We start from the raw sequence: 57,671 nt of genomic DNA on the forward strand, positions 1-57,671 counted from the left end.
CATGGGCGCGGCAACGATCTGCCCTTCCTTGGCAAAAATCGGCTGCTGGTAAATGTCAATTACTTCCAATTTGAAACGCCCTTCCAAATGCTCACTGCAAATCTTCTTCAAATTTTCGACAGCACTCCTAGACCGGGACGAATTTCCTGCAACGTAAAGGCGCAACACGAATTCTTCCTGTTCAGCGAGATTGGCAGCTTCTCTCAATGTATTGTGTGCTGTTTCTTTGATCTGTCGAGGTTTAACCTCTTTTTTCTTCATCAGGAATTCTCTTTTCTGCTCCGTTGCCGAAGATCGAGTCCCACCGGAACCCGCTCTGTATTAGACAAATCACCAATAATTTTCTCCACCGGTTTGAGTAATTTTCGCACCAGGGTGGGTACAGCGAGGATTTTGTCTCCTTTTGCCAAATGAGGATTCTTCAGCAGGTCTATTATTTCGATCATTATATTATGATGATTCTCATTGATCTCACGCTGCTGATTTTCTTGTAGAATTTCATATTCATGTTAGTCACGACAAAAATTGCTACTATCTTCTTGCTGCACTATTCAAAATTGTAGCCGTCTAAGTGGATCATAACACCTTAATCTATGCTGTCAACATGCGATCATAGCTTCAGCGTAATAAACATCTTTCGGCGAATGAGTAAAGAAGGGAGAAAATGAAATGTAAATCGATCCTCTTCTTCTAAACGAATGCGCAGTAGGTAAGCCGTGAATATCCATTTGCACTTGGGAGATGAATGATTATGCTAGACCTAGTAGGCACGAAACCCGTGAGTGATAAGGACGTTGATGTTCGTGTGAAACTGAACATTACGCGCCCGGCGTCGGGGTGCACTCATAAGGAATTTCGTATCCGAGAGTGGATTTGCCTCTTTTGATGAAGAAGAAGAAGAATGATTGAAACAGAAGAAGAATTGAGAAGAGACAAGAAAACCTCATTACAGGATCACATCGGGCCTCCACCTATGTACGCCGCGCATGGGGGATGCACGCCTATTGGCTGCATAAGTGGAGAACGACTCGTCGCTTGCACAATTGGTCGTAAGCAGGAAAAAAATATCGCAAATTAAGGAGCAAACAATGAGCACGTTATTCTCAGGCGATATCCAAAAAGGTGATGTTCGAGAAGGTGCAATCCAAGCCGGCACAGACAAATGTCCCAACGATCCGCACAACTGGATGGGATCCAATCCGCATGCAGAGTTCGAGCAAATGCATCCCGCAGTAAACAAAAAGGAACCCATTTCTTTCGCAAATCCGTGTGAGGCGGGTGCCAAAAAGGCGTCGGAAGACGTATATGGTAAGCCGATGCCTGTTGCGGGAGTCTATACATAATTCCGCTCTAACAACTAACATATTGCAGACGAGATGTTCTTCTTTCTCGTCTGCAGTAAATCCCCGGCAGATACTTCTCAGATGCGATCAGGTCCGTGACTGCGTGCTGTCCCTTGACAATACAGAGCCTGTCGCGGAATTATTTGGAGCATAAAATCGTGTAGGGGCAGACCAATGAGGCTGCCCACATTTGGGCGGACACGCTGGTTCGCCCCTACAACAAGGCCGAAAAGCTGATGAGAACATCGTGGCACGATCTGGGATGAATTTCGACTTTTGAGACAGCTTCTATACTCTATACTCATATACTCCCGGTTAATCATCAAGACCGAAAGCTGAACCCAGATCAACATTATCCAGTAATTCCCGGAGTTCGATATCCGACATTTCCAGGAGCGGATTTTGCGCACGGTAGCGACTGCAAATCTCTCTTTGAAAAGGTCTGGAGAAATCAGAGAGAAAGACAGTGGTATTTGGAGGTATAATACGTCTCATTTCAATTCCTTAGCAACTAATTTGAGTAAGCCGTCAATTGACCACGGCTCAGTTTCCGATGACTCGGCGGTCAATAAAGAAACAACTCATGCTTTGCACCTATTGCACAGCCACTTCACTTTTGCAAGCTGTTGTGACTTGAAACGATCATTTTTGGATTGCTGCCTGTAGTGGTGCATCGATGAACAGAATCAATTCTTTTATTTAGTGTACTCACTCATTCTTTTGGGCCGAAATCAGAGAAACCAAGCGATAAGTGATTATAAATCGGATCAAATCACGCACACATCAAGATCAGCTTGACAAACAAATCTGGGTGTCCTATTCTTAAAGTTGAACCTTAACTTGTATTTCTCCGGTTGACCTCGCGTCAAGGACTACGGGCGTCATGCAAGGATTAAGATCCTGGGACATAGGCCCCGTGGCGAGGGATTCACGCCGTATAACTCATTTTTTTCTCCCCGTTCACAAAGAGCCCTTGTTCGTAACTGTCAACGCACCCTATCAAAAGTGTGGTGTGCCCTTTTTCTCTAGGAGTAAAGAATGAGCATCAAAATTTATGTTGGCAACTTGTCTTTCGATTCCAGCGAAGCAGATCTCAAAGGTCTTTTTTCCACATATGGTGAAGTGGAATCAGCGAAAGTCATTGTGGATCAATTCACGAACCGGTCACGGGGATTCGGATTCATCGAAATGACCAATCGTGAAGAGGGTCTTAAGGCCATTCAAGCACTGGATTCCAAGGATCTCGCAGGGCGCCCGTTGAAAGTCAACGAAGCCAAACCCAAGACAGATAATCGCGATCGTCGAGACCGCAATTCTCGGTGGTAACCCCCATCCTTAGCTGTTGAGCATCAAGAGGTGAGACTCGGATACCGAAGTCTCACCTCTGTGAAGACGCATAGGCTACAAGGGATGTTTCATTGTTGAGACGCCTGTGGACAAGGCAGATCTGCATCCGCAGCGTTCTAAAACTCCATTTCCGAATCCATGAGGGCCAATTTATGCCAGGTGTTTTTGTCAGAGAAGACGAACCTTTTGAGAATGCCATAAGGCGTTTCAAGAAACAGCTTCAAAAGTCGGGGGTTCTCGGAGAGGTCAAGAGACGTCGTGCATATGACAAGCCCAGCGTCAAAAAGAAAAAGAAATCCTTGTTGGCCCGCAAAAGGCTTCTCAGAAAAATGAGAAAAATGGCTCGTACATGGCGAAGATAGTCGCATCAGATATAAAGTTGTTCAATTCTGGAGAGGGGGATAAATCCATTTCAATGGAAGAAGCATGGGAGACCTCCAGTAGACTGATATAAGAGGTAAAATAAAAGATGAAAATTGCCTTCATCATTCCCCGGCATGATTCTCACTCTCAAAGAAGTTTTTACGATTATAAGTTTGGCAAGACTTTTCTTCTTTCCAGAAAGCATATTTCCTATCTATTGGCGATTCCCACTCTTGTATCGCTCACTCCTCCACAGCATGAAATCAGGATCTTTGACGAAAACATCGAGGAAATAGATTATACGTGGAAAGCGGATCTTGTCGCAATTACCGTCCGAACGATGTTTGCCAAAAGAGCTTATGAAATATCGAAAGTCTTCCAGACGCGAGGAGCCAAAACAGTGTTGGGGGGCATACATCCCTCAATGTGCCCTGAAGATGCGCTTCCCAATTGTGATAGTGTTGTGGTCGGTGAGGCTGAGGATCTTTGGCACATTGTCTTGCAGGATGCAGAAAACGGACAGTTGAAGAGACTTTATAAGTACGATACTGCCGCCGATCTGACTACCGCTCCTATGCCTGATAGATCTTCACTGTCGAAAGATAAATATCTTCTGGATATTGTTCAGACCAGTAAAGGCTGCCCGTTTCATTGCGAGTTCTGCGCAGTGCACGTATTCGATGGACGGAAGATCAGGCACAAAACCATAGACCAGGTCATCAGAGAGATTGAAGTTATCAATAGTTGTGATGCCCAATATAAAAAGAAGAACGCAATATTCTTCGCGGATGACAATATTATCGCGGATAAGACGTTCGCAAGAGAACTGTTTTTGCGACTTAAGCCATACAATATCAACTGGATGTGTCAAGCCTCCATTAATGTTGCACAAGATCCCGAGTTACTCGAGCTCATGAGAGAGAGTGGGTGCGGTGCAGTATTTATAGGCTTTGAATCGATATCGCAAGAGAATCTTGCGGCAATGGACAAAGGGATCAACCAACGTTGCGGATACCTGGAGGCAATCAGAACAATACAGTCCTACGGGATATTGGTTCACAGCTCCTTCATCCTGGGTTACGATTTCGATACCGAAGCAACTTTCGATGAACTCATATCCTTTATTCGAGAGGCCAACCTCTTAATGCCCTTGATAAATATTCTCACTCCCCTGCCGGGAACCAGGTTGTTCAAACGTCTCGACGAAGAAGGTAGGATTCTGCATAAAGACTGGAGCAAGTATGATACTCAGCACGTAGTTTTTTCTCCTGCCGGAATGTCCCCGGAAGAATTGCTGCAGGGTTATAGGAAAGTCTTAAGATCGGTTTATTCCTTTGACTCCATATTGACAAAACTGAACTACTATTGGATACGGGATTTCTGGAAGCGTTCCAATGAACTGGATCCGGTGAAATCTACGTATCGGCTTCTTTTCGCCGCCCGACTTGCAACCTTGCTCCTTTCCAATAACGTGGAACGCTCTAAGTTCATCATCAGAATACTGCCTCATGTGTTCGACAAACAGGTCAGGATTTCCACCATACTAGCCCTGATGAACTACAATAATTTCGCATATGCTCTTTAGAATCTTCTCAACTCTTGATCCCGGGACGACCACCTACCAGGCGTTGAACAGAATATGTATTCCCACGAGGGAAAGACCATAAATAAAGATCTCTTTCAGCGTCTGGTCGGGCACTTTGTGCGCTATGCGGGGGCCAATCTGGCCTCCTATCAGGGCTCCTGTCAATCCGAAAACGGCAACATGGGGAGAAAATACCCCTCCAGCAGAAACGTGCAAAATAAAAGCAAAAATAGCATTGAGGCTCATTACCACGAGACATGTTCCGATAGCTGCATCCATCCGCATCTGCAACCGATTCCGCAAAACCGGCACCAGAAAGTCGCCGACCCCGACGGAAAGCAGGCCTGTCACAACTGAAAAGGCCGGTGGTGCCCACAAGTGCGGAAACGCATCCCTTGGTGACACATGCTCGCGAGGTCTAAACCTGTAATCCTCCCTTGCAGCGACGAATACGAGTCCGATGACCAGGCAGGCAGTTCCGACGAGAAAAACAAGCGCTTGCGTGTCGATCATTTTTTGAAGCCACACTCCAAGAGCAACTCCCGGGAGCGCTGCGGCTGCCAGTATAAGAGCTAATTTCAGATTGGTCCTTTTCTGGCGAACAGCGGTGATTCCGCCTGATGCCATGCCCCCGATCTGGATAGCAAGAGAAGTGAGTATAGCCTGCGGTGGATCAAGCCCCATTACGAAAACCAGGAAAGGCACCCAGAGCACACCCCCTCCCAGCCCCACCATGGTTGCCAGTGAGGCAATAAGAATACCGGCTGGAAAATTAAGCCATATCATGTTTCGAAGTCATTTCTGCAAAAATGATGTTCTTTTTCGGAAATCGTAAATCGGCACACCGGAAATTGCAATCTCCAAAGAAGCCCGAGACAATAAGGGTTGCTAACAACTTTTTTTTGCCTCTGTGAATCTCCGAATGCATTCAATCTCGTAAGCATGGTATATTTCCCGCCATATCGTCCGTAACGGCAGGAATAATCTATGGCTCATGCCTGAAGCGGCAGAAGACCTTTCATTCGACGGCAGTAAGGAGCAATCATGACATTCTTGCGCCAAAGCATAACAATCAAGATCATGCTTCTCGTCCTGGGAAGTACGTGCATCGTACTCGCACTGGTGGTCGATCTTATGTACACCAGCTCCCGCATGTTAATTCGGGAGGAAGCTGAGATCAGCGCCAGGAACATGGTTACTGCTTTGGCGAATCAAGTAGAACAGGAATTTCTCCTGATATCCAATACTGCGGACCAATTGGCTTCTGCACTGGAAATAGGAGCATGGAGCGAAGAAGCCTTGCTCGATCAACTGAAAACAACGGTAAGCCGGAATGACAAAATGTACGGTTCCGCCGTCGCATTTCCTCCGTTCATGTTCAACTCGACACTGGAACGCTTTGCACCCTACTATTATCGGTCCGGGGACGAGATCGTTTTTGTACAGCTCGGCACGGAGTCTTACAACTATTTCCACAAGGATTGGTATCGCCTCCCCGCGAGGGAAAAGAAACCAGTCTGGACCGAACCGTATTTCGATGCCGGCGGAGGCAACGTTTCCATGGCGACCTATGCCCGCCCGATTCTGCAAGATCCTACATCGCTCAAAGGTGCAGAGTTGAAGTACGTCGTTACTGCGGACATTTCTCTCGAGAATCTGAATCGACTGGTGAGCAGCAAGAAAGTCTATTCTACGGGTTTCTGCTTCGTGATCTCGAATAACGGTACCTTCGTCACGCACCGTAATCCCGACCTGATGCTGAAAAAAACCATCTTCGATATAGCTAATCTTTACCCGGATTCTAATGCGCATAAGATAGCTCGTGCGATGATCGGGGAGCAAGAGGGATTCTACGATGTCGGGAACGGGTTGACGGGTGTGGATTCGTACATCGCGTTCAGCCGAATGGACCCTCCGGGGTGGACTCTGGCGACTATGATACCCAAGCATGAACTCTTTGCAAAAGTCGACGACATGAGGCGGGACACTTTGCTTCTGGGAGGACTGGGGGCCGTTCTTCTCATCATTGCGTCTCTTTTCGTGGCACGCTCGCTGAGCCGTCCTGTTCGTCAAATGGCTGGAGAAACTCTTAAAATAGCTGAAGGGAACCTCGACATTAATCTATCGAACATACGTTCCCATGATGAAATAGGCCAGCTTGCTCGAGCCTTTACCCGCATGACTGAGGGTCTTAAGGAACGTGAGCGCATTAAGGACACCTTTGGGCGTTACCTGACACAGGAAGTGGTAAAGCGTCTCCTGGAATCCAAAGACGGACTCAAGCTTGGAGGGGAAATACGTGAAATCTCCATTCTCATGTCCGACCTCAGAGGTTTTACCGCACTCTCTTCGACCATGAGCCCGGAACAGATCATTCGATTCCTGAATCGCTATTTAGGGAAAATGGTGGAAATTATTCTGGATCATCGAGGGATTATCGATGAAATAATCGGTGACGGAATCCTGGCATTTTTCGGTGCACCGGAAACACTGGAAAATCATCCTGAATTGGCTGTTGCGTGTGCAATCAAAATGCAGTTGGCAATGGAAGAAATAAATGCTCAAAACGAAGCTGACGGACTTCCTCATCTTGAAATGGGCGTGGCCGTGAATACAGGCGAGGTAGTGGTCGGCAACATAGGATCCGAAAAAAGAGCCAAATATGGAGCAGTAGGAGCTCAGGTGAACTTTACCGGCAGAGTCGAATCCTTTACAGTAGGAGGCCAGGTACTGATAAGTAGCAGCACATATGAGAAGCTCTCTGACAATTTGGTTATTAGCAATGTAATAAGTGTTGCAATGAAAGGAGTCCCCGGACAGGTTCAAGTGTACGATGTCCTGGGGATAAAGGGAGCAGAAGAGGCATCTCTGCAGAAACGAAATGATTCGTTGTTATCGCTTGAGTCACCTTTGACTGCCCGAATTTTCAGTATGGATCAGAAGATTCTGGAAAGCAGCGGCAAAGAGGCCACGATCACCGACGTATCCCTCAAGTCGGTTCGCCTTGTTTCTCATGCTGAAATCCTACAGTGGGACGATCTCAGAATCGTTCTCAAGAGCGAACCCAAGGACCTGGAGATGTACGGAAAAGCCATTTCCGTCCAACCGATAGATGGAGCCACTGCAGCAACAATTCGTCTTACATCGGTGTCTCCCGACGGTTACAGGCTTCTTCGCCACATCTTGTCTTCCAAGTCCGAACCGGCATGAGACGATCTTCCTGTAACTGGAATGATGATTGACGGAACACCCTCTACCCTTTTGTTAAAGGGGGGCATAGGGGGATTTTGAATGCAAATCGGTAACCTGCTTCAAATTACTGTCTACTCGGTCAAGTACATTTTGAGCTTACAACCAGGCCACTTTCGCGAAGCACTCGAACACAAAACCGAGCGCCCCCAGGGCTACACGCCTGTCGAATGTCCTGACTCAGGATACGGCAAGTGTGGTAAGGATTCTTAGGGAAACTGGCGTCCCGGATGTTTGTTGATTACCTGATTGACAGAATACGTGAAAACGTGCTAGGGAAGTCATTTATTTCCATCAGCAGTTAACAGTAAACCGGTCGGCTAACAGTTGAGGCTTTCAGGAGATTCGCGGGCCGCGGTTTCTTCCAGGGCATGCCATATGGATATGAAGCGGGACTATTATGAGGATATCCAGCTATGCAGGTCGTGGACCGTTCGCGTGGCCACGATTCTCTTGCTGGCTCTCTTGGCCGCAATTCCCTTTCTTGTGGGGAATTACACGCTGTATATACTTAACTATAGTTTCGCCCTTTTTGTATTCTGGACGGTTAGATGGTGAGATAATCCTTGAAAAAATAAGGCGTTCCGCACATACCCGGTTTTGTGAAAGATTCTGGGAAGGAGGAACGCCAGTTGAAGAGATCTATACCAGATCCGTTCGGGATTGACGAGATTCATTTCAGAGCGTGTTTCAGCGCACCGAGTTTCCGTATCTTCGTTGCGCTGGTGGTCGGTTGGGTGCTCACTATGGGCAAGCACACTATCAGCCAGGTGATTCTGACCATGAGACTCCATGAATCCAAGCACTTCGCCAGCATCTACCGATTCCTCGGCAAGGGACGATGGGAGACTGACTTTGTCTCCTATTTCGTCTTCAGAATGTTGGTAGAAACGCTGATTGCAGAAGGGATCGAGATCCTTGTGGTGATTGACGACACCTTGAACAAGCACACTGGCAAGAAGATCTGTGGCGCGGGCTGGCAGCATGATGGTTCACTCCCAAAGCATACTAAGCAAAAGGGGTATGGAGTGTGCTTTGTCATCATAGGACTGGCGATTCGCCTTCCCGGCATCAGCGATCGCATGTTTTGTCTGCCATACGCTGCCCGCCTTTGGTGGCCGCCAAAGGCCAAGTTTAATCCCAAGAGCCTGCCCTACAAGACAAAACCCGAACTTGGATTGGATCTTATAAATCTGACTCATTCATGGCTCCAAGAGGGAGAAAGACTGAGAATTGTGTTCGACCTGGGATACTGCTGCGATACCATCCTCAAAGCACGACCCAAGAATGTGCACATTACAGGGAGGCTGAGAAAGGATGCAGCTTTGTTCGCTGTGCTGGAACCTGCTCCATTTACAGTGATGGGCAGACCTCGCAAGAGAGGCGCTCGACTGCCCTCCCTGGAAACGATGTTCCAGGACCCCAATCTGGGGTGGAATGAGATTAGGGTCTTCTGCTATGGAAAACAAACTAAGCTCCTGATACATCAGTTCACGGCGCTATGGTATCATAGCGCAGGGCAACAGCCTCTTTCGATCGTGTTGTGCCATGACCCGGCCGGCCACCATGCCAATATGGTGTTTTTCGATACGGACCCTCAGGCTGCACCACAGCAGATTATCGAGCGCTACGCTGCACGCTTTAGCATTGAGATGACCAATCGAGAGACCAAGAACCTCCTGGGTGCGGCTGAACCTCAGTGTCGGAAAGAGACCTCGGTAACCCGTGCCCCTATGTTTGCTTACTGGGCCTACTGCTTTGTAGTGCTTTGGTTCGTTGGGCAATTCGTCACTGCAAAGAACCTCGTTGCCGACCCGGCTCCCTGGTACTGCCGGAAAAAGTCGTTCACCTTTTCAGACATGCTGGCAGCAGCTCGAAGGAGTCATTTCTCGCTGAGAATTTATTCGAAAGCCAGCCGAATCAATAAGTTCGAAAAACTCAACGGCCCGCGCTCCACGCGCGGACTCGACCATGCAAGAATCGCGAAACTATAGATACTTAATCTGATTGCCATAAATACGATCGTGGCCATCGGTTTGAATATTCTCGTGGGCTACACAGGCCAGATTTCGTTGGGGCATGCCGGATTTTTTGCCACAGGCGCTTACTCCTGCGTTCTGCTTATGGTGAAAGCTCAAGTTCCGTTTATCATTGCACTGCCTGCAGCAGGTTTGATTTCAGCTCTCTTCGGTTTTCTTGTCGGCCTGCCTTCCTTAAGGTTGGAGGGCCCATATCTTGCCATTGCCACCCTGGGTTTCGGTATGGCTATTACCCAGATCATTAGCCACTCGAGTTTTACCGGCGGTCACATGGGGATTGAAGCTCCGAAAATGTCTGTTGGATCGTTTGTTATCGATACTCCTGCAGAACAGTACGCGGTGATAACCATCATTGCAGTAATACTGACTGTTGCAGCATTGAACCTGATGAAAACCCGTGTCGGAAGAGCATTCGTGGCAATAAGGGACAGTGAAATAGCTGCAGAGGCAATGGGTATCAACATTACCTGGTTTAAAACACTGTCATTTGCAGTAAGCGCATTCTATACGGGCATTGGCGGAGCGCTCATGGCCTTTGCCCTGGAACATGTGAGCGCATCGAGCTTCAATCTCATCTTATCTATCACATTCCTGGCCATGATAGTTGTGGGGGGATTGGGATCGATCATGGGATCTATTTTGGGGGCTGCACTCCTTACCTACCTGCAAATTAAACTGCAGATTATCCAGGAAGCACCTGTTATAGGACCGCTTCTTCTGGACATCTCCAACATGTTTTTCACTCCCGAAGGTTTGCCGAATATCCAGAGCATCGTTTTCGGTGCCATCATGATTGCAATCGTCATTTTCGAGCCGCTCGGAATGAGGGGCATCTACTTGAGAATCAAGCGTTATTGGAAAATGTGGCCTTTTTAGGTGGTGCACGTATGCAGTTTTTCTTCGATCTGCTTGTAGGTGGCTTGTCCATGGGCGCATGTTATGCGCTTGTGGCGCTCGCGATGGTCATCATATACAAAACCTCCGAGGTCCCCAATTTTGCCCAGGGCGAAATGGCCATGTTATCCACATTTGTGGCTTACTCGCTCATGTCGAGTTATCACGTGGGCTTTTGGACTGCCATCATTGCGACATTGCTGTTTGCGCTTGTCTTAGGATTCCTTTTGGAAATAGCTTTCCTTCGACCAGCAAAGGACCCGACGGTTCTCAGTCTCATCGTCATTACCCTGGGAGCGGAGATGATCCTGTACGGGCTGGCGGGTTGGAAATGGGGAGCGAACCAGAATCCTTTTCAGGTTCCGTTCTCGGAGTATTCCGGCTTCAGGATTGGTGGAGTACTCATAACCGAAATCAATCTTTGGACCTTCGTAACGAGTCTCGTGATTATGCTCCTTCTGTTTTTATTCTTTCGCTATACAAAGGTGGGAGTAGCCATGAAAGCGGTGCAGCAAAACGCCTTTGCAGCGAAAGCCATGGGGATCCCAACCCGAAGAATCTTGACGTTTACCTGGGGACTGAGTTCGGTTACTGGTGCTGTTGCGGGAGTCTTGATTGCTCCCATTGCGACCCTGGATACCAATATGATGATGGACCCTATGCTCAAGGGCTTTGCCGGCGCGGTTCTGGGTGGAATGACAAGTCTTCCCGGTGCGGCTCTTGGTGGATATCTCCTGGGAATAATCGAAAACTGTTTTGGCGGTTACGTATCTCTTGAATTCAAATCCGTTGTAGCTTTCGGGCTCATCGTTTTAATTCTCTGCCTGAAACCGACGGGGTTGTTTGTGAAGCATTTTGAAAGAAAAGTATGAATCGGTTCTTTCGCTCTCAAGAGAGAACCACAACGTCAACGTGCTCGATTACGGAGGTGTAACCATGAAGAGAGGCATCGCTATCATCAGTGCCGTTGTCTGTCTGTTGCTCTTGGGAATGGCTGTTATGGCAACGGCAGCGGATAAAGTCCGGGGTGTGACGGACACGGAAATATTTATCGGTCAGTGGGGTCCTCAAACCGGGCCTGCCGCTCTGTGGGGAGCAGTGGCACGCGGCTCGGGTGTATATTTTGACCTGATCAATGAAGAGGGCGGCATCCACGGGCGAAAAATCAAATACTTCCTCAGGGATGACTCGTACAATCCCATGAAGACCAAGGCCATTGCAAAAGAATTCCTGGAGGAGATCGGTATTTTCGCTGTGGTCGGCGGTGTAGGCACCTCAACGGGAATGGCCGTAAGGGATTACCTCATGGAGAATAAAGTGCCCTGGGTTGGACCTCCTACCGGTTCCACCAACTGGACCGTGCCCATGCAGAAATACTTGTTCGCCCTATATCCCCGGTACACTGATGAAGCCTATGTGCTTACGCAGTATGCCGTTGAGAAGATGGGCAAGAAGAATATAGCTTTCTTCTATCAAAACGACGATTACGGCAAGGAAGGTCTCAAAGGCGCAAAAGATTACCTTGAGAAGAAAGGTATGAAAATCGCAGCGGAAGTCCCGGTCGAACCTCAGGATACCGACCTGAAATCCCACGTGCTCAAGTTGAAGGAGAGCAATGCGGATGCGGTCATACTCTGGGTGCTTCCGAAGCATGCGGCGATTGTCCTGGGCACCTCCATGGCCGCAGGTTTCAAACCTCAGTGGATAGCCTGTTCCACGCTGTCCGATTCAACCCTGATGCACAAGGTTACCAAGGGCCTGTGGGAAGGTGTGGTGTACGCAAACTTCCTGGATATGGAGAGCCCACTTGTGAAAAAGTACCTGGAGGCGCAGAAGAAGTTCGCTCCGAAAGAGCAAGAGACCGGGGTCTTCTTCGTAGCTGGATTTTTGTTTGCCGAACCGCTGGTGGAAGGGCTCAGGAGAGCAGGCAAGGATCTCAATCCCGACAGTTTCGTCAAGGCAATGGAGAGCATCCAGCACTGGAACGACTGGCTGGGATACGATTGCACCTTCGGCCCCAACGAGCGGCAGGGCATGAAAGCAGTGTACCTGAGCAAGTGCGGTCAAGGTGGCAAACCCGAGAAGATTTCCGACTGGCTCAAGTTCGATACGGCAAAATGAGACGATATATTTACGTTTTCAAAGCACTAAGATCTGGAGATATAGTCGCCAATTCGAGGGCAAGTCGGTTTAAGAAGAGCATACCAGAGAGTCGGGTGTGATCAAAGTCCCCCTTTCGTAAAGGGGGATTCAGGGGGATTTTCAATGTTTCGATCAAAATCCCCCCGGCCCTACAGGCGTTAACTTAGCGTGTTTTGGATCGTTTGTTCCGAAGGAATAGTTGATAATAGGCCGGTGATTCATCGCCGGTTAAGGAAAAACCTAATGATTTTCGAGTCCCGGAGGGACGGCTGATACATAAATTCCCGGCAATGAATTACCGGGCTATTTTCTTTCGTCCCCCTAGGGACTAAGAGATTGGAACAAAGTTGATGCCTATGGAGATTTAGAGGGATCTTCAACGTTTTCGATCAAAATCCCCCCAGCCCCCTTTACAAAAGGGGGTGAATCAGCACCTATGAGACCTGAGGAACCTGTATGTAAAAAGTGTTTCCCCCCAATCTGCTTGTTTGGTTGGAAACGATTATGCTGTGTTTCCCGCATACTCTGCAGGAAGGCCTTCTAAAATCGATACCTTGGAACATTGTGCAACATGTCTTTCTTGGCGATAAAAGATCTCGGGATATCATTCGGCGGGCTTACCGCTCTGAGTTCGGTTTCCATGAATGTGGAGAAAGGTCAGATATTCTCCATTATCGGTCCTAATGGAGCAGGTAAGACTACTATCTTCAACTGCATCAGCGGAATCTACCGCCCGAAGCGGGGAAGCATCCTCTTTCAAGGTCAGGAAATGGTGGGAAAGAAGCCCTATCAGGCTGCGAAGATGGGTATAGCCCGGACATTCCAGAACATAGAGCTTTTCAGTCACCTGAGCACGATGGACAATCTTCTCCTGGGCCGTCACATGCACATGAAATCCGGAATACTGGCAGGCTCCACGTTCCTGGGGAGAAACTTTCCCGCTGCACGCGAGGAATGCCTCCACAGAGAGCGAGTGGAAAGAATTATCGAGTTTCTCGAAATCGAATCGGCCAGAGACATGCCTGTATCCGCGCTTCCGTACGGCACAAGAAAACTCGTCGAACTTGGACGGGCCCTGGCAATGGAGCCTTCGCTTTTGCTTCTCGACGAACCCACCGCAGGGATGAATCAGGAAGAAAAACGAGATATGATGTTTTGGATCAGAGATATCCGAGACGACTTCGATGTAACCATCCTGATGGTGGAACACGATATGAATCTCGTTATGGAAGTGTCTGACGAGATTTTCGCACTTAACTTCGGAATAAAGCTGGTCCAGGGACCACCTCACGTGGTCAGGAACGACCCGGGAGTCCTGGAAGCATATCTCGGGCGTGATTGAGCCCGGCGATTGGATCCCTCAAACCTTTTCGGTAGGAATAAAGCAGAATCAAATGCTGGAAACCAGAAACATCGAAATATATTACGGTAAGATAATGGTTGTCCGCGGGCTCTCTATCAAGGTTCAGAAGGGAGAGATCCGTGCTATTCTCGGTGCGAACGGAGCAGGTAAATCCACCACACTGAAAACCATCATGGGATACCTGGACGATCAGCCCGAAAAGGGTACTATTTGGTTCAATGACAAACGTATCGACCGTCTCAAAACCGAACAGATAGTCCCGCTCGGAATCGCTTACGTACCGGAAGGCCGCGAGGTCTTTCCTGAACTGACGATTCGTGAAAACCTCATAATGGGGGCATACACAAGATCGGGTGATTGCAGTGCTGAAATAGACCGGGTGTTCAACTACTTCCCTGTGTTGAAAGACAGGCTGAAGCAGCAAGCAGGTACTCTTTCCGGCGGTGAGCAGCAGATGCTTGCCATCGGAAGAGCTCTGATGTCCAAACCGGCTCTCATGATTCTTGACGAGCCTTCTTTGGGCCTTTCCCCCCTACTGGTGACCGAGATTTTCGACATCATACGAACAATAAATCAGGAAGGCATGACGATCCTGCTGGTGGAACAGAATGCGCGAAAAGCTCTTTCGGTCGCTCACCATGCCTTCATCATGGAGACAGGTCGGATCGTGCTCGAAGGTCCCCCGGATAAGCTCATGAAGAATGAGGACGTTCAGGAGTTTTATCTGGGAATGCAACAGGAAGAGTCAATCAAAGGTTATCAGCGATATAAACGGAAGAAACGATGGCGCTAGGCTTGGAGCGTCGAATGAACGGTAACATGCATAAGACAGAGATGAATCAGGAACAACATACCATAATCTCGATGTTTTTGGACAGAGCTGAATCTAGCCCGCAGAAAGTCGCACTGAGGTACAAGTATCTCGGCATATGGAGGGATATCACGTGGGCCGAGTACCGACAGAAAGTCAGACATACGTGCCTCGGTCTGGTAGCTCTCGGATTGGAACATGGAGATCGAGCCGCCGTAATAGGCGAGAACCGTCCTGAGTGGCTTTATGCGGACTTGGGCACCGTGGCTGCCGGAGGCGTAACTGTTGGGATCTATACTACCAGTGCTGCCCAACAGTGCGAATACGTGACGGTTCACTCGTCTTCCAAGTTTTTCATTGCTGAGGACGAAGAGCAACTGGACAAGGTGCTCTTTTTCCGGGATCGGGCCCCGGATCTCAAGAAGATCGTGGTTATCGATCCCAAAGGCTTGAAGCGCTTTTCCGATCCCATGGTTATCACTTTCGAGGAACTCCTGGAAATCGGGCGATCCCTTGACGAAAAGGAACCAACTCGTTTTGACGATCTGGTTCGTGCCACTCGTCCTGATGAACTCGCGCTCATCATTTACACATCAGGAACAACAGGTCCTCCCAAAGGCGCCATGTTGTCCCACAGTAATATTGTGTGGACGTCATGGTCCATCGGTGAAGCAATTCCCATGTTTCCCGACGATGAGATGGTATCCTTTCTGCCGTTGAGTCATATTGCCGAAAGGATGTTCACGGTTTTCCTGCCGCTCCGTTTCGGATACACCGTAAACTTTGTCGAAAGTCCCGATACTGTAACGGACAACTTTCGCGAAATCTCTCCGACGGTCATTTTCGCGGTTCCCCGAATCTGGGAGAAATACTATTCCAGCGTCCGCATCAGAGTGGCAAATGCTACCTGGTTCAAGAGGGTAGCTTATGCTTTTGCGGAACGCGTAGGATTGGAATACGCGAACAGGAAATTCTCCGCTCAGAGCATTTCGCTCTGGCTGAGACTACTCAGAGCTGTTGCACAGCTTGCGGTCTTCTATAAATTACGCGAACGACTCGGGTTCGAGCGCGTCAGGATGGCAGTGTCCGGAGCGGCACCCATCTCTCCGGACGTGTTGAGATATTTCCACAGCATAGGCGTGCCGATGCGTGAAGTGTACGGGCAAACTGAAGGTTCCGGTCCCACTTGCATACACCAGGGAGGAGTCATCGAGTTAGGCAATGTAGGCCCTCCCCTGCCTGGAGTTGAAGTTCGTATCGACGAGGATGGAGAGATTCTCGTGAAGGGTGGCAACATCTTCATGGGATATTTCCGAAATCCCGAAGCTACTGCCGAGACCCTTACAGAAGGCTGGCTCCGGTCAGGAGATGTGGGAGTGATCGACGAAAGAGGATTTCTCCGAATTACCGATCGGAAGAAAGACCTGATTATCACTGCCGGCGGCAAAAACATAGCTCCGCAGAACATCGAAAACCAGCTCAAATTCAGCCCGTACATCAATGATGCCATCGTGATCGGCGATCGGCTCAAATTCCTTTCCGTTCTCATAGTCATCGATGAGGAAAATGTTGTTCAATACGCTCAAGACAATAAGATACCCTTTACCACTTATGAAACTCTCACAAAGGCGCCTGAAATTGTTGAGTTGATTCACCGAGAGGTGCAACAGGTAAACAAGGCCCTTTCCAAGGTGGAAAAAGTAAAGAAATTCACCATCGTTCCCAAAAAATTGTACGAAGAAGACGGTGAAGTGACTCCCACTATGAAAGTGAAACGGAAGTATATTAACGAAATATACGCTGACCTCATAAAAGCGATGTACAAATCGTAGACTTAGTTCTGATTAGGAGCATGCCATGTCAGGGAAGAAGGATGATTTGGCAGGGCCGGGAATTGGCGACTACAGTGAGTTGGAGAAAATTCTTCCGCAGCATTACTCTTCGTTATTATCGCCGAAAGAGACTCAGCTCGCGATCTTTGCACTCAAGGATCATATCGAATCCGGTCTTTGTAGAGAATTAAATCTGATCAGAGTGACTGTCCCGTTAATTGTGGATATTGAAAGCGGAGTGAACGATTATCTCGATCGAGACGGTTCCAGGACGCCGGTTGGCTTTCACATTTCTAACGATCATGCGAGAAATCCTGTTGATGCTCAGGTGGTTCAGGCTGCTACGAAGTGGAAGCGAGTAGCTCTTAAGCAGTTCGGTATGCAAGTTGGCGAGGGCTTGCTCACTGACATGCGTGCCGTACGAAAAGACTATTTTCTCGATCACGATCACAGCGCTTATGTGGATCAATGGGACTGGGAGAAGGTTATATCTGCGCAGGATCGCAATCTTGCCTATCTGAAGCAGGTGGTAACAAGGATATGGAAGGTGCTGAAGGGTGCCGAAACGCTGATCCTCGAGATGTTTCCACAACTAAAGACATCTAAATATCCTGACCTTCCCGAAGAACTCACTTTCATTCATGCTGAAGACATTTTGGATCGGTATCCCGATCTACCCAGAAAACAGCGAGAAACGGCTATATTACAGGATTTCCCTGCGGTCTTCATCTATGGGATCGGTTGGACGCTTGCTGATGGTTATCCCCACGAACTTCGAGCAGCAGACTACGATGATTGGGTTACGGAAACGTTTTCGGAAGATGGCAGGCCTATGCACGGTTTGAACGGAGATATTCTCGTGTGGAATCCCGTCACAAAGCGGCGTCACGAGCTCACCTCCATGGGAATCCGTGTCAACGCCGAGACGCTCCTGCAGCAACTGGAGATTACGGGCCAGCTCGATTTCCTGAACATGCCATATCATCAGGCAATAGTCAATGACGAGTTGCCTCTGAGCATCGGCGGAGGAATAGGCCAATCGAGGACTTTTATGCTGTTACTCAAGAAGGCGCATTTGGGAGAAGTAAGCGTCACCGTATGGCCCAAGATCCTCAAGGAAATGTGCGCAAAGAAGAACATTCACGTACTGGATTAGTATCCTTTCGGCATTGCCGCGGATCGGTTGTTGGCGCGAATTGTAGCAGTTGCCGAAATTAATGACCGGTTGAAGGTTAGAAATATTGGTAGGTGCCGTGCCTCCGTGCCGGCACATCTTGGAATATGATCTATTATCATAATCTGGAAGGCTGGAGGTATCTTTCGCTCCGGACGACGCAAAGCCGTCTAATCACTCCGCTCAGAACACTTCAGCCTGTGCCATCTTGTATGCATAATTGCGAAATGGTACCAAGTGTCTCCCCCCGGCCACTCCGCTCAATATTCGTGGGGTAAGTAGGTCATTTCTCTTTTGAATCCTAGGTCAAAGGAAGTGTTATGGTAAAGGTCGTCCCGCTCCCCTCTTCACTCGCGACCCGGATATGTCCTCCCAATCTCTCGATGATGCTGTAGCTTACCGACAGACCGAGACCTTTTGCTTCTCCGCCCTTCTTTGTGGTAAAAAACGGCTCAAAAATGTGGCGAAGCACAGATTGCGGAATGCCTGGTCCCGTGTCAGAGATTTCTATCACTATTTCGTGGGATATATCCGGATTCTTCCTCGTTTTGACTCCGATAGTTCCTGAATTTCCTACTGCATCCAATGCATTGTCAATAATGTTAAGAAATACTTGTTGAAGCTGGGTCGGGTCCGTACTTATCCGCGGCAAGAGAGGATCGTAGTCCTTCTTAAATTGGATTTCTCTGAAATATGCCTCACTCTCGAACAGGGCAACGGTATCTATGAGAATCTGATTGACGTCCACCGTTTCATGGATCGGCGCTATGCGACGTCCAAAACGAAGCAAATGGTGGGTGACAATTTTGCAGCGCTCCACTTGATCTCGTATCTTGATGACACAATCCTGGAGATCTTTGAAGTGAGCGCTCTGAGAGAGTTCCTCTTCCTCAAGAAGGTCCTTCATCCACCCTGCTTTTTCAGCAATTATTGCGAGCGGATTGTTAATCTCATGAGCAATTCCCGCGGCCATTTTTCCGAGAGCAGCCATTTTACTCCACTGAATTACGGCGTCCTGTTCAGAAGTCGATTCAGCAGAAACAGGGCTCTGGTGTTCGACAAACCAGCCGCTCGCGAGCATGGCTCCAACAAGAACAAGCACTGATATCAACGCAAGGATAGCGCCAATGTACCATCGCAATCCGAGAAGACTGCCCATTCTGTCGCGAAGATCTTCTTTGATTACGAGGATCCATTTGGGGGAACCCAGTGATGCTTCCGCATAAAGCTTGGTCTCTCCATTTTCGGACAACTCTCTAACGCTCACGCCTGCATCTGAAGAGAAATCAGGTACTGTCGATTTTCCCAGTAATTGTCCACTAAATCGGGAGCCGGATTGCAGTATTTTGTCGGTATTCACGACAAAAGCGTCATCCCGAGGTCCGGAGCGAGCAGAATCGATGATCTCGTCGATGAAGTCGGCACGCAGAGTAGCTCGCACGATCCAGTTGCCTGCCTCTTCCCGTTTGTTCACCGCAATGAACATGTATGGGACATGGTCAGCATCAACAAAAACATCCCCGATATAAGTGCCTGACGAGATCACGGATTTCAGCCATCCGTCCCGATTTGCGGGCTGAGCCGTTTGCGGAGTGTCGCCAACGTACGCGAGTCGATTTCCGTTCTCATCCGTCACTTCAATTGCCACGAAGTATTTCGACTGGAGTCTCACGAGATTGAGAACAGAGGTCGAATGAGAAGAATCTGCCATACCCTGCCGTGACTGAGTATCTGTGACACTCTTCAGATTGATGATTCGGTCATCAAAGAATCTTTGAAGAAGGCTACGTTTCGCCTCTGCCAGGACACGCAACTCTTCCTGTGCCTTGTCTCTGGCAGCCTCACCGATGAAGAAATAGAGTGTGAAGCCCAGCATAAACATCGGAATTAACGCTAGAAGCACTGCTCCAAGCACAACTCCGAGTCTGGTCATCTCACCTCGGCCGGCCATCGATGCCTCCTTCTTGAATTTGAGGTCATTCGCCCGAAAATGGCACCGAGATGACCGCCGCAGCGGAAATCGGGAATGGGCCTTTTGAAAGTCAACAACTCTCTTACGCAGCCGGGTGGATTCACAAAGACTCTTTTCCGATGGCTCGCCCAATTCTTTCCAAGAGCAAGTCGAGGTCCACGGGTTTCAGGAGATAGTCGAAGGCACCCAGTTCTACTCCTCCCGGCGAAGTACCGAGACCTGTCAAAACAATGACTGGTAAATTGGGCAATTCTGCCTTAATGCGTTTCAGGATTTGGTACCCGCTCGCACCGGGCAAAACAATGTCGAGTACAATCAGTTGAGGCATGCAGATGTGGATCTGGTCAAAAGCTTCTTTCTCGTCGCCGGCCTCACATACAATAAAACCTCTGTAACGCAAACGTTCTGCAAGCGTATAGCGAAAATCGACTTCGTCATCCACGAGAAGAATTATTTCCCCTGACATATTCACCGGCCCCTACCGTATTTTATTCCGCAGTGCCTGAATCTGTGCGTACATTCCACTCCTCCAGTATTCCTACCCGAAAGTTTCAGCGTCCTATTACACCTGGTGCAAGAGGTTTCGTACGGAGCACGTAAAACGGAGGTTTGGCTTGATTCTTCCCTTCATTTAGCGGGGCGGATAAATGGAGCTGGCTCGAAACAAAGTAGAGAAATCCATCGGGACCATAGCTAAAGGATTCAAGCCAGGAGATCCGAGGATCGGTCACGAGTTGTTTAAACTCCCGATTGGGGGAGATCACGCTCAGTGTACTAGACTGTAGATCGCTGATATAAATATTACCGGCATTGTCTATCGAAAGACCGTCACAGATCGGTTTATCGCTGAAACGCTCGACCTTTTGGCCAAGTTGCTGATCTGCGAACTGAGAATTCAAGAGGTCTGCCGTACGGATTCTGTACATTGATTTCCCGTTCATAGGACCGAAATAGAGCCATTCATCCTTTGAATCCAATGCAATCGGATTCACGCCGACAAGAAGATTGAACCGGCCCGAGTCGGGCAATGTATAATCAAGAGAACGACCGTTTATCCTTAGCTGGACCTTTTCAGGCTTAACACTTGGGTGAGCCCGCAACACGCGGCGAACTCGGGCGGTTTCCAAATCAACGACAACAATAGCTGACTCTTCCGCTCCCGCACTATGCGAAATATAGATCGCATCATGCGTCCGATCCACAGCCAGATCATTCACGAATACGCTATCGGGGAGTACAGTCGGCAGAACAATCGCGGGCGGCGTTAGATGAATTACTTTGTACATCCGATCCCGGACAGTATCCCAAGCCACTAACTTTGGAATCGATCCTTCTTCGCTCCCGCTGTCCAATACCCATACGATACCCCGTTTGTCGCATTGGATACCCAGTACCGTATCCCAAGCGAAAGTTGTCTTTGGATCGTGTCTATTCCAGTCGGCGTCAGGAAAGGGGATCAAACTTCCATCTTTTGCCAGTTCAACCACCTTCAATTTAGGAGAATAAAACGGATGAAGCGTAAGGATGATCCGATTTGAGGGAGTGACAGTTATGTTACCAGGAGCAACAGGCAATTGAGCAACGACCTCTAATTCGGACGCAAAGCCCGCACCCGCAAAAAAAGCAGCCATAAGGATCAAGGAAATTCCTGCGAATTTCCGACCGAATTTCATCATCTTGTCAAGCCTCCGATTGGGCAACCAGCCAGTTTTGATGTGGATGACACATTGATCGCTCCACGTATTAGTGTAGAGTCTCGTCCAACGAGAGCGGGACTGCTTTCGCGGTTCAGGAAAATCGAAATAATTCTGACTGAATGTTCGCCTATTTGTTTGTGAACAAGATTATACAATTTTCATTCATCCGATCAAGTATCATACCAATGCGCTTTCATACGAGTAATATCGGGAAGCCGATCAGTTGCCGGCTCCCGCAGATCTCCTCCGCTACGGACGGCGCAGCCTGACTTCGCTTCGGAGACCCACCGGAGCCGGCTTCAGCATTGTCACTTCTTTGATAGCGCATTGGTATCAGCTATCCGTCCTGCGCAAGGGCAATTTTATCAACGATAACGGTCAAAGATAGAGAATTGTATGGTTTGCTTGTACGTTTTGTCTCGATGAAATGTCGACCTCCACGCTAAAGGATGGGAGGTCGACGGTGAAATGGGAGCGAAGCAGAAGCCATTGAAATGGTAACATCAAGATGGCCTTAGTTGTAACAGTTTATCCGCTCAATGGTGACTCTCGACAATATGCTTGATTTCTCAAGGGAATGATGCAGCCTAGAACCTTTACAGACAACCTGCCTTATATCGGCAAGTCTCTCTGCGCTTCATGCCGAAAATCCAGATCTCCGGCTCTTAACGGACGGTCCACGGTAACGTAATCTCCCTTTGAATCCTGGACCTCTATGCGACTTACGGTTTCCACTTCGAGGCAAAGTCCTTGCCGCTTCATCTGATTAAACGATTGAATGGCTTCTTCCAGATTGTCAGCGGCGACTTCATAACGTGTCACAGTGACAAATCGGTACTTTTTCATGGCGCCACCTCCGTACCTATTGGACAATTGCGGCCGATCCATGTTTCGTTCATCAACTTTGTCAGAATTCGGCAACACGATTCATGATTGTCATTGCGAGGAGCGCAGCGACGTGGCAATCGCCTGGGATCCGGTGCTTAATTTCAGGCGATTGCTTCGCTTCGCTCGCAATGACAGTCATTCAGACAACTCTGGCAAAAATAACGCGATTTGCTTTCGTCATCACATCGTACGCCGGGTTCTTATTTTAACGCCTGTGAGGTCAGAGGAGATCTTCAACAATTTTTGAAAGCAAATTGGCATGAGCAAAGCAAACCACATCGTGAAGTATTGCTTGACGGCAACACAGTCGTCATGGGAGGTGGCGAATTGAGGTTATTACATTCTACAATCGCTGTAAGGCATTTAATGTATTTGATTATGCTGTCTCCATTCTTGCAGGTATCGAAAGGCTTCTCGCGCTGCTGCGTCGGCGGCATGTTCGTACGTATAGAGCTCCACTGTCACGAATCCATTGTAATCGATATCATCAAGACTTTTCAGTACATTATGGATATCGATTGCTCCTTCCCCAAGCATTAGATGATGATGTACCCGGCTGGGTGCGATATCTTCCAGATGGAAATGATGAGCCACATGAGCCATGCTTTTTATCAGAAATGAGGGATCTTCCCCCACACAGTAGAAGTGGCCCACATCGAAATTCAGTCCGAATACTTCCGGATTCAGATCCGCTAAAAATTCGAGAAATTGGCTGCTCGTCTCAATGAGAAGACCCGGCTCTGGTTCGATCAGGATGCGGATTCCATTGTCCGCGGCTTTCTTCTCTACTGCAGACAGTCCGCGTCTGAACAGGTCCAGCGCTTTCTCTCGTGTCATGTCTTCCAACGGTCCGCCAGGTTCGGTGGAAATATTCCGTGCGCCGAGTTTCGCTGCCAGCTCGATGCACCGCAATGTATAATTCACCCGTTTTTCCCTGAGTTTCGGTTCGTTTTCTATCCAGGAAGGATGATAGGTGTCCCCATCAGCATGGTGCATAAAGGCATTTACATTGGAAATCTCCAAACCGTTGTCCTGAAGGGTTGTTCGAATTTCGCGGATGTTCTGTTCCGTGAGCTGGTCCGGGTACGCATGGGGAACGTCCGCCATGATCTCGATTCCCTGATAGCCGGTGTCTGCTATGATTTTGATAGATTCCAATAAGTTGAATCGCAGAAAAGCATTTGAACTGAATGCAAATTTCATACAGAGACCTTTCTTCTTTGCCTTGTTCGGGTTTCCTTCAAGCGCAATCACCGAGCATTGTCTCATATATCGTCAGAAAACAGGTTATATTCGGATAGCTTTTTCGGTTGTTTTTTTTCGAATGGATCATGTTGTACGATCGAGAATGGGGAATAAATAACGAAAAGCCTGTTCAGCCGCGGTTTCCGGTTCATGAGGGTACGTGTACAATTCGACCGTTGTGAATCCCGTGTACCCGATTGATCGAAGACCTGCGAACAGGTTCGGAAAATCAATGTCTCCAGTGCCCGGGATTAAATGGTAATGTTTTCGCTTGCGAATATCTTCAATATGCACGTGAAACACTCGTTTGCCCAGGGTGCGCAGCACGGCTCGGGAGTCTTCCTTCAGCACATGGCTATGTCCCAGATCGAGGTTTGCGCCTAAGTACGGGGAATCAATGCGATCCAGCAGTTCAGCCAATTCTTCACAGCATTCCACGATTAAGCCCGGCTCGTACTCGATGCCGATTCGGATGGCCTTCTTCTCAGCATAAGTGACGAGTTCTTCCAGGGAAGCGATAAGCAAACCAAGGGATTCGTCGGGGGGAGTTCCAGGAACCAGCTTTCCGGAGGTTAAGCTGACGCACCGAGCATTCAGCACTTGGGCCATGTCGATACATTTCTTGGAATAATCCAGTCTCCATCGCCGCAAGTCAGGGTCGGGGTTTGCTATGGAAGGCTCGAATAGAGGTTCCCAGAAATCTCTCCCGTAATATCCCACAGCGGTATTGGCGTTGATATTGGCGACTTCCAGACCGGTTCGATCCAGAACGGATGCGAGCTTACTCAGTTCCGATTCCGATACCGAATCCGCATAGAGATGCGGGCTGTCTGCAAGCAGTTCGATACCCGGGTATCCTATTGCCGCTATGGATTCAACAGCCTGGACAATTGACCGGCGAACGAATGCATTTGTGCTGAACGACAATTTCATGCCAAAAAGTACGGGCATCAGGGTTCATAGGATATCAGGATGAAGAGGGTGCTGTCCCATCCATTCCACGTGACCGGTTGCAATGTCATAGTATGCGCCGACAACGCCTATATGTGAGGATTTCAGATGCTCCCTCAGTACTGCGCTGTGCGAGAGCAGATCCTCTATTGATTGCCATATGTTATTCCGTTCGATAGCCTGCAGCAACTCATTTTCTGCAAGATCCGGGTTTTCCTCTTTTGTCTTTTGCACGACAGGGATAATTTTCCGCACAATGCTGCCCACACTGCCCTGGTGCTCTACGGCCTGTGCCGACGCTCGAACGGCTCCACAGCCGGAATGTCCGAGCACCACGATCAACCGTACGCCCAGATGTTCCACTGCATATTCGAGTGAGCCGGTTTCCGTGGGACCTGCAATATTCCCGGCAACTCGTACGACGAAAATGTCTCCGATTCCCCGATCGAAGATAAGTTCAACAGGTACTCTCGAATCCGCGCACGCCAGTACGGCTGCGAAAGGCTTTTGGCCCTTTTCGGATGTCACCATTCTTCTGATTCTGCACTGGTTAGGTCTCTCAACGCTTTCGCACGCAAACTTCGCATTACCTTCGGTAAGGGTTTGCAGAGCTTCATGAGCAGTCATCGCGAGGTCGGTCATGGTCGTTCTCCATTAAAAGGAATTGGCACACGGCCGAGATACAAGAATTTTCAAAATAGTCAGTACATCTGGTAGGATCGAACAGATCTGGGGGCCGTAACTGAGAAATTCGAAATCGGCCCATTTACATAAGAATGGCAGAGTCCCCGTCTGGCCTCTATTCGCTACTCTGTCTGTGCTTGCCGGAGGCTTCATTGATCTTCATAATCAGATCCTCCAGTTCGCAGGGTTTAGTCAGATAATCGAAGGCTCCGAATTGTATACCTTCTCTGGCCGCCTGTTCAGAGCCGTGACCGGTCAGCATGATTACTTCCATATCCGGAGCCATCCGCTTGAATACCTTGAGCACTTCGATTCCGTCTACATCCTCCATCTTGAGATCCAGGACAGCGACATCAAAGTCTTCCTTACGAGCGGCTTGAATTCCTGCAACACCGCTGAATGCGGTGGTGACTTCAAAATTTCTTCGTGTAAGTCGCTTCGCAAGTATCCTGACGTACGCTTCTTCATCGTCAACGAGAAGCAATTTTATGCGACTACTTGATTCCCCGTCATTCGTCATAATGTATCCTCACAATGAAGTCTCGTCTCGCACTCTGTCGCATCGGAACGGATCCTTAGACAATGAAGTGAATGTGCTTCCGATCAGCCATGTATCGGTATCCTAATGTGAAAAGTGGTCCCCATTTCTATTGCGCTGCTTACGCTGATCTTCCCTCCCATTTTGGTAATAATTCCGTAACATATTGACAGTCCCAATCCTGTTCCCTTTCCTACCGGCTTGGTGGTGAAGAAGGGATCGAATATTCTCGGAAGATAGGCTTCGGGGATACCCGGTCCGTTGTCAGCCACCTCCAGGACCACGTAGTCGTCTTTTGTACTGGTCTTTACCTCTACAACCCCTCCCCTGCCGTCGATAGCATCCAGGCTGTTGTTGATAAGGTTCATGATAACCTGCTGCATCTCCGTGGGTGAGGCATGCACCTGAGGTAATTGGGGATCGAGCTCTGTGTTAATCTTTACGGTTGCATAGCGAGCCCTCTGCTGACAGAGATTCACGACTTCGTCAACAAGCTCGTTTAACTGCACGTCTCTGGGGCGGGGATCGGTCTTTCTCGCAAAGCTCAGGAGCTTATGAGTGATCTCCTTGCATCTGACTCCCTGTACCCGAATCTGTTTCAAGGATTGCTTGAATTCCTCGAGGTTCTTACTATCCTTGAGATCCTCTTCTTCCAGTAAATCCTGAATCCAGCCTGCTTCTTCCACCATCACAGCAACCGGATTGTTTATCTCGTGGGCAATTCCTGCGGCAAGTTCTCCAAGGGATGCCAACTTTCCGGCTTCGATGACCCGCTCGTTAAGCATCTGCTTTTCCTTGTCTGCAGTCATGATGCGCATCACTACACGTCTGGTCAAAATAACCGCTACAGCTACGATACAGAGAACGCCAAGAGCGAATATGACCAGGGCTATTCTCCTTGCAGTGTACAAAGCAGAGTATGCATCTTCGGCAGTTTGTTGGAAAGCAAGTATCCAGTCCCCATTTTTCAACCTGGACAGCACGTAGATCACTTCTTGCCCGGACTTGCCTGGCATTTCAGTCAGGAGGACATCCTCACCGACTGCCTCATTTGACGTAAGAAAACTTGCGTACGGCTCGGTAGAGGCCACAATTTCAGTTCGAGGTTTTGTCTGCAGTTCACCCTTTCTGTTCAGGATGAATGCGAACCCCGTCTCTCCCATGCGAAGGTTTTCTACCAGCGAGTTAAACGAATCAAAATCCACGGTCGCTCGCAGTATCCATTTTTTTCCGGCATAATTGTTGAGGACTGTCACGATGAAGTGAGGTATTCCCCTCTTGCCGGGAAAGACGTCACTGATATACGTCTCGTTCTTAAGGGCTGCGTTGAACCATGGAGCTTTGGAGTAGTCGGCCAATCTCAGCCTGAACGGCCCCGCATAGGCGATTTGAATTCCTTCTTCATTGACTACTCCCAGATCGACAAAGGATCGGCCGTATACTTCCTGGAGGACTTTCAGCCGTTCCGCAAGTACAGCTTCGTTACTGAGTTGCTCAAAAGTGTACGACTCACTCAGTTCTTTGATATTTGCCAATTTCTCATTGAGAAACGTGTCAATATTCTGTCGGTGTTTTTTGATCAGCACCTTCAGGTGATCCTGGACTTTTTCTTGATAGGAAACCTGGAAGAAGTAGCGTATTGTCCCCGAAATGAGCAGCAGAGGTATGATAGAGACCACTACCATAGTGACGATGATCCGCCTCGTGAGAGACTTATAATAGTGCTGGTTCTGATCGTCGTTCATGAGGATTCCCACGTCTCAGGACATTGGCTGCAAGTCTATTCAGACTTCTAAGCCCCTCTCTGCTTCCGCAGCTCTTTCCCGGTCGCTTCCAGTATTTTCGCCTGATGAGCCGTTTTCTTTGCTTTTGCCTGAGCTAGTTTGCTCGCCAATTCTTCCAATTCGCAGGGCTTCATGAGGTAGTCGAAAGCACCGAGCTTCATTCCGTCGATAGCGGATTCGACTGTCGCATGTCCCGTAAGCATGATGACTTCTACGAGAGGATGCGTGCGTTTAATCTGCCTGAGCGTTTCAATGCCGTCTATTCCCGGCATTTTGACGTCCAGGAGGACAATATCGATCTCAGGATGATCGCTTAGTCTGGTCAGACCTTCTTCGCCGTTGGATGCAGAATAAACGTCAATTCCTCTGGCAGATAGTCTCCTGGAAAGCGCGGAGACAAATCCTTCTTCGTCATCCACGATAAGGAGCCTGGTATCTACTATGTCCATAAGATCTCACCTCCTGGAACCCCGAAGTAGCTTTTAGAAGCGATAATCCCGCATGAGAGTATGCCGTTCCTGGGGATCGGGTGCGTCGAAGAGCAATGCTGCTACAAGATTAAAAATATCCGAGAGTTTGACTACTCCCTCAAGCTTTCCGTTCTCAAGCACCGGCACAAGGGATATACGATTATCCATCATAATATCCAGGGCTTTTAAGATGCTGTCATTTGGAGCAACCGAGCCCGCAAAGGGTGTTACCAGATCTTTCACCGGAGTCGTCGCTCTATCCAGGTCACAGGGCTCGTTGGCCTTCTCGCAGAGATGTCTCACACTTTTCAGGAGGTCCACTAGATGAACGAATCCAAGCAGGTTGAAGTTTTCGTCCAGGACCAGGGGAGTCGTTTGTCCGTGCTCCAGCTTTTCCTCTTCAGATATAATCCTCAGTAGTTTTATCGCTATGGCCACCTCAGCTTCTGCACGTATTTGCGGCCATTGGTTACGGGGAATCATGAGTTCTGAAACAGGTCTCGAATGCGGCATGCTGTAATCCTTTCTTAAATCATTGAATCGGTGCCCCTGGGAATCAGCAGCAGGAAATTAACCACGGTTCGAAAATGAACAGTCTAATCGCCACGCCTCAGGGCGATATTCATGGCGCGGGCTTCAGCGATTTTGTCTTCCTGCCGGGTCTTCTTTGCTTTGGCTTCCTGAAGCTTGGCCATAAGTATTTCCATTTCACAAGGTTTCATCAGGTAATCGAGGGCCCCGAGCTTCATTCCCTCAATTGCGGACTCGACCGTTGCATGGCCGGTCAGCATGATAACTTCAACCATGGGACGTTCCGCCTTGATTGCCTTCAAGGTGTCGATACCATCCATTCCCGGCATCTTCACGTCCAGGACCACGATGTCGAGATTCGGTTTTTCTTTCAGCTTCTCCAAAGCCTCGGGTCCGCTCATTGCGGTAGAAATCGTTACACCTCTTTTTTCAAGCCTTTTTGCAAGGGCCTCTACGAAAGGGGCCTCGTCATCTACAAGCAGCACATTAGCGATCATGGTTTAGTCTCCTGTCGCATATTTTCACGAAGCGTTGATTCCGATTGTCAGCAGTAAGCACCATGGCTCTTGCACGTTTAACATGAGCTCTTTTAATATTGTACACCTTCCTTCGGTTAAATGCTAATAGAAGAGCAAAAGGTACACTGACGAAATGACCAAGCTGGCGATCGTTACGGGAGCAGCTTCTTTCACGAACCCCATAAAGGTTATCTTATATCCCGCCCTTTCGGCTATACCGGTGGTTACGACGTTTGCAGAAGCACCAATAACGGTTCCGTTACCACCGAAGCATGCCCCGAGAGCCAGTGCCCACCAGAGCACCCCTGTTTCGGCTCCCGGAATCGTTTTATTCAGAAATGCTATGATCGGCAGCATGGTGGCAGTGTACGGAATGTTGTCCACGATCGCAGATGCTATTCCAGAGACCCAGAGAACCACGAGTACCGCAATCCATAATTTGCCCTGGCAGACGTTTTGAATCCAATCGGCAATCGCCTGGAGAATGCCGGTCTGTTCCGCTCCGCCCACCACGATGAACAACATGATGAAGAATACCAGAGACGGCCATTCGATCTCTTTTTCCAACATTTCAACAATATCCGTCTTGGTGAGCAAGACTATTAAGGCTGCGCCGAAAAGCGCTGCGACACTTACTTCCATGTGGAAGAGACCGTGAAGCACAAAGAGCAGTATGACTCCGAGAAGAACAATTCCTCCCAAGGTGAGTACTTTTTTATCGGTGATACGATATTTTTCCTTAAGGAAGAGCATCATCTTGGGAACGTCTTCCACCTTGGCCTTTTCATAGGACTTGCCGTACAGAAACTTGTTGTAAAGAATCTGAGTGATCATGACGACGATTACTACGGGCGTCAAATTGATGACAAAGTGGTTGAACGTCAGCCCTGCATAGGAACCGATCATGATATTTGGCGGATCGCCGATGAGCGTGGCAGTACCACCAAAGTTCGAGGCTAAGATGAGCGGCATAAGGAATACAAAAGGCGAGACTCCCAAAACCACTGCAATCTCCAGTGTTACCGGAGTGAGCAGGAGCATTGTTGTCACGTTATCGAGAAATGCGCTTGTTACGGCAGTAACGATGCACAACGCGGAAGAGAGTAGGAAAATCTTCCCTCTCGCAACCTGGAAGGATTTGTATGCAAGCCACTGAAATACGCCGGAAACTTTGAGCACCCCGACAATAATCATCATGCCCATCAGAAGAAAAACCACGTTCCAGTCTACTGCATGGAGCGCCTGCTCATACGTGAGTATGGCATACGCCTCATTGAAGTGACCGAAAGTGTGAGTGATTACAAGGAGCATGGCAGCCCCGAGAAATGCAGCGAGAGTCCTGTGCAAAATCTCGAATGCAATGAGCACATATACCGCCAGAAAAACAACCAGAGCTATCCAGAATGCGGCACCCTGAAAACGCTGCATAGGAACGGTAATCGATGATACGAACTTCTGAGAGCCCGTTTCGGTGACTCCCTGGTCAAAAACCTTGGTGACCGGCAGTACCTGAGACGGCTTGAAACTTGGTCGTGTAACCTTAACCGCCCACTTGCCGTTCGTGATCTGATCGGGCGATGCAGAAATTTCTGCCATGAAAAGCCCGTTTCGACCCGTCACGATTTCCTTCGCATGGGTAGCGTCTGATTTTGGTATGAAAGGTTTTCCATTCAAATAAGGGACAATAGTCGCGTCCGCAAGAGGATTACCCGTTGAATCCAGAACATTTCCCTGGATCACGAGAACCGACTGGTTGGCAGGTGTTTTATCGCCATAACTCACGCTGATGCTGCATAGTATAGCGAGCACTACAAAGGTGATTATTAATCCGTTACGCTTCATTCTGGAATTCCTCTATCTCAAATCCGTAAACTGAAGCATCCGCAAGAACGGGCTCCTACCGAATTATTGCGTTGTCACGGGCATTCCCATGAGCGGCCAAATAACCGCGGCCGCAACACCAACGACCACCATGAGAATAACACTGGCGAACAATCCCCAGGTAAAGAATTCTCCACTGGTGAACTGTTTCGAATCATAAGCTATGGCATTAGGCGCAGCTCCCACCAGCAAGATGAAAGGCATGCCCGCTGTCGCCAAAGACGCAAATAGCACAACTTCCGGAGCAACATGGAGATATTTGGCTATTACCAGTGCTACTGGGAGAGAAATGGCTATTGCCGCGACATTCATGATGAAATTGGTCATAACCATGACAAAGAATGCTATGCTCATAACGAATACAAACCAGTTCGCCTCCTTGAACATGGCGAGCCAGTTCACGGCCATCCACTGAGCGGCTCCCGTCTGCCAAAGGCAAAAGCCGATGCTCATGGCTCCGGAAAAAAGCAATATAATATTCCACGGTATCAGCTCAAGATCCTCAATGTCCAGAATTCTCAGGATGAAGAACATAACAGTGGAAACGAGGAATATGGCTGATTTATCCAAGGCTCTCAAAGGGGGCACCATGACCTGAAGCGACATCACTAAAATCGCACTCACAATAATTATCAGAGCAATTATCTCATTGCGCTTCATAGGGCCAAGAGCTGCACTCAGCTCAGTGACGCGCTCCTTTAATCCGGGGATAACACTCTTTTCAGGTTTGAAAAAGATGATGAAGAAAACCCAGAGCAGACCAACCATGAGCCACCCGACAGGGGCCATGTAGTAGCTCAACTCGAAAAAGCTAATTTCCTTGCCTACCATCTCGTGAAAGAAACCAACCGCCACGATACCTCTTGCAGCACCGAGGAGCGTGATGATACTTCCTGCACCGCAGACGTACGCCATACCGATAAATAAACCTTTTCCGAATTTTGTAGGTTTATCGCCCTCACCGTACAATGCGTAGATGGCAAGGAGCAGCGGGTACACAGTGGCCGCCACCCCCGTATGCGCCATGATATGGGTGAGCAGCGCAATCAGTACGAACACCCCCAAGTATATCGTCGTAGTCTTTTCTCCTACGACCGCGAGCATCTTATATGCCATTCTCTTGGTCAGCCCGGTCTTGTTGAATACCAGCCCGATGACCAGGGACGCAAAAATGAACAGCACGGATGGGTCCATAAAATCCTTGAAGGCCTCTTTAGCCGGTCGGATCATGAAAAGGGCCTGCATGATACCAATTACCAGACTGGTCACTCCAATGGGGATGACTTCAAACACCCACCACAACCCTGCCAGGAGAAATACGGCGATTGCCCCCTTTCCTTCAGGAGACAGGGGAAAATGTTTGCCCACCGGATCCACCGCATCGGGCCAGGCGGGAGAATAATACACAACAAAAAACAAGCCTAATCCTGTGAATAAGGCTATGAGCCTAGTCCAATCTATCTGTGTTTTCGCCGGAGCGATTGCTGCATCCGCGGTCATGAAAGGGCCCTCCTTGAATACGCGTGAGCGTGAACACTCAAATCTTGCAAGCTTTTACCCTGTTACCGATTTCTTTGAACACGTCGGTAAGCCTGAGAATGCCGACAATACGATCCTTGGAAGTCGCCAGGAGCGACTGATGATGTCCCATGATCATCTGATGAACAGCCTTGTCCAGAGTAGCTTCCTGATCGATGAACTCTCCTTCGAGCGGAGCTGCCACAATGCTGGACAGCTTGACAGTCGCAGCTTTGCGGCAAAGGTCTTCTAAAGGAGTTTTCCACAAATCGTACTCATCCATGGTGGATTTCATGAATTCCGCGCTGAGACCGAATCCCGAAACCTTTTTCAAGTCACTGATTTCCGAATATTTCGGTTCAAGGGCTCTGAGAAAATCCAGTTGGCTGAGCTTGCCGATGACGTTCCCATCAGCATCGCATACGAGAACCGCCCTGTGCGGATGTCTGCCGGGAACCACCTTTGATTGGGCCGCCTCCAGTTCTGCAACTGCGTTTGCAAGAGTCTCGTTCTCGGACACGCAAATGTACTGATCCAGCGGCAACATCAAATCTTTGACCCTCATTTTGTCCATAAAAGACCTCCATATGACAGACCTGCATCGAAGCGATCTCCAGTCTTCCGGTCGTCTGTCGCCTCAATAAGGACTGCAATCAGAAAACTGTCTCGTATTATGATCCGGATTACAGGGATAAAGGAGACGGGTCACCTCATACCAATGCGCTTTCATACGAGTAATATCGGAAAGCCGATCGGTTGCCGGCTCCGGCGGATCTCCTGCGCTACGGGCGGCGCAGCCTGATTTCGCTTCGGAGACTCACCGGGGCCGGCTTCAACACTGTCACTTTGATGATAGCGCATTGGTATCACGTTCCCTTCCATCCAAATCCGGGCCTTATACCGTCACCCTGCCGGATGATGAAGTCACCATCCTCTTGTCTTCACGAGGCGATCTACTTCCGCCTGGCGAATACGTTCTTCCTGCTCCGTCTTGCGCTGAAACGATTTTGTGATCTTCTCTACAAGTTCGGTCGTATCTGTGGGTTTCATGAGATAATCGTACGCACCTAATTTCATACCGGAAATAGCGGTATCCACCGTTCCGTGCCCTGTCAGCATGATCACTTCGATGAGAGGTTTTATGCGTTTTATCTCTCTGAGCACCTCTATCCCATCTCTCCCGGGCATGAGAACGTCGAGAATGACCACATCCACGTCGCGCTGACCGATCAACTGGATGGCATCATCTCCGTTGAATGTCGTCTCCACATGAAAGCCGCGGGTTTGCAGGCGCTGAGCCAGAACTTCCACGAACTGTTCCTCATCATCAACCAAGAGCACTTTTGCATTCATCAATATATCTCCCGTTAAGCTACTCTCCACGACATTCGGTCCTTACGGCTGTTCATATTTCGAATGCACCTCCAGTGCGTTCGCTCGTAAAACGCGCGAAAAAGGACGAAGCGAGAGGGAACAATCTAGCTGATTTGGCGGCACCCGAATCCGTGCATTCGGATAGAGATTGTCAGCGTAAAGAGCAAGGATTGTACCAGAAGAGAATTATTGCCAAACGGCGGGATCTCAGGGCAATTTGCGGAGATGATGTTGCATCGGAAATGCAACAAAATGCGACGATGGCGAGAGACAAAATGAAACATATCGCGACATAGAGGCCAGGCACCACTACATGCCGCAGGTCAGTAACCTTTAGTCATCCAGAAGAACTTCGCCGCTAGAAATGCTTCCGGTGCTGAGTTTGTCGAGAACCCGGTCAAAGGGTCCGATAACGGAATCCACAACGTGGATCTTCTTCCAGGCAAGATATTGATAGTACTCCTCTTCTATTGCGCAGCAAATCACCATATCGATCTTCTCGGACATGATGAGCCTGCAGAGTGTTTCCGCGGATGCTTGGGGGAGTACTATCGATTTTTCGAATGCAACCCTTCCCTCGGAATCCACCGTTGCAATAAGGGCTTCCGGAGCCAAATCGAATCGCGGAGCCACATCGTCCCCGAGCAGTGGAACGAGAACTCTCTTCACGTTCATAACACCACTCGGAGCATTACTCGCAAGTTTCGTTTTCTTTGATTTCTTCACGAGACCAATCCGTGGCGCTTGAGCTTTCTCCATAACGTGCTGCGGCAGCATCCGAGGATTCTGGCAGCCTCCCCTTTTCTGCCGCGGGCTTTTGTCATGGCGTCCAGGAGCAGATTGCGTTCGGCGTCCGACCACTTGATATCCGTACGATTGTCCGACAAAGCCGGAGTATTCGGAATCGAGACGTTTTCAATGTGGTTTTCCGCATCGGGAGGCATGGCCGGCCCCTCGCGGAGGTAAGCAGGCAAATGTTCGGCATGAATAGTATTCCGTTCGCACACATTGACGGAATACTCCACGATATTACGCAATTCGCGCACATTGCCCGGGAAACGATACGTGAGAAGGATCTTTCTTGCGTCATCCGAAAAGCTGGAAATATTTTTATTGAACCGGGCATTGAACGTCTGCACAAAATGGTCGAGAAGCATTTTCAAGTCGTCTCCGCGCTTGCTCAACGGCGGAAGATGCAATCGAATGACATTTAGCCTGAAGAGGAGATCTTCTCGGAACAGGCCGTCACGCACCATTTTCTCGAGATTTCGATGGGTGGCGGCAATGACGCGCACATCGACATGATGTCCTTTTGTGCTGCCGAGAGGATACACGACTTTGTCGTCGAGAAATGACAGGAGCTTCACCTGAAGATTGAGCGGCAAGTCACCGATCTCGGTTAAGTATACGCTCCCGGAATGAGCGAGACGAAAGCGGCCGGGCTTGTTTTCTATGGCTCCGGTGAAAGCTCCTTTTTGATGCCCGAAGAGTTCGGATTCAAGGAGGGCTTCGGGTAGAGCGCCGCAGTTAATTTTGATGAACGGTCCTTTTGCCCGTTCGGATGCATGGTGAATTGCTTCTGCAACCACGTCTTTTCCTGTTCCCGTTTCACCGGTAATAAGGACCGACGAATCAGTCTGGGCAATTACCGGGATTATCTTGAAAATGCGTTGCATTTCGCCGCTGACACCGACAAGTCTCCCCTGGAGAAGCGATTGAACCGCATCATCCAATGATGATTCCTGAGACCGCAAATCTTCGACTGACTCGATAAAGGCGATCACGTTGCCATCATTGTCAAAGAGAGGGGAGACGGTCAGGCGAACGGGAATTTTCTGGCGATTGCGGTTAACGATATTGGCTTCGGAACAGAACTGCTCGCCGGTTTTCGCCACGTCTTTTATCGGGCAACCGTGTCCGCACAAATTGCCGCGAAGAATGTAGTGGCAAGGTATGCCGTACGATTCAGGATTGGGGAATCCTGTTACAGCTTCGAGACCTCTGTTGACCAGGATTACCTTCCGATCGGCATTCAACACCATTACGCCCACAGGAATTTCATCCAGAACCTGTGCAAGAAGCACCGGAAGCCGAGAAAGTCCTTTTATCTGCAATTGCCGAAATGGTGACAAGAAGTGAGCCTTTCTGCATGAGAAACATCGTATTTTTGTATAATAGTTTAGATTTACCCGTAGATCAACTCGTCGGCTCTTGCGGCAAACGAGGATCGGGGTCAATTGTCCTCCAATACGAAGGCGTTTTCAAAGCAGCAATATCGGGGGAACTTTATTTGTAGATGAATTATTTCCTCAGCTCAGATGATTACATAGCCAATTGGCGTCAATTTCTTGCCAAGTCTCTGACGTCCTGAAAGGACGGACCACGAGTAGCCACCGGGTGCAAACCCGTGGTACCAGCCGTGAACAAAACGAAGGAACGTGGCCCCTGAAGGGGCATATGCGCTAACTTTGTTCCAATTCTATGTCCCAAAGGGACAGAAGAAAATAGCCCGGTAATTCATTGCCGGGAATCTGTGAATCAATCGTCCCTCCGGGACTCGAAAATCATTATATTTTTCCGTAACCGGCGATGAATCGCCGGCCTATTGGTCCCGCGTCTCGCGGGATTCCTCCGGAACAAACGACCAAGAAACACCTAAGTTGGCGCATATAGCACTTGCCCAAATTAGTGACCGATTGAAGATTAGGGATATTGGTGGGTGCCGTGCCTCCGTGCCGGCACATCTTCAATATGATCAATGATATCGACAGAATGGACCGGCAGGGACGCCGGCCCCTACCAATATCTTGTAATTCACACGAGGGATAAACGACAGAATTTTTGGCACTGACTATACGCCCCGCCAGGGTCCGCAGGGCTGCTTTGTTACAATTCTTCCGTGGGTTGCACCCACGGCTACGATTGGATCGCCCCTCCGGGGCTGCTGAAGTCCGTATCACCCTCCTCATGCATATGGCTGAGCTAAAGGCATAATCAAGTTCGCGCAGATGACTCTAACTCCACCGTATAGTCTATTTCGTCCCCTTCTTCTGGAGCGCGGTACTGTCGCCGATGTTTTCCGACTGAGTGGCCCGCCCGAGAAACTCAGGCAGTTCCAGGCCTACAGTTTTTGCCAGGTCGTGCATGGGAGGAAGAACTCCCAGTAGCCGTCGTCCCAGGTCGGAAAGTCCGCCATTGCCACCGCCGTCCCATACGACCATCTTTTCGATGGGCAGCTTCTGTATGGCCTCGGCCTGAATGTGCGTGAGGTCGACCAGTTTCTCAATGAGCAGCAGTGCAGCGGTAAGGGAAGGATCTGCTGCGCAGGATTCGATCAGCGCCTTGTATCCGGCGGCGCGGGCATCCAATTGTGATTGGGCTCCCTGTGCCTCTGCTTGCATGCGTGCGAGAACTGCTTCAGCTTCTCCTTTCGCAATCAAAACTCTTTTTTGGCGCTCTGCTTCTGCGTTGACCACTGCTTTCTTGCGCTCCGCTTCTGCCGGGACAATCATTTCGGCATTCAAACGGGCTTCTTCTCTATGAGATCGGGCTTCTTCCGCCAGCTTCTGGGCTTCTTCCTGAGCTACCCGCACAGTGGCATCTGCCTGAACCGCTGCACTCTGGGATTTGGCTCTGGCCTCTTCTTCCGCCACTCTCTGCATCGCGTTGAATCCGGCTTTACTCGCGTTGGCCTTGGACTCGGTTTCCACCGCCTGGGCATCGAGCACGGACGTCTTCTGCCGGCGTTCACGGGCAGCATCCGCTTCTCCAACAGCAGCGGAAGCTTCGGCAGAAGCTACGGCTTTACGTTTGTCTCTCTCGGCTTCGGCCTCACCGACCGAAGCTTCGGAATTTGCTACGGCCACAGCCCGCCGCTGATCGCGTTCTCGTTCCGCAACTCCGATTTTTCCCAACTTTTCCTGTTCGGCAACGTCGATTATGGCCTGGTTCACCGCTTCCGCTGCGGCCTTTCGTCCAAGTGCCTTGATATAACCGCTGTCGTCTTCAATATCTTTGATGTTGACGTTGATTACGCTCAGACCAATCTTTTCGAGCTCCACGGAAACCGCGTCGTTCACCTTGGCCATGAAGGCTTGGCGATCTCTGTTGATCTCTTCGATGCGCATGGTAGCGATTACTGCCCGCATCTGACCGAGGATGATATCCTGTGCCTGCTTGCGTACGTCGTCGATGGTCTGGCCGAGAAGTCGTATCGCAGCATTCTGCATGATACCCTGCTCAGTGCTGATTGCCGCTGTAACAGTAGTTGGGACGGAAACCCGAATATTTTCTTGAGAAAGCGCATTGGTCAGCTCGATGGGAACGACAAACGGTTCAAGCTCCAACCATTCAAAGGACTGGAGAACAGGCCACACGAAAGCAGCCCCTCCATGCACGCATTTTGCCGCTCCTTCTCCGGTTTTTCCGTAGATTACCAGGATGCGGTTTGACGGGCATCGCTTATAACGTCCGATGAACACCCATATGAGTCCACACAACAGAACCGCCAACAGCACGGTTAACTCGAGAGCAATCATATCGATATCTCCTCATTCAATGGCTTGACTTCGAGTACGTTGTTATCGCCGATTCCCACCACCAGGACTTTGGTTCCGGCAGGCATAGACACACCCTCCACTGACCGGGCTTTCAGAAAGCTGATAACACCGCCGATGGAGACTCGTACCTGCCCGATTCCCTGCTCCGGGACGTCCAGATACACCGTGGCCTCCGTTCCTACGGCAGTCCATAAATCCAAATTGCCTCTCTCCTGTAACCGCAGCAGTGTATACAGGAGATAGGATACTGACATCATTGCAAGAACACCCCAGAGACAGCTATACAGGATAGCGAGCACGGGAGAAGTTCCCGCAGCCAAATACAGTGCCCCGGACCAACTGAATAGAGTGCCGAATGCAATGACCGACCGAACTGAAATCAGAGTGAAGGTGACTGCGGCATCAGAGCCGTGTATATGATCGTGGGTATCCAGACTATGATCGACTCCCACATCGCCGTCATGCATGTGGGAATCGGTATCCACTCCGAGCAATGCAGCAATTATCTGCCAGACGAAAAGAATACTGAACACGAGCGCGGATAGCACAAAGATCTTGTTCAGTACGGATAGACCTTCCCACCATGCTTCCATAGTTCCGCCTCGGGCTGGATAATGCGGGCACGCCAGGCACCGATTGTCGGGTGTGCAGCCTCAACACACGACTCGACACTACCTGTGAAGGACCGTATATCGTCTTGCATTCAAAAAGAACGTCGGGAGGACTTTCGTTGTAAAGAACGCCACCCGATCCTTCTCAAGTACTTTTATCATCCCCCTGATGAGATCCGGTTCAGGGGAATGGCAAAAGTTCTTGAGGCGGAGTTCGCGGAATCCGGCTAAAGGCGGGATCAGGGACCGGGCCGGACTCCACGATTTTCCTTCTTCGATTGCGAACCCGTTTTACAGGGCAACAAAACAGACAAGACTCAATGATAATCGTGAGTGCCCAATACGACCTTCAGGCCGGTTTTGCTCTCAATGAGTTTTGCCATGTCCTCGGGCTTTGTGTACGGACAGTCCGGTTTGGCCGCGGCCATACATGAACTGAGATGGATGACATCGGGTTTCATCTCGGACAGTTTGGCGGCCATTCCGAGGGTTGGAACCACAGCCCGCCCCGGGCATTCGCAAGCAACGAATGCCACAACTGCTGAAGGTTCGCCAAACTTTCCTTCTCCCTGGGAAGCCGCTTTCAGGCATCTCCATTCTCCCGGGCAGCCATAGCCGCTTTCCATGTATGCCCCGCATCCTACAATCGCCACTTTTTTCATGATTAATCCTCATTGATGATCGAAAGGGTTAGTACCCATCCTATAAAAGGATTGTCTCGAATTCAATCGGTTTTTCTCCGCTGTCACGATGAAGAAAGGTGAGATCAACTATCTTGGCTTTTCTTATCTCTATTTTCGAGAATGTACCTGTTGCATTGTTCGCGAAATTCTCCGACCACTTCTCGAACAGGCCTCCTGGTTTCTTTGGATTCCTTGCCTATCATTTCCCAGAAACTATCGAGCAACGGATAGTCTTCCTTGGTGAAAAGTATCGCAAGGGTGCTCCCACACGAGCACTGTCGGTATTGCATAGTATGCTGAATGTTCAAAGAATTGGTGAATTCCTCAAGACCGTGAGCCAAGGGAGACGTATTATGAAGGTAGTCAGGAAAATTTTCGTAGACTTTTCCGCATGTCCGGCATTTCTTGGGAAACAATCTGCGATTATCGCCGATCTGAGCGAACAATTCGATATACTTAAGGAATTTAGGATTGTAGGCGTCTTTCATTGTTTCGATATCGATAGATTCTATGAAATCAATATACGTACATTAAAACCTGGCGTCCAGTAATCACCGTATGATTTCCATGTCTTCTTCTGTGAAAAGTTCACGAATTCTTCTTTTGATCCAACAAGTCTTTAAGCGCGGCAAAAGGCCTGTAACTTGCGTCCGGACCTGATTCCGCAGCACCCGTTTCATCATGAGCTTCTTCTGAATAACGTCCATGTTCCTTGTCGTGACAATAGACGCACAGGAGTTCCCAGTTGGTTCCATCAAGAGGATTGTTCTCGTGGTTGTGGTCCTTGTGATGAACAGTAAGATCGCGAAGTCCTTTGCCTGAAAATTCGCGACCGCATCGACCGCAAACATGGGGAAACAGTTTGAGTGCGCGGTCCCGATATCCGGCATTGCGGAGTTCCTGGTTCCGCTTTGCTTCTGCAACGATCTCATCCAGTCTCCCGCTTTTCTTGGGGGATTTCTTCTGGTTCATTCAGGCCTCCAGGATATTGTCTACCGCGACAGGTTCGGAGCGCGATGACAACTCTTACAATCTCCATTTCTCACATGAATATGCACGAAGCACACGTTCTGCTTTGGTTTTTGCCCAGTGCTCCAATCCCATTTTCTTGATGAGACACAGATTGAACACTTTGGTGTTGTGCCAGAGTTTTGCATTATCCGCATACGGTTGCAAGAAATCACAAGGAAATTCGGGACAATCACAACAAAAGCTTATTCCTCTCCGGTCGGCACAGGGATAAACACGACAATTCATGGGAAGATGGGAGCATTTCCCGCCTTCATCGCGACAGCCCTTGCACACTGCTTTTTCGGGAGGAATCCCCAACTCTTTGGAAACTAATGCTCTCATGTCCGGATCTTCATTCGCGAGATAGAGATAACACGCGAAACACGGAAGGCCGCATGGAGCCGTCATACGAATATAATCCATCGTTTTTCCTCGCTATTAATGAAACGTATTTCTACCCTTTAAAAATGTATTGCGAAACATCCCTCATCGATTGCGGTCTGTTCAAGCTCATGCACTCTCGGTTCGTTCTTCGGCAGGAAAACTCTTGAGAATTGACCCTGCCGGAAATTGTTTCTCAGGTACCGATCCAGTAAAAACACCTCTATTATTAGCGTTGCGTTAGATTTTCGTTGACCGAAAAGATCGCATGAAGTATCCTCCACGGTTCGCGAACTGCAAAAACTGCAATCATCACAATATGTTTCTCCGAGTTTTGGTGTGATGAACAGTCGGCGCTCATGTCCCGGTAATCTATGAGGTGTTTTGCATTCACGCCTTCGACCATCGCGCGGTTTCGAGGATGAATGATCTCATACTATTTCGCAATCAAAAAGGGAATCGACGAGGAACTCTTCACAAAACGTTCCTCAAATGCGTTTTGAAGGCTAGACGGCACTAAATGGTGAATTCTGAATTTGTTCTTCTCATTCTGAGTGTTGTGGCCGGCGCGTACATGGCGTGGAATATTGGCGCTAATGACTGCTCGAATGCGATGGCATCTGCAGTCGGTGCCAAAGTAATCACACTGAGACAAGCTCTTGTTCTGGCCACGGTCCTGACTTTCTTGGGTGCAACGTTCGTCGGGTCGCACGTAGCAAGGACCATACTGAATGATATCGTGAATCAGGAGACAATCAAGAATCCTGTCCTCGTCTGGTTGGGGCTCTTGTCGGCATTGTTCTCGGCTTCACTTTGGGTATGTCTGTCGACGTACAAGAATCTTCCCGTTTCCACTACTCACTCCATCATCGGAGCAATGATCGGAGTTGGACTGGTGGCAGGCGGTCCCAGCGTGGTCCATTGGAGCAAGGTGGGGTTCATCTTCTTGTCCTGGATTCTCTCCCCTATCTTGAGCGGAGTGGCTGCTTTTTTCATTTTCAAATTTATAGACCGGACAATTCTTTCACGTTTGGATACTGCACGCGGTGCTGTATTTGTGAGTCCAATCCTGGTAGCTGCAACAGTATTCATCGTAACACTTTCTCTGGTCTCCAAAACACCGTTGGGAGACAAATTACAGATTAACGGTTCGGAAGCCCTCCTCATCGCGATGATAGCCGCTCTAGTCAGCCATGTTGCGAGCTTCAGTATTCTCAAGTACAAACTCAATCAGGGTGAGTTTGCGGTAGCAGAACAAATCTTTCGATATTTGCAGGTTATGACTTCGTGTTATGTTTCTTTCGGAACCGGAGCAAATGATGTGGCAAATGCTATGGGACCGCTTGCCGGCATTTACTACATTTACTGCCATGGTGCGATCGCTGAACAAACCCCGATTGCACCGGTGCTTCTGGCTTTTGGAGGCGTCATGATCTGTATTGGGGTCTGGACCTGGGGCTATCGCGTCATCGAGACGATGGGTTCAAAAATTACCGAATTGACCAGCGTACGTGGGTTCACTGTGGAATTTTCCGCGGCAACGGTAATTCTGGTGGCGAGCATGATGGGTCTTCCGGTATCAACCACCCATGCAGCGGTGGGTGCATTTGTCGGAGTGGGTCTGGCAAGAGGGTTGCAAGGTCTGCTGGACCTGGGAACACTGGCTCAGATTATGGTCTACTGGTTGATAACGGTTCCTGTTGCGGCAATTACCTCGGCGCTCATATACATGGGGTTGATTCTTCTCTTTATGGGAAGCAGTCTATAGGTGGTGAATAATGAGACTCGTCCTCGGCAACTTGTTTCGAAGATCCCCTTTTGAAAACACGCTCCGTCATGCAGAAAAAGTGGCCCAATGCGGTCCTTTGTTCGTCAGAGCAATCCAGTCTTATTTTGTGGCAGATCGCCATCAGTTCGAGCTTCTCAAGGAAGACATCCGGGAAATAGAAGCAGAAGCGGACAGAATGAAAAGGAACATTCGCGGGCACTTACCGGCAGCCATTCTCATGCCCGTGGATAAATCCGTCTTTTTCTCATTTCTTCGCGAGGCTGATAAGGTAGTGGATTCAATAAAGGATGCTCTATACTGGATGTCATATTATCGTCTGGAACTTCCGGAAGACATTCAGAATGACTATATCTTGCTTGCCAAGGAGGTCGGCGACTATCTGGGTTTCCTGCCGGAGATGGTGAAGCGCAGTCACACGTTCTTTTCCACTCGAATGGAACAGGACAGGGAGGCGGTAAAGGAGATTATCCGCGAGATTCGATTTCGGGAAAAGGAATCCGACGATCTCGAGAAGACAATGTTCATTCGACTCTGTGCAGACGAAACAATTCCTCCGAAAACGTTCTTCATAATGATACGCCTGGTGGAGACCACGGGAGATATTGCAGACCATCTCGAGAATTCAGCGGACATGATGCGCATCATGATTGCCCGGTAATTCATGATCTCCGGGGAGAATCTCTCTCGAATCGGGGCTGGTGTTTCTTGCGGAGAGTCGAGATTTAAGGTGTGACGTTGAGCGGAACTCTTCCAGAGAGTTCCTGCCCAACTTTAATTATATTTGCATAACCGTGTTGCACGGTTGACAAATCATCCGATTATAACGAATGTCAAAATTCTTGTCCGATTGCGAAAAGCGATTCTCGAAAATCGGTGGGTGCCGTGCCTCCGTGCCGGCACATTTTTCTTAACAAATCAACCAGTTCAGCCCGGCAGAGACGCCGGGCCCTACCATTCCTTATAAGGATGGGATGTTCAAAACGTCAGAAATTATGTCAACTGCTATAACAGGTTATCGCTTTCTGGAGGGCGAGGGCTTCATCCCTCGGAAGAGTAGTCTGCACCAGGCAACCATTGTTCTCCCGAAAGACATCGAGGACCTTTTCAGCATTCATATCGCCTCTCACCGCAAGAATCAGTGTAGATGTGCCGGGATTCATAGTGCTTGCCACTTCGTTGACAACATTTTTGGGAACACCGGCATCGGAATATTTTGCGGCCACGGTACCCGCCAACCAACCGAGAATGAGTCCTGCCTGTATTCCAAGAAGTGCTCCCATAAATGAAGCTCCCGAGAAGATCCATGCTACCAATCCGCCCAAGAATCCGAAGTACAAAGCCCCTGTCGTGGGAATCTGGGAGAATAGATCGAACGATTGTTCCGTGATCGTTTCACCGTCAGGCGTTTTTTCGAGAAGAACAGAATCCTCCAGTTCGATGACCGCTGCCTTTTCGAGTTCTTTCATTTCAGTTAAAAGAGCGTCCGCCTGGTACCTGTCCTTGAATCCAACAACCAGAAGTTCATGCATTATTTCTCTCCAGAAGTACATAGGGATTCTGCATTATGAAAATGTCGCGGAACAGGAAGATACCTCTATCTCTGTCCGGGCGTCAATGAGAAATTGTGCGAGGCAGTGATAACACAATGCGAGGCATTCTTATGCCGAAGTGGAGCCTCGGCGGCGGCACAAAGCAGAATTGTGTCGTTGTGTGCCGAACAATCGTCGCGAATGATTGGATGTTTCCTGTCTCTTGTCAGTGATGAGGTACCTGCAAACACTTTGGCAAACAATAGCCATATTTTTCCTGAATTTGGCATGCGTACATCGGCAGCAGCAATCAAGAATCGGCACAGGCCGATGATCTTCAAATCCCTTTGCTGCTGATGCGGTCGTCGTGCTTTATCCGTTCCTGAATACCTTTTCCGATCTGGTACGTACGATCGAATTCCGACCAGAAGGCTTTCTCTTTGTCTTTCCACCCGGGCCCGAAACGCTCGTCAAAGAAATCCCCCAGTTTGTCAAATAACAGTTTCCAGGGAGGCTCACCTTGCTCATGAGCCTTGAACAGAGCGGTGAGCAGTTGGTCGAGCTCGGGCAGAGTCTCCTTGGGGAGATAGGAAATGGCTCCCTTGCGAACACAGGCCAACAGCGTGTCAGGATCGATGGCATGGGCTGTAAGCATAACTGTAGGAAAATTTCTTGCAACGGACTCTTCCAACAGTTTCAAACCGTCAACGCCCATGATGTCGAGAATCACCAAATCATAGCGATTGTTTTTCAATTTTTCGGACGCGCTACGATAGTCACCCGCACAATCAATCACAGAATCCTCAAGGACGTCCTGTATCGATTCGAGTACGTCGGGTTCGTCATCGACCGCCAGAATATGCTTACCTGCCAAATACGATTTATTCTTCATAGTTTTTTCTCCGAACAGTAAGCTTGCAATCGCTCCCATGAACTTAGAAAGTTCAAGGACAAAAGTCAAGCTCGATTGCTAAAGGCGTTTTGATTGCCAGGTACTCGCTAGTTCTACAAAAGCTTTAGAGACTTAGTCATGTCTTCAACACTATAAAGCTGAGACAGAAGTTTCGTATAATGAACTGCAGCCTCATTGGAATGGCTCCGTTTAGACAACTTCTTACTCGTCCATATCACTGATTTTGAACAGATCGAGTAGGCTTTTTGCCGATGAATTCTATCAAAAAGTTTTACGATTCAGATTTGGACGAATGTCTCACACAGCGTCTTCGTTACTTACATCATGAATTATGTGCCAGAAGGAATATACGAATGTTCGCATATTGGAACGGTTTTGCTTGACTTGCAATTGGACGTACCGGTAATTTGGTTAGAATCTTACATCACATGTCGAATGGGCTTGGTCGGGATTCGCACAACAAAAGGAGGTTGCGGTGAAGGTAGAGAAATTGGCAATCGTCGTCATGGTCTGCTTGATGAGCTTCGGTTTACTCGTCGGCCCCTCCATGGGACAGGCTCCATCTCTGGACAAATGGAAGCCGGCCTTCGATCCGTCGAAAGCCAAGTACAAATGCGTTGTATCCAATGTCTCTCACCCGGTACTCAAGGGAGTTTATGCCGGATTCGCTATCAGAGATGAACTCTGGAAGCGAACCAATGGTCAGATTTACCTCGATTACAAGCCGTTCTCCATGTTGGGGGGAGAGGTAGAAGTCCTCAACCAACTTCAAATGGGCGCCATCCAGGGCATGGGATGCAGTTCAGTGGCAGCCACCAACCTGGGGCCTCGATTCGGGCTCGTTAACTTGCCGTTTCTCATCGATTCTTTTGAAAAACTCGACAAATTCGTCGGCAGTGGACAGCTTTTCGATCACTTTATGAATGCCATGGACCATCAAGGGATTATTGGGCTGGACATAACGGGGTACGGCAATTACGGCTGGGCCACAATCGATCCGGTCCGCTCCTATGATGATGCCAAAAAGGTGAAGTTCCGCACCGCAGAAGCTGCAGTAAACCAGTTGCTTTATCAGGAGTGGGGATTCAATCCGGTAGTCATGCCGTGGCCTGATGTACCCGTTGCTCTGAAGCAGGGGGTCATTACGGGCTTGGATCACACCCCTTCAGTCTGCAATATTACCAAGAAATTTGAAGACGCCAAATACTTCACGTACGTTAACTATGCCCAGGGGCTATTTATCTGGATCTTTAACAAGGGCTGGTTCAATTCGTTGCCGCCGGACCTGCAGAAGACCTTTAGAGAGGTGGTCCGCGAGGTCTGCGCAAAGATCCGCGCAGAGGTTGTGCAGCAGGAATTCGATCAGATAGAGGCCGCAAAGAAATCAGGAGTCGAGTTTATAACCCTTCCCGATGGAGACATGAGCGCCCTGCGGAAAAAGTCAGTGCCGGTTCTGGACAAGTACGCACCGGAAATCAACAAACTTTATCCAGGAGACAAGTACAGACCATCCAATTACCTGGAAGAGGTTAAAGGCTACATAGGCTATAAGCCATAACACTTTCAAATAGAGAGCCTCCCTGAGGCTCTCTATCACGTACCAAGCATTATGTATTGGGGTGAAGGGGCCTATCTTTCCTCTCGCCCTCTGGTTGCAGTTGCAGGCTCCTTTCCTGTCACCGGATTGCAGTCTTCCGGATCTCAGTTAGTACACATCCAAAGGAATAGCTCTATGTTTGGAAAAGTCCTCAATGGAATCGACAAGATCCTTACGTTTCTGGAGAATTGGACGCTGTTCATCAGTGTCATGGCAGCCCTTTTGGCACTCTTTTTTAATGTGGTTCTTCGCTACACCATAAATTATACCCTGGCATGGTCCGAAGAACTGGTTCGTGAAGTTATCATCTTCACAACTTTTATAGGGTGCGGTGCTGCAGTCAAGTACCGTTCCATGATCAAGATCGACGCCTTGGTTCAATTAGTTCCCAAACTAAAGCTTCCCTTGACGTATTTCAGTCATTTGGCAACAATCGTTTTCTCCCTCATGATGCTTTATTATGGCTGGAAAATCGCTGCGTTACAGGTGATGACCAATCAAAAGACCATCATTATGGAGATTCCTCTGGTGTATCTCTATTCCTTCCTTCCTATTATGGGAGCGACTATGCTCATTCGAACCATCCAGGTCATATACCAGGACCTTCAAGAGCAGCGCACCTCCAAATAAAAGAAACAACGTGGTCGAGTGGAAAAACCATACTTTTCGTCACCCTGGGACTGATACTGATTAGGAGATACATCTTCATGGAATCGAGTCACATAATCATCCTTCTGCTTCTTTTGGGTTTTTTGGCGAGCTATGTTCCTGTTTTTATGTGTCTGTTTTTTACCGCAGTCCTCGGATTCATACTATTTACCGATCTACCCCTTCTATTACTCGCTCAAACGCTTTTCCGCAGCCTGGACAACTTTTCCCTCGTAGTAGTGCTCTTTTTCATTCTTTGCGGCAATATTATGACTACCGGTTCCATAGTCGAGAAGCTCATCAAGATGGCGAATGCCGTGGTGAGCTGGCTTCCCGGCGGACTGGGAATGGCGGGAGTAATTGCATGCGCCCTTTTCGGCGCTATCTCCGGATCTACTGTGGCTACGGTTGTGGCTCTGGGAGGATTCATGATCCCGGCGCTCATCGAAAAGGGGTATCCGAAGAATTATGCCGTGGGGTTAATGACCACCTCAGGGAATCTCGGTGTGGTCATCCCGCCAAGCATCTCCATGATTCTCTACTGCATGATCAGTAACGTGTCTCTGCAGGGCCTATTCTTGACCGGCTATCTTCCAGGTATTGCAATAACCCTGCTCATTTGCATTTATACCTTCTTCCTATTCCGCAACAACAAGGATCTCGTGCGCACGCCGATTTCAAGCGCGCGAGAATTTTTTGCCATTTTCAAAGAAGGCTTCTGGTCTTTGATGCTCCCGGTTATTATTTTCGGCGGAATTTTTTCGGGGGCTTTTACGGCGAATGAAGCTGCCGTGATTGCATGCGTGTATGCAGTCATCGTGGAGCTGTTCATTCACCGATCCATGAACCTGGGGCAACTTAAGCAGGTGACCGTCTCCTCAGCTATCACTTCCGCAACTCTGTTGATCATCGTGGCAGGCGCGAGCTGCTTTGGCCGATTGCTTACTCTGGAAAACATTCCGGGGAAGATTACGGAAACGGTTTTGTCCACCATTCAGTCTCCTTGGGTTTTTCTGCTTGTGATGAATGGTCTTCTGCTTGTAGTGGGAATGTTCATGGACATCATTTCGGCAACCCTTATTCTCGGACCTGTTTTTCTTCCTATGCTGAGCGCATTCCATATCGATGCAATGCATTTCGGACTTTTAATGACCGTCAATCTCGCGATCGGGTATTGCACTCCACCTGTAGGGGTCAGTCTTTACATCACGGGAGCTATGGTCAACAAAGACTTGGTCTGGGTGACGAAAGCGTGTTTGCCGTTCTTGATCATACAAATAGGTGTTCTTCTGGTAATGACGTATATCCCAAACGCAGTTCTTTGGCTGCCCAGGCTCATGGGCTATATACAATAGAAGACGGAGAGTTGCACTCAGGCATAGCCGAATTCCAATGCCCGCTTTCTGAACACTTGTTCGAGGGGGCCCGAGAGGAACTTCTTCCAAGGAGTCAGCACTGACCTGCACAGTCAGGTCAGTGCAGTTAGCATCTTTTGAATGCAAAATCGTATCAGAGAGCTATTCTTCCTGTAATCCGAACTTGTAGATCTTGTTGATCAGTCCCTGTCTCGATAACCCAAGTTTCTTTGCCGCCATGCTCCTGTTCCCATTGCATTCGTGAAGTGCGGAGACGATCATTGAACGTTCGAGATCGTCAATTGCATCCTTCATAAGCGGCGAATGCTTGGGTCTGTTCTGGGCAAGTTTTTCCAGAGATTTCGTGATCCTCGGAGAAAGGCTCCGCACAGATATATGAGCTCCATCCGCGGTCATGATGTGCGCACGTTCGATCTCGTTCTCCAATTCTCTCACGTTTCCCGGCCATGCATATTTCATGAGCAGGTCCATTGCAGCAGGATCGATACCCCGAACCGGTTTGCCTGTTTGTGAGGATAATTTCGCGAGAAGGTGATGAATCAGCACCGGAATATCTTCAATCCGTTCGCGCAGAGGAGAAATGATCACCGGAAATACGTTAATCCGGTAAAAAAGATCCTCTCTGAATTTTCCCTCTTGAACCAGTACGTGCAGATCTCGATTTGTGGCTGCTACAAGTCGGACATCCACTGTTTGCGTTACTGTATCTCCAACTGGCTTGATCTCTCCCACCTGGATAGCTCTGAGGAGCTTGACCTGCATTGCAGGTGAAGTCGCTTCAATTTCATCGAGAAAGATGGTTCCGGTATGAGCGGCCTGGAACACCCCTTCGTGATCGGAAATAGCTCCGGTGAAAGACCCCTTTTTGTGACCGAATAACTCGCTTTCTATGAGTTCGGACGGAATCGCGGCACAATTCAGGGATACCATGGGCTTGTCCGCGCGGGAGCTCAAAAGGTGTATTGCTCTTGCAATAAGCTCTTTTCCTGTTCCGGATTCACCCTGGATGAGGACTGTGGTGCTGCTCGGCGCTACTTTTCGTACGAGGGATCTGACTTCTCGAATCTGGTGGCTCGTACCAAGGAAATCTTCCAGTGGATCGACATTCTGATACGAAGTTGTTATCTGGGGGGGTCTAGCCTGAAGTGGAGTCGAGACCTGAGGGGTCGAAAAATCCGATTCCAGCGCATGTTGCATGAAACGTGCCGCCTGGGAGGCAAGTATCTCCAGAATCTCCTGATCGGTCGGAGTGAACACACCGGCGCGCTTGTTCAAAACCTGGAACACACCGATGATCACCCCGTCCGGAGCTTTCAGAGGTACGCAGAGAAGATTCTTTGTCGTGTAACCGGTTCTCAGGTCGACGGATTTTTGGAATCTCGAATCGTGGTATGGATCGATAATATTAAGTGACTTTCCATGAGTAAAAACCCAACCGGCAATCCCTGTATCCCACGGAATCCTGATTTGATCGTGCATGAGACCGACTCCCATATGAGAGTACAGCTCCTGCGTTTTCGGATCGGCCAGAAAAATAGTTGCTCGCTCGGCATTCATAACAGTCGGGGCTTCTTTGATGAGTATCTCCACGAGGGAACTCATGTTGGTCTCGCTACTCATGACGATTCCCATCTTGAAAAGGAGTGAAATCCGTTCAAGATAGGATCCCAACGGCCTCACCTGCCGCTGAGGCTGGATAGAGCCTTTTTCCATGCCCAGAGCCTCTTTGAGCAAGGTCATATCCATATGAATGATGATGGATTGTACCAACTCATCAACAGAGACTTTTCCGTTGAGCAATAGGATTTCGTATGGAGATTTCCCGGTCTTCCTGAACTCCCCTACGGCATCCATGTAATCCTTCTTGCTTATTATTCCTGCTTCGAGCAGGAGTCTGCCGATGGCTTGATGATCGATCACCCGTGTTCTCCGGTTTTCCCGTACAGGGCAATTTCTCCGGTCTGGCCGTGGATTATCATCTTGCTTCCTACAACCACCCGAAGATCATTAAATAAAACCGACTCCGACCGGCCCATGAATTTTTGGATCTGACTCACCTGACCCACATAAACTCTGCCCAATGACTTGGAAATATCCGCTGCATGAGCTCCTCTCCCTCCCAGTCGGCTCACCAGGGCTGTCGCAACGGGCAGCGAAAAGACGCCTTCCATGATCTCTTCAGGGATGGGATCGTTCACAACAAATATAAAGCCGTCAAGCTTTTCCGATTCGGGCAGACGTTCATTCATCGCATCTATGATGGATTGAGCTTTGTTAATGTGCCGAAACGGAGCAATCTGATTCCTGTCCGTAACCATGATACCGCGGAATATTTTCCCTGAGACGCCGGTTCCCTGAGCTATCACCGTGTATCCGGATACGCTGAGCGGCGGAACGTGTTCCTTTCGTTCCCTGTCCTTACGGATCTGTAGAATGAACACCTTACCTTTTTCAATAGTGTATTCCAGTCTTGTATCAAAGTGGAGACGCTCGGCTGTCCGAAAGAGTATCCTCGAGAGCTGGGACCATGCTTCAGGCATCTGGGAGGCGAGGGATTCCCGGGTTTTCCACAGATCGTAAACCGGCATTGTCGAGACCTTTCCGTTTACCACGTCCGTTCCCTGGTCTCCCTGCGCAAAATCTCCTCGGAGTTCCATTGTAAGCGGATTGTAAGAAACTACGCCTGTACCTGACGATTCCAATTCCATGTTCCCGTACACCATGGACTGAACGATCACGGGGGTTCGCCATACTCCGTGAATTGCCGCGGCTTGTCGGAACTTGGTAGCAGCCGGGCTCTGGTATGAATGAAGCACCACGCCTGCACAATAGATAAGAATGTCCAGAAGCTTACCTTCATCCAGGAGCTGCACGAGTTTGGGCGCTAATTCTGCTACTCGCTTCTTATACTCGAAGGCGAGTTCCTTCATCTGTTGGGCGCTCATGTGAGCCTTTCGTATAACGCGAAACTCGTTCTTGTGCTTGTCCATTATTTCCTGGAATTCTTCCCGCTCCACCCCGAAAACCGATTGGCTGAATTCCTGAAGAAATCGTCGATAACAGTCGTACGCAAACCATGGGCCCTCTGTTCGGGCAAGGCTTTCGGCAATCTCGTCGTTAATGCCTACGTTCGTGATGGTGGTCATCATTCCGGGCATACTGATGCGGGCTCCCGAACGAACCGAATACAGAGCCGGATTCGCGGGATCCCCAAAGGATCTCCCTGACACTTTGCCGAGTTTGCCGACTGATTCGGCAAGGCCTGCACGAAATCCTTCATCGAGAAGCAGTTCCTCTGTCCGCTTGATTTGCAGATCTGTGGTTATCACGAAGTAAGGAGGCGTGTTCTCTGCAAATCGTAATAAAGAGGCCTTGAGCCCGATTCTGCATGGAGAAATTTCCTGTGGATCGGGAAAGTAAAAGGGTCCCGGTCCAGTCTCGGTTTTGTTTCTTTTATTTACTCGTCGTTGGGAATCCGCAAGGCGCTGATTCAAGAACAATTCAACTTTGTCAATAAAGGTTTCTAATACCCTGAGATTACCATCACGTGCTTGCAAGTCCGAAATATATAACGTTTTCAAGTAATTCTTGAAGAAATCCGTATCGGGAATATCTTTCAGAGTCGTCAGATCTTTGAGTTTTCTCGGGAGCCGTTCCATAGGCATATGGGAAAGAAACGTATCGAAAGGTTCCTCGAACCAGATCCGGTACATGGAATAGATGTCGTCAATCTCTTTCTTGACGATGTTCACGAGATCCCGAACCTTGTCGTACGTGAGACCCAGCGGTCCCGCCCTGAGCAGATCCCGTCCGGCTTGCTGCATGTAGTAGCTGGAATGCCCGTTCACACCTATCCCGATGACGAGGTAATCCAAAAACGCAAGGGCCTGTGCGAGATTCTCCGGAGAAATCTTATCGAAATGCGTATTATTGATGCTCGTGGCGAGGGTCTCCTGAAGCGCCTCCAGCGAAAGGTCTTTTGTGAATGCTTCGAATCGCGGCTCAAGATAAGTGGCCTTTTGGGCATACGCGTGTCCGGCTTTCTTGGCTCGGAGAATTATGGGTATGTCGGGTTGTTCCTGCCTGAGCCGGTCCATTTCACGAATGTACTCTTCCGAGCCTTCGGTCAGGGTGACAGCCGGTGGAAGCGGCTCATGATTGTCCGGCATCAGCAAATTGTCATTGATCGCTTTTCTTTCCTGGAGAGTTTTACTCAATATTTCGAGGCTCTCCCGGACAGTCGATCCCGTTTCCGATCGTCGGACGATAAAGTACTTGGCATGGAGACCCTTTACGAGTTCCATGACACCCAGAACCATTCGTCTGGAGAATTCCGATATACTCGTATCTTCCTGATATCGGGAAAGATCCACTGAAATCAATGCCAAAAGGCTTTCTTTGTCACCGGGATCGATTCCCGCATCTTTGAAAATGCGGCCGCTGAGAATCCTTATTCCTGAAGCTTCTTCCGGGGAGCACCAGTTTTCCAATTTTAGATAGGGCATGGATTCGGGCGGCATCCATTCGCTTATTGCCGCGGGGTCTCCATTCACGAAATATCTCATTATGCCCTGACAAAAATAGAAATTTTCAATACTTCCGCGCCAGTGGATGTCTCCGCGGAGTTTTCCGAGAAAGTTCCCGATGGGCTTCACGCCTCTATTCGCTAGTTCTTTGGCCAGGCTTGCGGCAGTGAGCCTGAGGGTGTCCAGCGGACCGATATCTTTGAACGAGTACGGAATCGCTTTTATCAGGGTTCGAATGAGAAAGTGCGTAACAGAGCTGTTTGTTCTGAGCAGTTGCGAGATCCAATACTGTATGAGGTCTTCGTCACATACCCGGGTACGGCCGATCTCTACCTGAACGATAAGATACGGGATCAGCCTGTGCATGATACGAGGGTTTGAAGCCACGATCGTAAGGAGCGTCTTCATGTGCTGAACGTGGGCTTGATTTGCTCCGGTGTCCTCTGCCAATACCAGAGGCTCACCTGTGTCATCGTCTTCAATCGCAAACTTCGCTTTTATCGGTTGAATAAGAGGTCGCTTGACCAGACCGTCGATAAGCACCTGGGCCATGAAAAAGTATCGAGCTTTGCCCAGTGTTACACCAAGTGCTTCCAAAGCTCGCAATGAGGAGATGATTTCTTTGAGGTCCTCTGAGGCGTATGCCCGATCGAGCATAAGTCCGGCAAATTTATGAATGAGATCCCGTGATGCTTGCTTGCGGGTTTTCTCCAGGCGGACGACAATCTCGCAGATACCCTGTATAAGAAGATCTTTCACTGCCGGTTGATCGAGAATCAAAATCTCAACAGCCAGGATTTCAGAGAATACTTCCTGGATCCGCAGCGGAATGGTATCGATGATTTCCTGAAAAATGGAAAATATTCTTCTCCACGTATCAGCGACATCACGGATGAATGCAACACCTGAGACAATTTCTTCTTCTGTCGCAGGACTCTGCTCCTGAGAGACGGCCGCATGAAAAAACGCTCTTCTGTCCTCAATTGCCGCTGCAGAATAGCTTTTTATTCTGCCTGAAATTTCAGTTCTAAACCTTTCACTGCTCTCGAATTGCTCCTCTGCTACCGCAGTCTCGAGTCTGTCAACGAGCTGCGAAGGACAGGGCTTTATCTCGTCAAGCGCTGTCACGAGCGCTTGCGCGGCCATTCGGTTGACCTTGGGCATGAGATGACTCTTGGTGTTGTCATCACGTTTCTTGAGCGCAGAACGGATCCCGGAAATTTCGACCATCCGCCGGTCCAATGAATTTGCTGAATATGTGAAAGGCCCGGAGATCAGGAATTCCAGTATCCGTTCGATGTAGACCATGTACCCGGTCAGATACTTGTCATCGGTGAGCTTCAGAATACTCTCCACCAGGCGGGCCAAAGCGTATTCCGCCTCGGAACTCGCTTCGGAATCGAACGGCTGGCGAATCGCAGCAAAGAGATAGCTGAGTATCATTTCCATGACAGATGAGACGTGATCGCGGAAAGATTCGTCATCTCGCTCCATGGAGTATCTGGCAAGCAATTGCACCACATCGAGCCAATTGGGAATTTCGTAAAGTACAGGAATGAGATTTTCGCGGATAGCGTCTCGTCGTCCTTCAAATCGGGTGATAAACGTGAATTCTTCCAGGTCAGTCCGTGAGAATCTTGGAAACAGCGCGACAGTAGAGTTATCCTGCCGCAAGGCAATCAGATATGTCGCCGCATTCTCCCCTGTTCGATCCAGTATCGTCAGTACATCACCAAGAGAATCGATCTGCAGCGTGGTTGACTCAGAAAAACCGGTCTTACAGCCTTTGAGCACTGCCGCCATCCCCGCGATCTGAAAAGGATTCAGCGGTTCCCGCTCGGTTATCTGCCTGATAATGTCCTTGATTTCCATGGAGACCTACGGATACAGGAGATGCGAATACCTATGCCTTATCGTTCCACACAAAAGACCGGCAATCAGGAAACGGCTCGACAACCGAAGCTGCAGAGAACAGACCCGTTCGGCATTCCCGAAAAAGGTTTAATTGCTCATGAATCGCGTCACCACTAGAGACAAGTTCTCCATACGTAAGACCCTGATCCGTTCACCTTTCGGAATGTGCGTATCTGATCTGGCATTCCAGTATTCGCCGTGGACGGCTACTTTGCCCTGACCGTTCACATCTGAAATTGCGTACCCGATCTCTCCGACAATTCCCTGTTCTCCGGTGCGCGGCTTTCTCATCCATGCTCTCATGGCCAATCCCAGGGCAAAGATAAAAAACGCGGAGACTATGAAAACGGTCGGTATAATCACCGACCAGGACACCCGCATGGCGGATTCTCCCGTCTCGAAGAGCATTACCGACCCCAGCGTTAGGCTTATTATGCCTCCCACGGAGAGCAGTCCGAATGAAGTGACCTTTAGCTCGAGTATGAACAGAATCACTGCCAGAATGATCAGCATGATGCCCACATAGTTCACGGGGAGCACCTGAAGCGCAAAGAATGCCAGGAGTAGAGAGATTCCACCGACTACTCCGGGAAAGATCAGTCCCGGATTATAGAGTTCCATCATGATGCCGAGACCGCCTATCATAAGTAGCACGTAGGCAACATTCGGGTTCGCTATTACATCGAGGATCTTGAATCGAGTTCCGGTGGGCACTCTCACGATTTTCGCATTCTTGGTGTGAAGAACGTAGCTGCGCCCGTCCTTCTCCACTGTCCTGCCATCAATTTTTTCGAGCAGGTCGGGGACCGAATCTGCCACAACGTCGATAACATTACTTTCAAGAGCTTCCTTTGCAGTGATCGAAACGCTTTCTCGGATAGAACGCTCCGCCCATTCTGCATTTCTGCCCTTCTTGGCGACAATTCCTCGCATATACGCGCTGAGATCGTTGACGACCTTCTCAGACATTGTCTCGTCAATTTTCTGCCCCCCACCCCCCACTGGATGAGCTGCGCCGATATTCGTGCCCGGAGCCATCGCGGCAATGTCTGCGGCCATGGTGATCAATGCTCCTGCCGAGCTTGCAGAAGAGCCGCTCGGAGACACGTAAACCACTATCGGAATTTTGGCATTCAGGATATCTTTTATAATGCTCTTCGTGGTGGTTACCACTCCGCCGGGAGTATCCATAGTTATCACTACCGCATTTGCGTTGGCTTCCTCGGCTTTTTCTATTCCCTTGACGATGTAGTCCGCCAAAGCAGGATTTATCGTGCCGTCCACATTCAACTGATACACAAGGGGCTGTTTTTCTTCAGTTCGAGCGGCAATGGAGCCTGGAAATCCGTTCACGAACAGAGATACGGTTCCCAATACCATGAGCATTACATAAAACAACTCTCGGTTTTTACTCATCATAATGATACTCCGTACGAGACCTCCTCGATTCGAGCAAAGCCATAGCCTTCTGTAGATCTTCCCATGCCATTGCTTTGAACCGTTTATCCGATTCCTCCCTGAGAAGAAATGAGGGATGATAGGTAGGAATCACGGGAATGCCTTCCACTTCGTATACTCTTCCCCTTATGACATTCAGGGGATCGCTCGTCTTAAGCAGTGCCTTTGCAGCTATTCTTCCCAAGGTAACAATCACATCCGGTTCGATCGCGCGAATTTGAGATTTGAGAAAGGGGAGGCATGTGTCAATCTCATCCTGTTCCGGATCCCGGTTAGCCGGAGGACGGCATTTCACTATGTTCGCTATGTACACGTCCTCGCGCTGGAACTTCATAGCCTGAATCATCCTTGTCAGCAACTGGCCCGCTTTGCCGACGAAAGGCCTTCCCTGGGCATCCTCATCTGCGCCCGGGCCTTCTCCCACGAACATGAGCCTCGCGTCAGGTTTTCCTTCGCCGAAGACTATAGTGTGCCTCTTTTCGT

52 protein-coding genes (2 of these 52 running past the window's edge) are annotated in these 57,671 nt (G+C 49.2%); 18 read left to right on the top strand and 34 right to left on the bottom strand.

The genetic code is table 11. From position 1 onward, the window contains the following. Together DESTI_RS21430 and DESTI_RS21435 are read right to left on the bottom strand one after the other, a co-directional pair. A protein-coding gene (locus DESTI_RS21430; RefSeq protein ID WP_014812073.1) for a circadian clock KaiB family protein crosses the window boundary here: on the bottom strand, positions 1-261 show its 5' portion. 102 nt of this gene lie to the left of the window's left edge; the window shows 261 of its 363 coding nt (coding positions 1-261); the start codon lies at positions 259-261; its stop codon lies beyond the left edge, outside the window. Continuing rightward, positions 261-497: a circadian clock KaiB family protein gene (locus DESTI_RS21435; RefSeq protein ID WP_083846838.1), complete on the bottom strand. Its 237-nt coding sequence runs from the start codon at positions 495-497 to the stop codon at positions 261-263. Before DESTI_RS21435 ends, DESTI_RS21430 begins: the two co-directional genes overlap by 1 nt. 591 nt (positions 498-1,088) lie before the next feature. Between DESTI_RS21435 and DESTI_RS21440 the strand changes: the two genes are divergently transcribed. Continuing rightward, positions 1,089-1,343 (top strand): hypothetical protein, encoded by a 255-nt coding sequence (locus DESTI_RS21440; RefSeq protein WP_014812075.1) that lies wholly within the window; start codon positions 1,089-1,091, stop codon positions 1,341-1,343. 315 nt (positions 1,344-1,658) lie between these two features. Here the strand turns inward: DESTI_RS21440 and DESTI_RS21445 are convergent, their stop codons facing one another. After that, positions 1,659-1,838: a hypothetical protein gene (locus DESTI_RS21445; RefSeq protein ID WP_014812076.1), complete on the bottom strand. Its 180-nt coding sequence runs from the start codon at positions 1,836-1,838 to the stop codon at positions 1,659-1,661. A 543-nt stretch (positions 1,839-2,381) separates the two neighbouring features. Here DESTI_RS21445 and rbp point away from each other — a divergent pair. From rbp to DESTI_RS21460, 3 genes are all read left to right on the top strand, one after another. Continuing rightward, positions 2,382-2,669, top strand: a complete 288-nt coding sequence (gene rbp, locus DESTI_RS21450) for an RNA-binding regulator (protein WP_014812077.1) — start codon at positions 2,382-2,384, stop codon at positions 2,667-2,669. Positions 2,670-2,842: 173 nt separating this feature from the next. Next, positions 2,843-3,052, top strand: a complete 210-nt coding sequence (gene rpsU / locus DESTI_RS21455) for a 30S ribosomal protein S21 (RefSeq protein ID WP_014812078.1) — start codon at positions 2,843-2,845, stop codon at positions 3,050-3,052. A gap of 107 nt (positions 3,053-3,159) precedes the next feature. Next, a complete protein-coding gene (locus DESTI_RS21460) occupies positions 3,160-4,638 on the top strand; it encodes a B12-binding domain-containing radical SAM protein (protein WP_014812079.1) in 1,479 nt (492 codons plus the stop codon). Positions 4,639-4,671: 33 nt separating this feature from the next. Here the strand turns inward: DESTI_RS21460 and DESTI_RS21465 are convergent, their stop codons facing one another. Next, positions 4,672-5,424: a sulfite exporter TauE/SafE family protein gene (locus DESTI_RS21465; RefSeq protein ID WP_014812080.1), complete on the bottom strand. Its 753-nt coding sequence runs from the start codon at positions 5,422-5,424 to the stop codon at positions 4,672-4,674. Between the two features lie 258 nt (positions 5,425-5,682). Between DESTI_RS21465 and DESTI_RS29260 the strand changes: the two genes are divergently transcribed. The 9 genes from DESTI_RS29260 to asnA all read left to right on the top strand — a co-directional run bounded on the left by DESTI_RS29260 (position 5,683) and on the right by asnA (position 18,124). After that, entirely contained in the window at positions 5,683-7,848 is a 2,166-nt protein-coding gene (locus tag DESTI_RS29260) for a PDC sensor domain-containing protein (RefSeq protein WP_014812081.1), read from the top strand. 671 nt (positions 7,849-8,519) lie between these two features. After that, positions 8,520-9,881 carry an IS701 family transposase gene (locus tag DESTI_RS21480; protein ID WP_014808181.1) on the top strand — a complete coding sequence of 454 codons (1,362 nt, stop codon included), beginning with the start codon at positions 8,520-8,522 and terminating at the stop codon, positions 9,879-9,881. Positions 9,882-9,893: 12 nt separating this feature from the next. Then, positions 9,894-10,802, top strand: coding sequence for a branched-chain amino acid ABC transporter permease (locus DESTI_RS21485; RefSeq protein ID WP_336884489.1), 909 nt, complete (start codon positions 9,894-9,896; stop codon positions 10,800-10,802). 11 nt (positions 10,803-10,813) lie between these two features. After that, positions 10,814-11,692, top strand: a complete 879-nt coding sequence (locus tag DESTI_RS21490; RefSeq protein ID WP_014812085.1) for a branched-chain amino acid ABC transporter permease — start codon at positions 10,814-10,816, stop codon at positions 11,690-11,692. A gap of 64 nt (positions 11,693-11,756) precedes the next feature. Continuing rightward, on the top strand, positions 11,757-12,941 hold the full coding sequence (locus DESTI_RS21495) for an ABC transporter substrate-binding protein (protein ID WP_014812086.1): 1,185 nt from the start codon (positions 11,757-11,759) through the stop codon (positions 12,939-12,941). A 592-nt stretch (positions 12,942-13,533) separates the two neighbouring features. Next, entirely contained in the window at positions 13,534-14,304 is a 771-nt protein-coding gene (locus DESTI_RS21500; RefSeq protein WP_014812087.1) for an ABC transporter ATP-binding protein, read from the top strand. A gap of 52 nt (positions 14,305-14,356) precedes the next feature. Continuing rightward, a complete protein-coding gene (locus DESTI_RS21505; RefSeq protein ID WP_014812088.1) occupies positions 14,357-15,118 on the top strand; it encodes an ABC transporter ATP-binding protein in 762 nt (253 codons plus the stop codon). A gap of 14 nt (positions 15,119-15,132) precedes the next feature. Continuing rightward, positions 15,133-16,968 (top strand): AMP-dependent synthetase/ligase, encoded by a 1,836-nt coding sequence (locus DESTI_RS21510; protein WP_014812089.1) that lies wholly within the window; start codon positions 15,133-15,135, stop codon positions 16,966-16,968. Positions 16,969-16,993: 25 nt separating this feature from the next. Continuing rightward, entirely contained in the window at positions 16,994-18,124 is a 1,131-nt protein-coding gene (asnA, locus tag DESTI_RS21515; RefSeq protein WP_014812090.1) for an aspartate--ammonia ligase, read from the top strand. A gap of 319 nt (positions 18,125-18,443) precedes the next feature. Here asnA and DESTI_RS21520 read toward each other — a convergent pair whose 3' ends face one another. From DESTI_RS21520 to DESTI_RS21640, 24 genes are all read right to left on the bottom strand, one after another. Next, positions 18,444-20,093 (bottom strand): sensor histidine kinase, encoded by a 1,650-nt coding sequence (locus tag DESTI_RS21520; protein WP_014812091.1) that lies wholly within the window; start codon positions 20,091-20,093, stop codon positions 18,444-18,446. 121 nt (positions 20,094-20,214) lie between these two features. Then, the gene (locus tag DESTI_RS21525; RefSeq protein ID WP_014812092.1) at positions 20,215-20,580 is read right to left on the bottom strand and encodes a response regulator; all 366 of its coding nucleotides are present in this window, start codon (positions 20,578-20,580) and stop codon (positions 20,215-20,217) included. A gap of 85 nt (positions 20,581-20,665) precedes the next feature. Then, positions 20,666-21,790: an L-dopachrome tautomerase-related protein gene (locus DESTI_RS21530; RefSeq protein WP_014812093.1), complete on the bottom strand. Its 1,125-nt coding sequence runs from the start codon at positions 21,788-21,790 to the stop codon at positions 20,666-20,668. Between the two features lie 633 nt (positions 21,791-22,423). Continuing rightward, the gene (locus tag DESTI_RS21535; protein ID WP_014812094.1) at positions 22,424-22,657 is read right to left on the bottom strand and encodes a hypothetical protein; all 234 of its coding nucleotides are present in this window, start codon (positions 22,655-22,657) and stop codon (positions 22,424-22,426) included. A 405-nt stretch (positions 22,658-23,062) separates the two neighbouring features. Continuing rightward, positions 23,063-23,953 carry a sugar phosphate isomerase/epimerase family protein gene (locus DESTI_RS21540; protein WP_014812095.1) on the bottom strand — a complete coding sequence of 297 codons (891 nt, stop codon included), beginning with the start codon at positions 23,951-23,953 and terminating at the stop codon, positions 23,063-23,065. A 75-nt stretch (positions 23,954-24,028) separates the two neighbouring features. Further along, the gene (locus DESTI_RS21545; protein WP_014812096.1) at positions 24,029-24,895 is read right to left on the bottom strand and encodes a sugar phosphate isomerase/epimerase family protein; all 867 of its coding nucleotides are present in this window, start codon (positions 24,893-24,895) and stop codon (positions 24,029-24,031) included. Positions 24,896-24,901: 6 nt separating this feature from the next. Beyond that, complete coding sequence (locus DESTI_RS21550; protein WP_014812097.1) at positions 24,902-25,537, bottom strand: carbonic anhydrase; 636 nt, start codon at positions 25,535-25,537, stop codon at positions 24,902-24,904. A gap of 157 nt (positions 25,538-25,694) precedes the next feature. Further along, complete coding sequence (locus DESTI_RS21555; RefSeq protein WP_014812098.1) at positions 25,695-26,099, bottom strand: response regulator; 405 nt, start codon at positions 26,097-26,099, stop codon at positions 25,695-25,697. Positions 26,100-26,182: 83 nt separating this feature from the next. Then, entirely contained in the window at positions 26,183-27,862 is a 1,680-nt protein-coding gene (locus DESTI_RS21560; RefSeq protein ID WP_014812099.1) for a sensor histidine kinase, read from the bottom strand. A 47-nt stretch (positions 27,863-27,909) separates the two neighbouring features. Next, complete coding sequence (locus DESTI_RS21565; protein ID WP_014812100.1) at positions 27,910-28,350, bottom strand: response regulator; 441 nt, start codon at positions 28,348-28,350, stop codon at positions 27,910-27,912. A 33-nt stretch (positions 28,351-28,383) separates the two neighbouring features. Then, positions 28,384-28,884, bottom strand: coding sequence for a CBS domain-containing protein (locus DESTI_RS21570; RefSeq protein ID WP_014812101.1), 501 nt, complete (start codon positions 28,882-28,884; stop codon positions 28,384-28,386). 83 nt (positions 28,885-28,967) lie between these two features. Further along, a complete protein-coding gene (locus DESTI_RS21575; protein ID WP_014812102.1) occupies positions 28,968-29,399 on the bottom strand; it encodes a response regulator in 432 nt (143 codons plus the stop codon). Positions 29,400-29,522: 123 nt separating this feature from the next. After that, positions 29,523-31,262 carry an SLC13 family permease gene (locus DESTI_RS21580; RefSeq protein WP_014812103.1) on the bottom strand — a complete coding sequence of 580 codons (1,740 nt, stop codon included), beginning with the start codon at positions 31,260-31,262 and terminating at the stop codon, positions 29,523-29,525. 63 nt (positions 31,263-31,325) lie between these two features. Continuing rightward, positions 31,326-32,801: an SLC13 family permease gene (locus DESTI_RS21585; protein WP_014812104.1), complete on the bottom strand. Its 1,476-nt coding sequence runs from the start codon at positions 32,799-32,801 to the stop codon at positions 31,326-31,328. Between the two features lie 37 nt (positions 32,802-32,838). After that, positions 32,839-33,393, bottom strand: a complete 555-nt coding sequence (locus DESTI_RS21590) for a CBS domain-containing protein (RefSeq protein WP_014812105.1) — start codon at positions 33,391-33,393, stop codon at positions 32,839-32,841. 350 nt (positions 33,394-33,743) lie between these two features. Continuing rightward, positions 33,744-34,172: a response regulator gene (locus DESTI_RS21595; protein WP_014812106.1), complete on the bottom strand. Its 429-nt coding sequence runs from the start codon at positions 34,170-34,172 to the stop codon at positions 33,744-33,746. Positions 34,173-34,526: 354 nt separating this feature from the next. After that, a complete protein-coding gene (locus DESTI_RS21605) occupies positions 34,527-34,919 on the bottom strand; it encodes a NifB/NifX family molybdenum-iron cluster-binding protein (protein ID WP_211213708.1) in 393 nt (130 codons plus the stop codon). Beyond that, a complete protein-coding gene (locus DESTI_RS21610) occupies positions 34,916-36,325 on the bottom strand; it encodes a sigma-54 interaction domain-containing protein (RefSeq protein ID WP_041286385.1) in 1,410 nt (469 codons plus the stop codon). The genes DESTI_RS21605 and DESTI_RS21610 overlap by 4 nt, the downstream gene beginning before the upstream one ends. A gap of 900 nt (positions 36,326-37,225) precedes the next feature. Continuing rightward, positions 37,226-38,731: a flotillin family protein gene (locus DESTI_RS21615; protein WP_014812109.1), complete on the bottom strand. Its 1,506-nt coding sequence runs from the start codon at positions 38,729-38,731 to the stop codon at positions 37,226-37,228. Further along, complete coding sequence (locus DESTI_RS21620) at positions 38,728-39,345, bottom strand: NfeD family protein (RefSeq protein WP_014812110.1); 618 nt, start codon at positions 39,343-39,345, stop codon at positions 38,728-38,730. The genes DESTI_RS21615 and DESTI_RS21620 overlap by 4 nt, the downstream gene beginning before the upstream one ends. Before the next feature lie 335 nt (positions 39,346-39,680). Then, positions 39,681-40,025 (bottom strand): CGGC domain-containing protein, encoded by a 345-nt coding sequence (locus DESTI_RS21625; protein WP_014812111.1) that lies wholly within the window; start codon positions 40,023-40,025, stop codon positions 39,681-39,683. 104 nt (positions 40,026-40,129) lie between these two features. After that, complete coding sequence (locus tag DESTI_RS21630) at positions 40,130-40,534, bottom strand: hypothetical protein (protein WP_014812112.1); 405 nt, start codon at positions 40,532-40,534, stop codon at positions 40,130-40,132. Between the two features lie 100 nt (positions 40,535-40,634). Next, complete coding sequence (locus DESTI_RS21635) at positions 40,635-41,018, bottom strand: YajD family HNH nuclease (RefSeq protein ID WP_014812113.1); 384 nt, start codon at positions 41,016-41,018, stop codon at positions 40,635-40,637. A gap of 54 nt (positions 41,019-41,072) precedes the next feature. Then, positions 41,073-41,480: a DUF3795 domain-containing protein gene (locus DESTI_RS21640; protein WP_014812114.1), complete on the bottom strand. Its 408-nt coding sequence runs from the start codon at positions 41,478-41,480 to the stop codon at positions 41,073-41,075. 478 nt (positions 41,481-41,958) lie between these two features. On the opposite strand from DESTI_RS21640, the gene DESTI_RS21645 reads away from it, so the two are divergent. Continuing rightward, complete coding sequence (locus DESTI_RS21645; protein ID WP_014812115.1) at positions 41,959-43,206, top strand: inorganic phosphate transporter; 1,248 nt, start codon at positions 41,959-41,961, stop codon at positions 43,204-43,206. A gap of 10 nt (positions 43,207-43,216) precedes the next feature. Further along, positions 43,217-43,885 carry a TIGR00153 family protein gene (locus DESTI_RS21650; protein ID WP_014812116.1) on the top strand — a complete coding sequence of 223 codons (669 nt, stop codon included), beginning with the start codon at positions 43,217-43,219 and terminating at the stop codon, positions 43,883-43,885. A 337-nt stretch (positions 43,886-44,222) separates the two neighbouring features. Here the strand turns inward: DESTI_RS21650 and DESTI_RS21655 are convergent, their stop codons facing one another. Together DESTI_RS21655 and DESTI_RS21660 are read right to left on the bottom strand one after the other, a co-directional pair. Beyond that, positions 44,223-44,756 carry a DUF1269 domain-containing protein gene (locus tag DESTI_RS21655; protein WP_014812117.1) on the bottom strand — a complete coding sequence of 178 codons (534 nt, stop codon included), beginning with the start codon at positions 44,754-44,756 and terminating at the stop codon, positions 44,223-44,225. A 337-nt stretch (positions 44,757-45,093) separates the two neighbouring features. Next, positions 45,094-45,648, bottom strand: a complete 555-nt coding sequence (locus DESTI_RS21660; protein WP_014812118.1) for a response regulator — start codon at positions 45,646-45,648, stop codon at positions 45,094-45,096. A gap of 496 nt (positions 45,649-46,144) precedes the next feature. On the opposite strand from DESTI_RS21660, the gene DESTI_RS21665 reads away from it, so the two are divergent. The 3 genes from DESTI_RS21665 (at position 46,145) to DESTI_RS21675 (ending at position 49,269) form a co-directional block, all read left to right on the top strand. After that, complete coding sequence (locus DESTI_RS21665) at positions 46,145-47,227, top strand: TRAP transporter substrate-binding protein (RefSeq protein ID WP_014812120.1); 1,083 nt, start codon at positions 46,145-46,147, stop codon at positions 47,225-47,227. 174 nt (positions 47,228-47,401) lie between these two features. Then, positions 47,402-47,896 carry a TRAP transporter small permease gene (locus DESTI_RS21670; protein ID WP_014812121.1) on the top strand — a complete coding sequence of 165 codons (495 nt, stop codon included), beginning with the start codon at positions 47,402-47,404 and terminating at the stop codon, positions 47,894-47,896. 77 nt (positions 47,897-47,973) lie between these two features. After that, positions 47,974-49,269 (top strand): TRAP transporter large permease, encoded by a 1,296-nt coding sequence (locus DESTI_RS21675; protein WP_014812122.1) that lies wholly within the window; start codon positions 47,974-47,976, stop codon positions 49,267-49,269. 162 nt (positions 49,270-49,431) lie between these two features. Here the strand turns inward: DESTI_RS21675 and DESTI_RS21680 are convergent, their stop codons facing one another. The 4 genes from DESTI_RS21680 to DESTI_RS21695 form a co-directional block, all read right to left on the bottom strand. After that, the gene (locus DESTI_RS21680) at positions 49,432-51,210 is read right to left on the bottom strand and encodes a sigma-54-dependent Fis family transcriptional regulator (RefSeq protein WP_014812123.1); all 1,779 of its coding nucleotides are present in this window, start codon (positions 51,208-51,210) and stop codon (positions 49,432-49,434) included. Further along, positions 51,207-55,688 carry a PEP/pyruvate-binding domain-containing protein gene (locus tag DESTI_RS21685; RefSeq protein WP_014812124.1) on the bottom strand — a complete coding sequence of 1,494 codons (4,482 nt, stop codon included), beginning with the start codon at positions 55,686-55,688 and terminating at the stop codon, positions 51,207-51,209. The genes DESTI_RS21680 and DESTI_RS21685 overlap by 4 nt, the downstream gene beginning before the upstream one ends. 129 nt (positions 55,689-55,817) lie before the next feature. Continuing rightward, complete coding sequence (locus DESTI_RS21690) at positions 55,818-57,149, bottom strand: NfeD family protein (RefSeq protein WP_014812125.1); 1,332 nt, start codon at positions 57,147-57,149, stop codon at positions 55,818-55,820. Next, positions 57,139-57,671, bottom strand: the 3' portion of a protein-coding gene (locus tag DESTI_RS21695) for a uracil-DNA glycosylase (protein WP_014812126.1). 190 nt of this gene lie beyond the right edge of the window; only the last 533 of its 723 coding nucleotides appear in the window; the start codon falls outside the window, past its right edge; its stop codon occupies positions 57,139-57,141. Before DESTI_RS21695 ends, DESTI_RS21690 begins: the two co-directional genes overlap by 11 nt.

Origin of the sequence: Desulfomonile tiedjei DSM 6799 (assembly GCF_000266945.1) — a bacterium.
Lineage (GTDB): Bacteria > Desulfobacterota > Desulfomonilia > Desulfomonilales > Desulfomonilaceae > Desulfomonile > Desulfomonile tiedjei.

Coding starts and splice junctions, on each gene's coding strand:
- DESTI_RS21490 (WP_014812085.1), top strand. CDS start 10,814: ATGCAGTTTTTCTTCGATCTGCTTGTAGGTGGCTTGTCCATGGGCGCA.
- DESTI_RS21645 (WP_014812115.1), top strand. CDS start 41,959: ATGGTGAATTCTGAATTTGTTCTTCTCATTCTGAGTGTTGTGGCCGGC.
- DESTI_RS21580 (WP_014812103.1), bottom strand. CDS start 31,262: ATGAAGCGTAACGGATTAATAATCACCTTTGTAGTGCTCGCTATACTA.
- DESTI_RS21590 (WP_014812105.1), bottom strand. CDS start 33,393: ATGGACAAAATGAGGGTCAAAGATTTGATGTTGCCGCTGGATCAGTAC.
- DESTI_RS21585 (WP_014812104.1), bottom strand. CDS start 32,801: ATGACCGCGGATGCAGCAATCGCTCCGGCGAAAACACAGATAGATTGG.
- DESTI_RS21640 (WP_014812114.1), bottom strand. CDS start 41,480: ATGGATTATATTCGTATGACGGCTCCATGCGGCCTTCCGTGTTTCGCG.
- DESTI_RS21510 (WP_014812089.1), top strand. CDS start 15,133: ATGAACGGTAACATGCATAAGACAGAGATGAATCAGGAACAACATACC.
- DESTI_RS21555 (WP_014812098.1), bottom strand. CDS start 26,099: ATGACGAATGACGGGGAATCAAGTAGTCGCATAAAATTGCTTCTCGTT.
- DESTI_RS21460 (WP_014812079.1), top strand. CDS start 3,160: ATGAAAATTGCCTTCATCATTCCCCGGCATGATTCTCACTCTCAAAGA.
- asnA (WP_014812090.1), top strand. CDS start 16,994: ATGTCAGGGAAGAAGGATGATTTGGCAGGGCCGGGAATTGGCGACTAC.
- DESTI_RS21520 (WP_014812091.1), bottom strand. CDS start 20,093: ATGGCCGGCCGAGGTGAGATGACCAGACTCGGAGTTGTGCTTGGAGCA.
- DESTI_RS21465 (WP_014812080.1), bottom strand. CDS start 5,424: ATGATATGGCTTAATTTTCCAGCCGGTATTCTTATTGCCTCACTGGCA.
- DESTI_RS21440 (WP_014812075.1), top strand. CDS start 1,089: ATGAGCACGTTATTCTCAGGCGATATCCAAAAAGGTGATGTTCGAGAA.
- DESTI_RS21615 (WP_014812109.1), bottom strand. CDS start 38,731: ATGATTGCTCTCGAGTTAACCGTGCTGTTGGCGGTTCTGTTGTGTGGA.
- DESTI_RS21625 (WP_014812111.1), bottom strand. CDS start 40,025: ATGAAAAAAGTGGCGATTGTAGGATGCGGGGCATACATGGAAAGCGGC.
- DESTI_RS21685 (WP_014812124.1), bottom strand. CDS start 55,688: ATGGAAATCAAGGACATTATCAGGCAGATAACCGAGCGGGAACCGCTG.
- DESTI_RS21655 (WP_014812117.1), bottom strand. CDS start 44,756: ATGCATGAACTTCTGGTTGTTGGATTCAAGGACAGGTACCAGGCGGAC.
- DESTI_RS21670 (WP_014812121.1), top strand. CDS start 47,402: ATGTTTGGAAAAGTCCTCAATGGAATCGACAAGATCCTTACGTTTCTG.
- DESTI_RS21620 (WP_014812110.1), bottom strand. CDS start 39,345: ATGGAAGCATGGTGGGAAGGTCTATCCGTACTGAACAAGATCTTTGTG.
- DESTI_RS21595 (WP_014812106.1), bottom strand. CDS start 34,172: ATGAATGCAAAAGTGCTCTTGGTTGATGATGAGGAACAGTTCGTGGAA.
- DESTI_RS21660 (WP_014812118.1), bottom strand. CDS start 45,648: ATGAAGAATAAATCGTATTTGGCAGGTAAGCATATTCTGGCGGTCGAT.
- DESTI_RS21565 (WP_014812100.1), bottom strand. CDS start 28,350: ATGGACATAGTAGATACCAGGCTCCTTATCGTGGATGACGAAGAAGGA.
- DESTI_RS21505 (WP_014812088.1), top strand. CDS start 14,357: ATGCTGGAAACCAGAAACATCGAAATATATTACGGTAAGATAATGGTT.
- DESTI_RS21445 (WP_014812076.1), bottom strand. CDS start 1,838: ATGAGACGTATTATACCTCCAAATACCACTGTCTTTCTCTCTGATTTC.
- rpsU (WP_014812078.1), top strand. CDS start 2,843: ATGCCAGGTGTTTTTGTCAGAGAAGACGAACCTTTTGAGAATGCCATA.
- DESTI_RS21550 (WP_014812097.1), bottom strand. CDS start 25,537: ATGACCGACCTCGCGATGACTGCTCATGAAGCTCTGCAAACCCTTACC.
- DESTI_RS21570 (WP_014812101.1), bottom strand. CDS start 28,884: ATGCCGCATTCGAGACCTGTTTCAGAACTCATGATTCCCCGTAACCAA.
- DESTI_RS21635 (WP_014812113.1), bottom strand. CDS start 41,018: ATGAACCAGAAGAAATCCCCCAAGAAAAGCGGGAGACTGGATGAGATC.
- DESTI_RS21675 (WP_014812122.1), top strand. CDS start 47,974: ATGGAATCGAGTCACATAATCATCCTTCTGCTTCTTTTGGGTTTTTTG.
- DESTI_RS21500 (WP_014812087.1), top strand. CDS start 13,534: ATGTCTTTCTTGGCGATAAAAGATCTCGGGATATCATTCGGCGGGCTT.
- DESTI_RS29260 (WP_014812081.1), top strand. CDS start 5,683: ATGACATTCTTGCGCCAAAGCATAACAATCAAGATCATGCTTCTCGTC.
- DESTI_RS21545 (WP_014812096.1), bottom strand. CDS start 24,895: ATGCCCGTACTTTTTGGCATGAAATTGTCGTTCAGCACAAATGCATTC.
- DESTI_RS21530 (WP_014812093.1), bottom strand. CDS start 21,790: ATGATGAAATTCGGTCGGAAATTCGCAGGAATTTCCTTGATCCTTATG.
- DESTI_RS21690 (WP_014812125.1), bottom strand. CDS start 57,149: ATGATGAGTAAAAACCGAGAGTTGTTTTATGTAATGCTCATGGTATTG.
- DESTI_RS21650 (WP_014812116.1), top strand. CDS start 43,217: ATGAGACTCGTCCTCGGCAACTTGTTTCGAAGATCCCCTTTTGAAAAC.
- DESTI_RS21575 (WP_014812102.1), bottom strand. CDS start 29,399: ATGATCGCTAATGTGCTGCTTGTAGATGACGAGGCCCCTTTCGTAGAG.
- DESTI_RS21535 (WP_014812094.1), bottom strand. CDS start 22,657: ATGAAAAAGTACCGATTTGTCACTGTGACACGTTATGAAGTCGCCGCT.
- rbp (WP_014812077.1), top strand. CDS start 2,382: ATGAGCATCAAAATTTATGTTGGCAACTTGTCTTTCGATTCCAGCGAA.
- DESTI_RS21495 (WP_014812086.1), top strand. CDS start 11,757: ATGAAGAGAGGCATCGCTATCATCAGTGCCGTTGTCTGTCTGTTGCTC.
- DESTI_RS21525 (WP_014812092.1), bottom strand. CDS start 20,580: ATGTCAGGGGAAATAATTCTTCTCGTGGATGACGAAGTCGATTTTCGC.
- DESTI_RS21630 (WP_014812112.1), bottom strand. CDS start 40,534: ATGAAAGACGCCTACAATCCTAAATTCCTTAAGTATATCGAATTGTTC.
- DESTI_RS21560 (WP_014812099.1), bottom strand. CDS start 27,862: ATGAACGACGATCAGAACCAGCACTATTATAAGTCTCTCACGAGGCGG.